General features: G+C 75.0%; 55 protein-coding genes (1 of these 55 cut by a window edge). 24 read left to right on the top strand and 31 right to left on the bottom strand.

Annotated features, from left to right (window positions below):
- The 9 genes in view from PH190_RS28375 to PH190_RS28335 are tightly spaced (at most 48 nt apart) and all read left to right on the top strand, a layout consistent with a single transcriptional unit that may run on beyond the window.
- A protein-coding gene (locus PH190_RS28375; protein WP_274234895.1) for an acyl-CoA carboxylase subunit beta crosses the window boundary here: on the top strand, positions 1-1,339 show its 3' portion. Its footprint begins 320 nt before the window's first position; 1,339 of the gene's 1,659 nt are visible here — the last part of the coding sequence; its start codon lies beyond the left edge, outside the window; it ends in the stop codon at positions 1,337-1,339.
- Positions 1,336-2,112, top strand: coding sequence for an enoyl-CoA hydratase/isomerase family protein (locus PH190_RS28370; RefSeq protein WP_274234894.1), 777 nt, complete (start codon positions 1,336-1,338; stop codon positions 2,110-2,112). The genes PH190_RS28375 and PH190_RS28370 overlap by 4 nt, the downstream gene beginning before the upstream one ends.
- Positions 2,112-2,903, top strand: a complete 792-nt coding sequence (locus PH190_RS28365) for an ester cyclase (RefSeq protein WP_274234893.1) — start codon at positions 2,112-2,114, stop codon at positions 2,901-2,903. Before PH190_RS28370 ends, PH190_RS28365 begins: the two co-directional genes overlap by 1 nt.
- Positions 2,900-3,862, top strand: a complete 963-nt coding sequence (locus PH190_RS28360; protein WP_274234892.1) for an LLM class flavin-dependent oxidoreductase — start codon at positions 2,900-2,902, stop codon at positions 3,860-3,862. Before PH190_RS28365 ends, PH190_RS28360 begins: the two co-directional genes overlap by 4 nt.
- Positions 3,859-5,109, top strand: coding sequence for a cytochrome P450 (locus PH190_RS28355; RefSeq protein WP_274234891.1), 1,251 nt, complete (start codon positions 3,859-3,861; stop codon positions 5,107-5,109). The genes PH190_RS28360 and PH190_RS28355 overlap by 4 nt, the downstream gene beginning before the upstream one ends.
- On the top strand, positions 5,106-6,686 hold the full coding sequence (locus tag PH190_RS28350) for a class I adenylate-forming enzyme family protein (RefSeq protein ID WP_274234890.1): 1,581 nt from the start codon (positions 5,106-5,108) through the stop codon (positions 6,684-6,686). The genes PH190_RS28355 and PH190_RS28350 overlap by 4 nt, the downstream gene beginning before the upstream one ends.
- Entirely contained in the window at positions 6,683-7,534 is an 852-nt protein-coding gene (locus PH190_RS28345) for a MaoC family dehydratase (RefSeq protein WP_274234889.1), read from the top strand. The genes PH190_RS28350 and PH190_RS28345 overlap by 4 nt, the downstream gene beginning before the upstream one ends.
- A complete protein-coding gene (locus tag PH190_RS28340; RefSeq protein WP_274234888.1) occupies positions 7,534-8,364 on the top strand; it encodes a mycofactocin-coupled SDR family oxidoreductase in 831 nt (276 codons plus the stop codon). Before PH190_RS28345 ends, PH190_RS28340 begins: the two co-directional genes overlap by 1 nt.
- A gap of 48 nt (positions 8,365-8,412) precedes the next feature.
- Entirely contained in the window at positions 8,413-10,050 is a 1,638-nt protein-coding gene (locus PH190_RS28335) for a flavin-containing monooxygenase (RefSeq protein ID WP_274234887.1), read from the top strand.
- A gap of 84 nt (positions 10,051-10,134) precedes the next feature.
- Here the strand turns inward: PH190_RS28335 and PH190_RS28330 are convergent, their stop codons facing one another.
- Complete coding sequence (locus PH190_RS28330; protein ID WP_274234886.1) at positions 10,135-10,476, bottom strand: hypothetical protein; 342 nt, start codon at positions 10,474-10,476, stop codon at positions 10,135-10,137.
- Between the two features lie 118 nt (positions 10,477-10,594).
- Positions 10,595-11,590, bottom strand: a complete 996-nt coding sequence (locus PH190_RS28325) for an AraC-like ligand-binding domain-containing protein (RefSeq protein WP_274234885.1) — start codon at positions 11,588-11,590, stop codon at positions 10,595-10,597.
- 246 nt (positions 11,591-11,836) lie between these two features.
- Between PH190_RS28325 and PH190_RS28320 the strand changes: the two genes are divergently transcribed.
- Positions 11,837-13,972 (top strand): molybdopterin-containing oxidoreductase family protein, encoded by a 2,136-nt coding sequence (locus PH190_RS28320; protein WP_274234884.1) that lies wholly within the window; start codon positions 11,837-11,839, stop codon positions 13,970-13,972.
- Positions 13,973-14,029: 57 nt separating this feature from the next.
- Here PH190_RS28320 and PH190_RS28315 read toward each other — a convergent pair whose 3' ends face one another.
- From PH190_RS28315 to PH190_RS28295, 5 genes are all read right to left on the bottom strand, one after another.
- Positions 14,030-14,320, bottom strand: coding sequence for a hypothetical protein (locus tag PH190_RS28315; protein ID WP_274234883.1), 291 nt, complete (start codon positions 14,318-14,320; stop codon positions 14,030-14,032).
- Positions 14,304-14,522 carry a hypothetical protein gene (locus PH190_RS28310; RefSeq protein WP_274234882.1) on the bottom strand — a complete coding sequence of 73 codons (219 nt, stop codon included), beginning with the start codon at positions 14,520-14,522 and terminating at the stop codon, positions 14,304-14,306. The genes PH190_RS28315 and PH190_RS28310 overlap by 17 nt, the downstream gene beginning before the upstream one ends.
- Positions 14,523-14,799: 277 nt before the next feature.
- On the bottom strand, positions 14,800-17,091 hold the full coding sequence (locus PH190_RS28305) for an HAD-IC family P-type ATPase (protein ID WP_274234881.1): 2,292 nt from the start codon (positions 17,089-17,091) through the stop codon (positions 14,800-14,802).
- 403 nt (positions 17,092-17,494) lie between these two features.
- Positions 17,495-17,884, bottom strand: a complete 390-nt coding sequence (locus PH190_RS28300; protein ID WP_274234880.1) for a hypothetical protein — start codon at positions 17,882-17,884, stop codon at positions 17,495-17,497.
- Positions 17,885-18,042: 158 nt separating this feature from the next.
- Positions 18,043-18,651: a TetR/AcrR family transcriptional regulator gene (locus PH190_RS28295; protein ID WP_274234879.1), complete on the bottom strand. Its 609-nt coding sequence runs from the start codon at positions 18,649-18,651 to the stop codon at positions 18,043-18,045.
- Between the two features lie 79 nt (positions 18,652-18,730).
- On the opposite strand from PH190_RS28295, the gene PH190_RS28290 reads away from it, so the two are divergent.
- Positions 18,731-19,108, top strand: coding sequence for a DUF1330 domain-containing protein (locus tag PH190_RS28290; RefSeq protein WP_274234878.1), 378 nt, complete (start codon positions 18,731-18,733; stop codon positions 19,106-19,108).
- Positions 19,105-19,878 (top strand): alpha/beta fold hydrolase, encoded by a 774-nt coding sequence (locus PH190_RS28285; protein WP_274234877.1) that lies wholly within the window; start codon positions 19,105-19,107, stop codon positions 19,876-19,878. Before PH190_RS28290 ends, PH190_RS28285 begins: the two co-directional genes overlap by 4 nt.
- Here the strand turns inward: PH190_RS28285 and PH190_RS28280 are convergent, their stop codons facing one another.
- Positions 19,879-20,388 carry a TetR/AcrR family transcriptional regulator gene (locus PH190_RS28280; protein WP_337993865.1) on the bottom strand — a complete coding sequence of 170 codons (510 nt, stop codon included), beginning with the start codon at positions 20,386-20,388 and terminating at the stop codon, positions 19,879-19,881.
- Between the two features lie 56 nt (positions 20,389-20,444).
- On the opposite strand from PH190_RS28280, the gene PH190_RS28275 reads away from it, so the two are divergent.
- The gene (locus PH190_RS28275; protein ID WP_274234876.1) at positions 20,445-20,669 is read left to right on the top strand and encodes a hypothetical protein; all 225 of its coding nucleotides are present in this window, start codon (positions 20,445-20,447) and stop codon (positions 20,667-20,669) included.
- A 16-nt stretch (positions 20,670-20,685) separates the two neighbouring features.
- Here the strand turns inward: PH190_RS28275 and PH190_RS28270 are convergent, their stop codons facing one another.
- Positions 20,686-21,303, bottom strand: a complete 618-nt coding sequence (locus PH190_RS28270) for an FMN reductase (protein WP_274234875.1) — start codon at positions 21,301-21,303, stop codon at positions 20,686-20,688.
- On the bottom strand, positions 21,303-22,397 hold the full coding sequence (locus tag PH190_RS28265) for an LLM class flavin-dependent oxidoreductase (protein ID WP_274234874.1): 1,095 nt from the start codon (positions 22,395-22,397) through the stop codon (positions 21,303-21,305). The genes PH190_RS28270 and PH190_RS28265 overlap by 1 nt, the downstream gene beginning before the upstream one ends.
- 207 nt (positions 22,398-22,604) lie before the next feature.
- Here PH190_RS28265 and PH190_RS28260 point away from each other — a divergent pair, with 207 nt between their 5' ends.
- Positions 22,605-24,242: an FAD-dependent monooxygenase gene (locus PH190_RS28260; RefSeq protein ID WP_274234873.1), complete on the top strand. Its 1,638-nt coding sequence runs from the start codon at positions 22,605-22,607 to the stop codon at positions 24,240-24,242.
- Between the two features lie 31 nt (positions 24,243-24,273).
- Here PH190_RS28260 and PH190_RS28255 read toward each other — a convergent pair whose 3' ends face one another.
- From PH190_RS28255 to PH190_RS28240, 4 genes are all read right to left on the bottom strand, one after another.
- On the bottom strand, positions 24,274-25,740 hold the full coding sequence (locus PH190_RS28255; protein WP_274234872.1) for a protein adenylyltransferase SelO: 1,467 nt from the start codon (positions 25,738-25,740) through the stop codon (positions 24,274-24,276).
- Entirely contained in the window at positions 25,737-26,369 is a 633-nt protein-coding gene (locus tag PH190_RS28250) for a hypothetical protein (protein ID WP_274234871.1), read from the bottom strand. The genes PH190_RS28255 and PH190_RS28250 overlap by 4 nt, the downstream gene beginning before the upstream one ends.
- Before the next feature lie 35 nt (positions 26,370-26,404).
- Complete coding sequence (locus PH190_RS28245; protein WP_274234870.1) at positions 26,405-27,637, bottom strand: alpha/beta hydrolase; 1,233 nt, start codon at positions 27,635-27,637, stop codon at positions 26,405-26,407.
- Between the two features lie 64 nt (positions 27,638-27,701).
- A complete protein-coding gene (locus tag PH190_RS28240) occupies positions 27,702-28,970 on the bottom strand; it encodes an APC family permease (RefSeq protein WP_274234869.1) in 1,269 nt (422 codons plus the stop codon).
- Positions 28,971-29,055: 85 nt separating this feature from the next.
- On the opposite strand from PH190_RS28240, the gene PH190_RS28235 reads away from it, so the two are divergent.
- Positions 29,056-30,816, top strand: a complete 1,761-nt coding sequence (locus PH190_RS28235) for a pyruvate dehydrogenase (RefSeq protein WP_274234868.1) — start codon at positions 29,056-29,058, stop codon at positions 30,814-30,816.
- A gap of 7 nt (positions 30,817-30,823) precedes the next feature.
- On the opposite strand, the gene PH190_RS28230 is transcribed toward PH190_RS28235, so the two are convergent.
- On the bottom strand, positions 30,824-32,389 hold the full coding sequence (locus PH190_RS28230; protein ID WP_274234867.1) for an adenylate/guanylate cyclase domain-containing protein: 1,566 nt from the start codon (positions 32,387-32,389) through the stop codon (positions 30,824-30,826).
- Between the two features lie 246 nt (positions 32,390-32,635).
- Between PH190_RS28230 and katG the strand changes: the two genes are divergently transcribed.
- Positions 32,636-34,816, top strand: coding sequence for a catalase/peroxidase HPI (katG, locus tag PH190_RS28225; RefSeq protein ID WP_274234898.1), 2,181 nt, complete (start codon positions 32,636-32,638; stop codon positions 34,814-34,816).
- Between the two features lie 74 nt (positions 34,817-34,890).
- Here the strand turns inward: katG and PH190_RS28220 are convergent, their stop codons facing one another.
- The 7 genes from PH190_RS28220 to PH190_RS28190 all read right to left on the bottom strand — a co-directional run bounded on the left by PH190_RS28220 (position 34,891) and on the right by PH190_RS28190 (position 40,396).
- The gene (locus PH190_RS28220; protein ID WP_274234866.1) at positions 34,891-35,508 is read right to left on the bottom strand and encodes a DUF3159 domain-containing protein; all 618 of its coding nucleotides are present in this window, start codon (positions 35,506-35,508) and stop codon (positions 34,891-34,893) included.
- Between the two features lie 132 nt (positions 35,509-35,640).
- The gene (locus tag PH190_RS28215; protein ID WP_274234865.1) at positions 35,641-36,039 is read right to left on the bottom strand and encodes a hypothetical protein; all 399 of its coding nucleotides are present in this window, start codon (positions 36,037-36,039) and stop codon (positions 35,641-35,643) included.
- Positions 36,040-36,146: 107 nt separating this feature from the next.
- On the bottom strand, positions 36,147-36,950 hold the full coding sequence (locus tag PH190_RS28210; protein ID WP_274234864.1) for a class I SAM-dependent methyltransferase: 804 nt from the start codon (positions 36,948-36,950) through the stop codon (positions 36,147-36,149).
- Positions 36,951-37,004: 54 nt separating this feature from the next.
- On the bottom strand, positions 37,005-37,742 hold the full coding sequence (locus PH190_RS28205; protein WP_274234863.1) for a YoaK family protein: 738 nt from the start codon (positions 37,740-37,742) through the stop codon (positions 37,005-37,007).
- Complete coding sequence (locus PH190_RS28200; RefSeq protein WP_274234862.1) at positions 37,739-38,353, bottom strand: TetR/AcrR family transcriptional regulator; 615 nt, start codon at positions 38,351-38,353, stop codon at positions 37,739-37,741. Before PH190_RS28200 ends, PH190_RS28205 begins: the two co-directional genes overlap by 4 nt.
- 21 nt (positions 38,354-38,374) lie before the next feature.
- A complete protein-coding gene (locus PH190_RS28195) occupies positions 38,375-39,547 on the bottom strand; it encodes an acyl-CoA dehydrogenase family protein (protein WP_274234861.1) in 1,173 nt (390 codons plus the stop codon).
- A gap of 54 nt (positions 39,548-39,601) precedes the next feature.
- On the bottom strand, positions 39,602-40,396 hold the full coding sequence (locus PH190_RS28190) for an SDR family NAD(P)-dependent oxidoreductase (protein WP_274234860.1): 795 nt from the start codon (positions 40,394-40,396) through the stop codon (positions 39,602-39,604).
- Between the two features lie 53 nt (positions 40,397-40,449).
- Here PH190_RS28190 and PH190_RS28185 point away from each other — a divergent pair, with 53 nt between their 5' ends.
- Positions 40,450-41,259, top strand: coding sequence for an enoyl-CoA hydratase/isomerase family protein (locus PH190_RS28185; protein ID WP_274234859.1), 810 nt, complete (start codon positions 40,450-40,452; stop codon positions 41,257-41,259).
- Here the strand turns inward: PH190_RS28185 and PH190_RS28180 are convergent.
- From PH190_RS28180 to PH190_RS28160, 5 genes are read right to left on the bottom strand one after another with little or no spacing between them, the layout of a single operon-like run.
- Positions 41,246-41,887 carry a TetR/AcrR family transcriptional regulator gene (locus tag PH190_RS28180; RefSeq protein ID WP_274234858.1) on the bottom strand — a complete coding sequence of 214 codons (642 nt, stop codon included), beginning with the start codon at positions 41,885-41,887 and terminating at the stop codon, positions 41,246-41,248. The genes PH190_RS28185 and PH190_RS28180 overlap by 14 nt on opposite strands.
- Before the next feature lie 9 nt (positions 41,888-41,896).
- A complete protein-coding gene (locus PH190_RS28175; protein ID WP_274234857.1) occupies positions 41,897-42,145 on the bottom strand; it encodes a hypothetical protein in 249 nt (82 codons plus the stop codon).
- On the bottom strand, positions 42,145-42,627 hold the full coding sequence (locus tag PH190_RS28170) for an aromatic-ring-hydroxylating dioxygenase subunit beta (RefSeq protein ID WP_274234856.1): 483 nt from the start codon (positions 42,625-42,627) through the stop codon (positions 42,145-42,147). The genes PH190_RS28175 and PH190_RS28170 overlap by 1 nt, the downstream gene beginning before the upstream one ends.
- Entirely contained in the window at positions 42,624-43,907 is a 1,284-nt protein-coding gene (locus PH190_RS28165; RefSeq protein ID WP_274234855.1) for an aromatic ring-hydroxylating oxygenase subunit alpha, read from the bottom strand. The genes PH190_RS28170 and PH190_RS28165 overlap by 4 nt, the downstream gene beginning before the upstream one ends.
- Positions 43,904-45,151, bottom strand: a complete 1,248-nt coding sequence (locus PH190_RS28160) for an enoyl-CoA hydratase-related protein (protein WP_274234854.1) — start codon at positions 45,149-45,151, stop codon at positions 43,904-43,906. Before PH190_RS28160 ends, PH190_RS28165 begins: the two co-directional genes overlap by 4 nt.
- Before the next feature lie 56 nt (positions 45,152-45,207).
- Here PH190_RS28160 and PH190_RS28155 point away from each other — a divergent pair, with 56 nt between their 5' ends.
- Both PH190_RS28155 and PH190_RS28150 read left to right on the top strand, forming a co-directional pair.
- The gene (locus PH190_RS28155; RefSeq protein WP_274234853.1) at positions 45,208-45,966 is read left to right on the top strand and encodes an enoyl-CoA hydratase/isomerase family protein; all 759 of its coding nucleotides are present in this window, start codon (positions 45,208-45,210) and stop codon (positions 45,964-45,966) included.
- A 123-nt stretch (positions 45,967-46,089) separates the two neighbouring features.
- On the top strand, positions 46,090-47,835 hold the full coding sequence (locus PH190_RS28150; protein WP_274234897.1) for a class I adenylate-forming enzyme family protein: 1,746 nt from the start codon (positions 46,090-46,092) through the stop codon (positions 47,833-47,835).
- Here PH190_RS28150 and PH190_RS28145 read toward each other — a convergent pair.
- Positions 47,832-49,142 (bottom strand): phytoene desaturase family protein, encoded by a 1,311-nt coding sequence (locus tag PH190_RS28145; protein WP_274234852.1) that lies wholly within the window; start codon positions 49,140-49,142, stop codon positions 47,832-47,834. The two genes, PH190_RS28150 and PH190_RS28145, sit on opposite strands and share 4 nt — an antisense overlap.
- Before the next feature lie 66 nt (positions 49,143-49,208).
- Here PH190_RS28145 and PH190_RS28140 point away from each other — a divergent pair, with 66 nt between their 5' ends.
- On the top strand, positions 49,209-50,333 hold the full coding sequence (locus PH190_RS28140) for an LLM class flavin-dependent oxidoreductase (protein WP_274234851.1): 1,125 nt from the start codon (positions 49,209-49,211) through the stop codon (positions 50,331-50,333).
- On the opposite strand, the gene PH190_RS28135 is transcribed toward PH190_RS28140, so the two are convergent.
- Together PH190_RS28135 and PH190_RS28130 are read right to left on the bottom strand one after the other, a co-directional pair.
- Complete coding sequence (locus tag PH190_RS28135) at positions 50,297-51,049, bottom strand: SDR family NAD(P)-dependent oxidoreductase (RefSeq protein ID WP_274234850.1); 753 nt, start codon at positions 51,047-51,049, stop codon at positions 50,297-50,299. The genes PH190_RS28140 and PH190_RS28135 overlap by 37 nt on opposite strands.
- 27 nt (positions 51,050-51,076) lie before the next feature.
- The gene (locus tag PH190_RS28130; protein WP_274234849.1) at positions 51,077-51,433 is read right to left on the bottom strand and encodes a hypothetical protein; all 357 of its coding nucleotides are present in this window, start codon (positions 51,431-51,433) and stop codon (positions 51,077-51,079) included.
- Between the two features lie 285 nt (positions 51,434-51,718).
- Here PH190_RS28130 and PH190_RS28125 point away from each other — a divergent pair, with 285 nt between their 5' ends.
- Both PH190_RS28125 and PH190_RS28120 read left to right on the top strand, forming a co-directional pair.
- A complete protein-coding gene (locus tag PH190_RS28125; RefSeq protein WP_274234848.1) occupies positions 51,719-52,366 on the top strand; it encodes a TetR/AcrR family transcriptional regulator in 648 nt (215 codons plus the stop codon).
- Between the two features lie 67 nt (positions 52,367-52,433).
- The gene (locus PH190_RS28120; protein ID WP_274234847.1) at positions 52,434-52,679 is read left to right on the top strand and encodes a hypothetical protein; all 246 of its coding nucleotides are present in this window, start codon (positions 52,434-52,436) and stop codon (positions 52,677-52,679) included.
- Positions 52,680-52,731: 52 nt separating this feature from the next.
- On the opposite strand, the gene PH190_RS28115 is transcribed toward PH190_RS28120, so the two are convergent.
- Positions 52,732-55,110: a xanthine dehydrogenase family protein molybdopterin-binding subunit gene (locus PH190_RS28115; RefSeq protein WP_274234846.1), complete on the bottom strand. Its 2,379-nt coding sequence runs from the start codon at positions 55,108-55,110 to the stop codon at positions 52,732-52,734.
- 59 nt (positions 55,111-55,169) lie between these two features.
- Here PH190_RS28115 and PH190_RS28110 point away from each other — a divergent pair, with 59 nt between their 5' ends.
- Both PH190_RS28110 and PH190_RS28105 read left to right on the top strand, forming a co-directional pair.
- Positions 55,170-55,976 carry an SDR family NAD(P)-dependent oxidoreductase gene (locus tag PH190_RS28110; RefSeq protein WP_274234845.1) on the top strand — a complete coding sequence of 269 codons (807 nt, stop codon included), beginning with the start codon at positions 55,170-55,172 and terminating at the stop codon, positions 55,974-55,976.
- An 88-nt stretch (positions 55,977-56,064) separates the two neighbouring features.
- Positions 56,065-56,859: an alpha/beta fold hydrolase gene (locus tag PH190_RS28105; protein WP_274234844.1), complete on the top strand. Its 795-nt coding sequence runs from the start codon at positions 56,065-56,067 to the stop codon at positions 56,857-56,859.
- The last annotated feature ends 61 nt before the right edge of the window (positions 56,860-56,920 follow it).

Below are 56,920 nucleotides of genomic sequence, written 5' to 3'. Positions count from 1 at the left end.
CGTCGTCACCGGCTTCGGCACGCTCGACGGGCGCCGGGTCGGCGTCATCGGCATCGACGCGACGGCGGTCGCGGGCACGACGGCGCCGATCAGCATGCGCAAGCAGGGCCGGCTCATCGAGCACGCGCAGCGCGGCGGCTTCCCGCTCGTGCTGCTCTGCGACGCCGACGGCGGCCGCATGCCCGACGTCATGGGCTGGCGCTTCTCCGGTCTGCCGCTCGACTTCACGACCTTCCTCGGGCCCACCGACGGCCGCCCCGCCGTCCCGCGCGCGGCGGCGGTGCTCGGGCCGTCGTACGGCGACTCGGCGCTGCACGCGGCCACCGCGCACTACGTCGTCATGACCCGGGGCTCGTCGGTGGCGCTGTCCGGGCCGTCGGTGGTGGAGCCCGCGATCGGCGAGCGGGTCACCGACGAGGAGCTGGGCGGGCCGGAGGCGGCGACGGCGGCGGGCAACGCGCACCTCGTCGTCGACTCCGAGGTCGACGCGCTCGACGCCCTCGGCGCGTTCCTGTCCTACCTGCCCTCGAACGCGGCCCTGCCCGCCCCGGTGTCCGTGCCGGTCGCGCCCGCCCGCGACCCCGCCGCGCTCGCGGACCTCGTGCCCACCGGCGCCCGCGCCGGCTACGACATGCGGGAGGTGCTCGCCGCGGTCGCCGACGCCGACTCGGTGCTGCCGTGGGCCGACAGCCGGGGGCCGAGCCTGCTGTGCGCGCTGGCGCGCATCGAGGGCGCGCCGGTGGGGATCGTCGCCAACCAGCCGCTGGTGCGCGCCGGGGCGCTCGACGCCGACGCGCTGGCCAAGGAGCACGACTTCGTCGACCTGTGCGACACCTTCGGCCTGCCGCTGGTCCTCCTGCACGACGTGCCCGGGCTGATGATCGGCACGCAGGCGGAGCGCTCGGGCATCCTGCACGCCTACGAGCGCACCGTCTCCCGCCTCGCGCGGGCGTCCGTGCCGCGCGTCGGGGTGGTGCTGCGCAAGGCCTACGGCGGCGGGCACTTCGCCATGGGCGGGCGCCCCACCCAGCCGGACTTCCTCTACGCCTGGCCAGGAGCCGAGATGGGCTTCATGGCCCCCGAGACCGGCATCCGCACGGTGCACCGCCGCGCCCTGGACCGGCTGCTCGCGGAGGAGGGGCCCGAGGCCCGCGACGCCCGCGCCGCCGAGCTGACCGCGGAGTGGGTCGCCGAGTCCGAGCCGTGGGAGGCCGCGGCGCACCTGTCGCTCGACGACGTCATCGCGCCCGCGGCGACCCGGCACGTGATCGCCACCAGCATCGAGATCGCCTGGGGCGAGCGGCCGCACCGCACGGGCCACCAGGGGGGCACCAGGTGAGCGAGTACACCGAGATCACGGTGAAGGACGACGGGCCGGTCGCGGTGGTCCACCTCGACCGCCCGGAGAAGCTCAACGCGCTGACCACGGCCTTCTGGCCGCAGATGCGCGACGCGCTGGCCCGCCTCGAGGCGTCGGGGACGACGCGCGCGGTGGTGCTCACCGGCGCGGGGGAGAAGGCGTTCTCCGCGGGTGGCGACATCGCCGGCTTCGGCGAGCTCGACGGCGCGGCGGCCAAGCGCGCCTTCCAGGCCGACTGCCTGCGCACCTTCGCCGCGATCGAGGAGTCGGCGCTGCCGGTGATCGCCGCGGTCAACGGCTACGCCTTCGGCGGCGGCTGCGAGCTCGCGCTGGCCTGCGACCTGGTCATCGCCTCCGAGCGCGCGGCGTTCGCGATGCCCGAGAGCGGGATCGGGCTCGTGCCCGGGTTCGGGGTGCTGCGCGGCCCGGCGGTGATGGGCCGGCACTGGACGAAGTGGATGGTGCTCGCCGGCGAGCGCCTGGACGCCGCGCAGGCCGAGCGCGTCGGGCTGGTGCAGAAGGTCGTCGCCCACGACGCGCTGCTCGACGAGGCCGTGGCGCTGGGGGAGCGCATCGCCCGCGCCGCACCGATGGCCGTGCGCGTCGGCAAGACGATGATCAACCGCGGGGTCGACCGCGGCGAGACCGGCTACTCGCTCGAGGCCGTGACGATGCTGCAGGAGACCGCGGACACCGCCGAGGGCATCGCCGCGTTCACCGAGAAGCGGGCGCCGCGGTTCGAGGGGCGCTGATGACCGACCCCTTCGTCGCGCTCATGCGCCGCTACGTCGTCGACTACACCAACTCCCACGACCTCGCGATCTGCGACGAGATCATGGAGCCCGACTACGTGCTGCGGATGGGCCCGCACGTGGTGGCCGGGCGCGACGAGGCCTACAAGCCGGCGACGCGCAAGCAGCTCGAGCAGTTCCCCGGCCTCGGGCTGACCGTGCACGACGTGGTGAGCAACGGCGAGCGCCTGGCGCTGTGCTTCTCCGAGCACGGCGCGTCGGTGCGCCACGGCGGCGCGCTCGCGGCGTGGCGCGGGATCGGGCTCTACACGTGGAACGGCCGGCGCCTGACGGCCAACCGCGTCGAGCAGGACTACCTCGCGCGCCGCCGCCAGCTCGCCGGCGGCGTGCCCGACGCCGTGCCCCCGCCCGCGCTCGCGCCCTGGGACACCGCGGCGCGCGCGCCCGACGCCGGCGTCGAGGCGGTCGTCGCGGCGTGGGCGGCGCAGGGCGCGCCGGCGGTCGGGGACGTCGAGGTCGACGACGGCCGGGACCCGGCCCCGCTGGTCGAGGCCGACGAGGTGGTCGTCGACGACCTGTTCACCGCCGGCGACCGGGCCGCGGTGCACGTCACCGTCCACGGCCCGTTCCGCGGCGGCCTGCCCGAGCTCGACGACCGGCACGGCGCCCCGGCGACCCTGCACGCCGCCGCGCTCGTCACCGTCGCCGACGGGCGCGTCGTCGCCGGCCGCGTGGTGCGCGACCGGCTGGGCCTCGCGCGGGCGCTGGCCGCCGTCGGGGCCGCGCCGTGACGCGCGTCGGCCTGTACCTCGACCTGCGCGTCCCGCCGGGCGCGCGGGGCGCGGACGTCTACGCCCGCACGCTCGACCGCGTCGCCGCCGCCGAGGACCGGGGGCTGGAGGCCGCGTGGGTCACCGAGCACCACGGGTTCGCCGACGGCTACCTGCCCGCCCCGCTGACCGTCGCCGCCGCGGTGGCCGCGCGCACCCGGACGCTGCGGGTGGGCACGGCCGTCGTCATCGGGCCGATGGTGCCCGCCGCGACGCTCGCCGAGCAGGCCTCCGTCGTCGACCTGGTGTCCGGCGGGCGCCTCGAGCTCGGCGTCGGGGCGGGCTGGCGGGCCGAGGAGTTCGCCCGCGTCGGCGCCGACCACCGCACCCGCTACGCGACGCTCGAGGACCAGCTGCGCCGCCTGCCCGAGCTCTGGGCCGACGGCACGGTGACGCCCGCGCCGGTCCAGGACCCGCTGCCGACGTGGGTCGGCGCCCGCGGACCGCGTGGCGCGCGGCTGGCCGGGCGGGTCGGCGCCGGGCTGCTGTGGCTCGACCCCGCGCTGCTCGCGCCGTACGCCGAGGGGCTCGCCGCCGGCGGGTGGCCGAGGGACCGGGCGCGCGTGGGCGGGCTGGTCAACGTGCTGCTCGCCGACGACCCGGTCGCCGCCAAGGAGGAGGTCCGCGCGGCGGCGCGCCGCAACCGGGCCTCCTACCGCGGCAACGACGACGCCGCGGCGAGCACGGGCGACACGACGTTCCCGAAGCTGAAGGTCCTGACCGCCGACGACGCCGTCGCCGCGGTGCGCGAGCAGCTGGCGCCGCTGGCCGCGCACGTCCCCGTCACCGACGTCTTCTGCTTCGCCGACCTCGGCGGCCTGCCCGACGCCCTCGTCGACCGCCACCTCGAGCTCGTCACCGACGTCCTGCGGCCCGGACTGGCGCCCGTCGTCCCCACCCCCGTCGGAGGTGTCCCGTGACCGACCTCCCCGACGACCTCCTGACCCCCGAGGCCGTCGCCGACCCCGACGGCGCCGCCGCCGTGCTGCGCGAGCACGACCCGGTGCACTGGAGCCCGACGCACCGCGCGTGGCTCGTGACGCGGTACGACGACGTCGTCGCCGCCTTCCGCAACCCGGCGCTGTCGTCGGACCGGGTACGCCCGCTCCTCGCGCAGCGGGAGAGGCCGTCGGGCGACGCGTCGCACCGGATGCTCGGGCTCATCAGCGAGTGGATGGTCGTCACCGACCCGCCCGCGCACACCCGGCTGCGGCGCCTGGCCGGCGCGGCGTTCAAGCAGCAGCAGATCGCAGCGATGGAGGACCGCATCCAGGCGCTGGTCGACGAGCTGGTCGACGCGTTCGTCGCGGACGGCGGCACCGACCTCCCCGCGGATCTGGTCGCCGGCGTCGCCTACCCGCTGCCCGCGATCGTCATCGCCGAGATGCTCGGTGCGCCGCCGGAGGACCGCGACCGGTTCCGGGAGTGGTCCGACGAGCTCGCGCTGGTCGCGTTCGGCGCCGGCGGTGACGCGCGGCCCGACCGCCACGAGCGGGCGCTGCGCGGGCTCGAGGAGATGGCGGAGTACTTCCGCGCGCTCGTCGCCCGGCGCCGCCGCGACCCCGGCGGCGACATGCTCTCGGCGATGCTCGGCGACGAGGGCGACCCCGACGCGCTCTCCGACGACGAGCTCGTCGGCATGTGCGCGCTGCTGCTCTTCGCCGGCCACGAGACGACGACCAACGCCATCGCCAACGCGGTCCGCCTGCTCACCGCCGACCCCGCCCTGCGCGACCGGGTGCGCGACGACCCCGCGCTGGTCAACCCCGCGGTCGAGGAGGCGCTGCGGCTCGTCGGTCCGATCAAGGTGCTGGTGCGCTGGGTCGTCGAGGACCACGAGCTGCGCGGACGCGCCATCCGCCGCGGGGAGCGCGTCTACCTGCTGCTCTGCGGCGCCAACCGCGACCCCGAGCGCTTCGCCGACCCCGACGTCGTCGACCTCGCCCGCGAGCGCGCCACCCACGTCGCCTTCGGGCGCGGCATCCACGCGTGCATCGGGGCGCAGCTCGCGCGCATCGAGACCCGCGTCGCCGTCGGGACGCTGCTGCGCCGGTTGCCCGGCCTGCGCGTCGCGGGCGAGCCGGAGTACCTGCCGACCATCGCGTCGCGCGCGCAGACGTCGCTCCCCGTCGTGCACGACGCGGTCGCCGCCGGGAGCCGACCGTGAGGCCCCGGGTCACGACGCTGCACGAGCTCGTCGACGAGTCCGCGGCCCTCGACCCGGACGCCGAGGCCCTGGTCTTCGCCGACGGCGAGCGCCTCACCGTCGGCGCGCTGGCCGCCCGGTCGGTGCGCCACGCCGCCGCGCTGCTCGCCCACGGCGTCGCGCCGGGCGACCGGGTGGCGCTGCTGCTGCCCGCGTCCGCCGACCTCGTCGCGCTGCTGCTCGCCGTCACGCGCGTCGGGGCCATCGCGGTGCCCGTCAACGCCCGCTACCGCCCCGACGAGGTGCGCCACGTCGTCGTGCACTCGGGCGCTGCGCTGGTCGTCACCGCGCCGCCGAGCACGCCCGGCGCGCCGGACCTCGCCGACCTCGCCCGCCGCGCGGTCGCGGCCGGCCCGGCGCCGGAGCTGCGGGCGCTGGTGACGCTCGCGGAGCTGACCGGGGGCGATCCGGCCGACGTCGCCGACGCCGAGGCCGGCACGCGGGTCCGCGCCCCCGCGGTGCTGGTCTACACCTCGGGCACCACGGCGGCGCCGAAGGGCGCGCTGATCTCGCACGAGGCGCTGGTCCGGCTCGCCGCCGGGATCGCCGAGCGGATGGCCCTGACGTCCGCCGACCGCATCTGGACCGCGATCCCGCTCTTCCACGGCGGCGGCATCACGTTCGCGGTCGCGGCGCTCACCGCCCGCGCGACGTTCGTCCACCCCGGCCACTTCGACCCGACGACGACGCCCGCGCTCCTCGAGGCCGAGCGGGTCACCGTCGCGCTCGCCGCGTTCGAGACGATCTGGATGCCGGTGCTCGACCGCCCCGACTTCCCCGACCGCGACCTGCACCGCCTCCGCCTCGTCATGGCCGTCGGCGTGCCCGAGCGGCTGCGGACCATGGCCGAGCGCGTGCCGCAGGCGGTCCACGTCTCGTGCGTGGCGATGACCGAGTCGTCGGCGTTCCTCGCCCTGGGCCGCCTCGACGATCCGCTCGAGGCACGCCTGACCACCGGCGGCCACCCGATGCCCGGCATGCGCGTGCGTGTGGTCGACCCCGACAGCGGCGCCGACCTGCCGCCCGGCACCCCCGGCGAGCTGCTGTTCCGGGGGCCCACCGCGTTCGACGGCTACTTCCGCGACCCCGACGCGACGGCCGCGACGATCGACCCGCACGGGTGGGTGCACACCGGCGACGTGGTCACCGTCGACGACGACGGGCGCGTCACCTTCCGCACGCGGCTCAAGGACATGCTCAAGGTCGGCGGCGAGAACGTGTCGGCCGCGGAGATCGAGAACCACCTGCTCACGCACCCGGCGGTCGGCGTCGTCGCGGTGGTCGCCGCGCCCGACGCCCGCTACGTCGAGGTGCCGGCGGCGTTCGTGCAGCTCGCGCCCGGGACCACCGCGACCGCCGAGGAGCTGATCGCGCACTGCGTCGGGCGGATCGCGACCTTCCGCGTGCCGCGGTACGTGCGTTTCGTCGACGCCTGGCCGATGTCCGGCACGAAGATCCGCAAGGTGGAGCTGCGCGCCCGGATCGCCGAGGAGCTCGCCGCGGCGGGCGTCACCGAGGCGCCGCGGGTGGGCGCGTGACGGCCGCCCCGGCGCCGGCGCCCGCGGACCTCGCGGGCCTGCGCCTGCCCGGCGGCACGAGCCGGGTCGAGGGCTACGAGAGCCTGCTGATGCACGACGCGGTGCGCGCGCCCCGCCGCCCCGAGCCGCACCCGATCTGGGCGTTCCTCGCCCCGCAGCGGGGGATGGGGTGCTCGCTCGCCGAGCTGTTCACCACGCTCGGCTGCCCGCTCGAGGCGGGACCGCTGCTGGGGCGGTTCGCCGCCCGCTGCGCCGCCCCGCTGGCCCTCGACGTCGACCACGAGGTGCGCGGCGGCGTCACCACCGTGCGCCGGCGCCGCGGCCGCGTGCTCGGCGTCGTCGACGAGGTCGAGCTGGTGCTCGACCTGCGCCGCGGCCCCCCGGGCGCGGGCGCGCCGGTGCTCACCGCCACCTACGTCTTCCTGCTGCCGCGGCCGGGGGTCACCGACGCGCCCGCGGCCGGGGGGACGCCGGACGCGGTCCCGGAGGGCCCCGAGCACCCCGGTGCGCCGATCACCGTCCGCGCCGACGAGATGAAGCTGCTCGCCCTGCTGCTGCGCGACCCCAACCCGATCCACCTCGACCCCGACGCCGCCGCGGCGGTCGGGCTCGGGCACGCGTGCGTCAACCAGGGCCCCGCGAACCTCGCCTACGCCCTCACCCACGTCACCGCGCGCCGGCCGGACGCCGTCCTCACGGGCTTCGCCGCGCGCTTCCGGGCGACGGTCGTCGCCGGCGACGTCGTCACGCCGGTGGCCCGCGACGACGGCTCGTTCGCCCTGCGCCACGCCGACGGTCGGGACGCGGTGACCGGCACCGCGGAGCTGCGAGGACGGGGAGGACCGTGATGGGACGGGTCGAGGGCAAGGTCGCCCTGATCACCGGGGCGGCGCGGGGCCAGGGCCGCTCGCACGCGCTGCGGTTGGCCGGCGAGGGCGCGGACGTGGTGCTCGTCGACGCCTGCGCGCCGATCCCGTCGGCGCCGATCGGGATGCCGGGCGAGGACGACCTCGACCGGGTCGCCGAGGAGGTCCGCGCGGCCGGGCGGCGGGCGCTCGCGCACGTCGTGGACGTGCGGGACACCGGCGGGCTCGCGAAGGTCGTCGACGACGCCGTCGGCACCTTCGGGCGGCTCGACGTGGTGTGCGCGAACGCCGGCATCTTCCCGACCGCGCCGGCCCTCGACACCGACGACGGCCTGTGGGACGAGACCATCGCCATCAACCTGACCGGCGTCTTCCGCACCGTGCGCGCCGCGATCGCGCCGATGGTGGAGCGCGGCGAGGGCGGATCGGTGATCATCACCAGCTCCACCGCCGGCCTCAAGGGCGTGCCCAACACCGTCGCCTACGCCGCGGCCAAGCACGGCGTCGTCGGGGTCATGCGCGTGCTCGCGAACGAGCTCGCCCCCCACCGCATCCGCGTGAACTCGGTGCACCCCACCGGGGTCGACACGGACATGATCCGCAACGAGGCCACCTACCGGCTCATGGTGCCGGGCGTCGAGCACCCGACGTCCGAACAGGCCGAGCCCGTCTTCCGCTCGATCAACGCGCTGCCCGTGCCGTGGGTCGACGCGTCCGACGTCAGCAACGCCGTGCTGTGGCTCGCCTCCGACGAGTCCCGCTACGTCACCGGCGTGATGCTGCCCGTCGACGCCGGCGCGACCGGCAAGTGACGTCCCCCCGACCGACCGACGACCGCCAACACCACCGGAGGTGACCCCGTGACCGACACCCTCGCGCAGCCCACGACCACCGAGGCCGCCACCACCCGCGTCGACGCCCTCGTCGTCGGCGCCGGCCTCGCCGGGCTCTACATGCTCCACCGGTTCCGCGGCCTCGGCCTGGACACCGTCGTCCTCGAGGCGGGCGACGACATCGGCGGCACGTGGTTCTGGAACCGCTACCCCGGCGCGCGCTGCGACGTGGAGAGCATGGAGTACTCGTACTCGTTCTCCCCGGAGCTCGAGCAGGAGTGGGACTGGACCGAGAAGTACCCGACGCAGCCGGAGATCCTGCGCTACGTCCACCACGTCGCCGACCGCTTCGGCCTGCGCGACGGCGTGCGGCTGGGGACCCGCGTCGCGGCCGCCCACTGGCGCGACGCCGACGGCCGCTGGACCGTGACGACCGAGGCCGGCGAGGTCTACGACACCGAGCAGCTGGTGATGGCGACCGGCTGCCTGTCGACCTCGAAGCTGCCCGAGATCCCGGGCGTGGAGGGGTTCGCCGGCCGCACCTTCCACACCGCGCACTGGCCGCACGAGCCCGTCGACTTCACCGGGCGCCGGGTCGCCGTCATCGGCACCGGGTCGTCGGGCATCCAGGCGATCCCGCTCATCGCCGAGGAGGCGGGCGACCTCACGGTCTTCCAGCGGACCGCCAACTTCAGCATGCCGGCGAACAACGCCCCGCTGTCCGACGAGGCGCAGGCCGAGCGCAAGCGCGGCTACCGGGCGCACCGGCAGGCCGCGCGCGAGTCCGGGTTCGGCATCCCGGTGCCGGAGGCGACGAGCTCGGCGCTCGAGGTGACCCCCGAGGAGCGCCGGGCACAGTACGAGAGCGTCTGGGGCCGCAACCTCGTGGGGATGCTGACCTCCTACACGGACAGCATCGTCGACGCCGACGCCAACGAGACCGCCGCGGAGTTCGTGCGGGAGAAGATCCGGGAGATCGTCGACGACCCGGAGACCGCCGAGACCCTGTGCCCGCGCGACCACCCGTTCGGCACCAAGCGGCCGTGCCTCGACAGCGGCTACTACGCGACGTTCAACCGCGAGAACGTGCACCTCGTGGACCTGCGGCGCACGCCGCTCGTCGAGATCACCGAGCGCGGGGTGCGCACCACGGACGCCGAGTACGCGGTCGACGACCTCGTCTTCGCCACCGGCTTCGACGCGATGACGGGCACGCTCGCCGCGATCGACGTCCGCGGCCGCGCCGGGGTGCGGCTGGTCGACAAGTGGGCGGACGGACCGGTGACGCACCTGGGACTGCAGGTCGCGGGGTTCCCGAACCTCTACACGATCACCGGGCCCGGCAGCCCGTCGGTGCTGTCGAACATGATGGTGTCGATCGAGCAGCACGTGGACTTCGTCGCCGACACCGTCGCGCACGCCCACACCCGGGGCGACACCGTCGTGGAGTCCACCGAGGAGGCCGAGCGGGCCTGGACCGACCACGTCCGCGAGGTCGGCGAGTACACGCTCTACCCGCGGGCGGACTCCTGGTACATGGGCTCCAACGTGCCCGGCAAGCCGCGGGTGTTCATGGCCTACATCGGCGGCGTCGGGAACTACCGCCAGCACTGCGACCAGCTCGCCGCCAACGGCTACCCGGGGTTCGTCTTCTCGTCGGTGTGACCGGGCGACCGAGGTCACGCGCCGCCGAGGACCCCGGACGCCCGTGAGCTCCACGGCGACGGCCGTGGAGCTCACATGGGGGGATCAGGCGAAGCCGTCGGGGTCGGTGCGGACGGTCTCGAAGGTGCCGTCGGCGTCGGTGTCGAGCGCGGCGGTGTCGAAGTCGCCGTCGTTGTCCGTGTCCATCAGGACCGTCTCGCCGTAGCCGTCGGCGTTCGTGTCGACCACGCCGGTCTCGAAGGTCCCGTTGTGGTCGGTGTCGGCGACGACCGTGTCGACGCGGCCGTCGCCGTCCTCGTCCGTGGAGGTCGAGGCGAGGTGGCCGTGCTCGTCGAGCTGGTAGGTGCCGACCACGGTGCCGTCGGCCTCGTAGATGTTGCCGTCGGCGGCGAAGTGGCGGTCGGAGGCGTTGGTGTCGGTGCTCATGGCGTGCTCGCTCTCGGTGAGGATCGGTGCCCGGGGTGGGGGGCGTTCGAACCTCTGACGGTGCGGGCGGACCCGGATGTTCCGCGTCGAGCAGGAAATCCTCTCCGCGAGCCCGTGGTCACCGGCCGTGACGGCGACGGAAGGTGCTCGGCGGCTCGTGGAACGTCTCCTTGAACGCGCGGCTGAACGACGCGAGGTCGGCGAACCCGCAGCGCAGCGCCACGTCGGTGACCGAGAGGTCGGCGAGCCGCGGGTCGGCGAGCGCGCGCTGCCCGTGCTCGAGGCGCCGGCGACGCACCAGCCGGCCCACGGTCGTCGACGCCTCGGCGAAGGCGCGGTGCAGCTGGCGGGTCGAGACGAAGTGCGCGCGGGCGATGGTCTCGGGCCCGAGGTCGGGGTCCTCGAGGTGCTCGGCGACGTAGGCCTCGACGCGGGCGCGCAGCACGGCGGCCGCCCGGGAGCCGGTCTCGTCGCGCTGCAGGGCCTCGCCGGCGACGGTGCCCACGAGGTCGGCGAGCTCGGTCGCGAGACGGCCGGCGGCGGCCGGGGACAGCTCGGGCGGCGCGGTGACGACGTCGGCGAGCGTGCGCCCGACGATGCTGCCGAGGCGGTCGCCGCCCAGCGCCCGCGCGGTCGCCGACCGGGTGGTGCCCGGGTCGATGCCGACGAGGTCGCGGGGCCAGGTGAACACCAACATCCGCCAGTCGCCCGTGAACCGCCAGGCGAACGGGCGTGCCGTCTCGTAGATCGTGTAGGCGCCGGGGCCGAGCAGGGCCTCGCGCCCGTCCTGGCGCACCACGGCCTCGCCGCGGGCGATGAGGCCGACCTGCAGGTAGTCGTCGTCGTCGCGCGCGAGGCCCGGCGTGCGGACGCACTCCTGCGCGGTCGAGTCGACCGTGGCCACGGCGAGGTGTCCGAGCAGGCTGCTGCGCACCGCCCCGTCGAAGGCCGCGTCGCGCCGGGTGTGCACGTCGAGGGCGACGAAGTGCTCGCGCAGGAGGTCGCGCCAGCCGTCCACGCGGTCGGCCCGGCCCCGCACCTCACCCGGGGTGGGCGCGCGCATCGGCGTCCGGGCGCGCGCGAACGGACCCACGGGGCGGGCGGTGGTCGCCACGGGCGGCTCCCGGGTGGGGAGGAGGACGGCGCTGCGACCGTGTCGGCGAGCAGGGGCGGTCGCCCGACGCTAGGGAACCGGGCACCTCCCGGTCAACGGTGGGCAACTCGTCGCCCAGCGACAAGCGCGCGAGCGCGTCGAGTGGTCAGGCTGTCACCGGCGGTCCGGGGCCCACGGGGTCGCGTCCGCCCGGCGCCACCACCACGCGGCGGACACCCCTGCCGCCCGAGCCGCCAGGGAGCACCCGTGACCGCCCTCGAGGACCTGCCGCTGACGCCCACGACCACCACCGTGCGCGCGGCGTGCCCGCACGACTGTCCCGACACCTGCGCGATGGTCGTGACCGTCGAGAACGGTGTCGCGACCGGCGTGCGGGGCGACCCCGAGCACCCGATCACGCGCGGCGGCCTCTGCGTCAAGGTCAACAACTACCAGGACAAGGTCTACAACCCGGACCGCGTGCTGCACCCGATGCGCCGGGTCGGGCCCAAGGGCAGCGGGCGGTTCGAGCAGATCAGCTGGGACGACGCGCTCGACACGATCGCGTCGGAGTTCCGGGCGCGGATCGCCGAGCACGGCGCCGAGACCGTCATGCCGGTCAGCTACCTCGGCACGCAGGGCATCCTCAACGGCCTGTCGGTCGGCGACGCCTTCTTCCACCGCCTCGGCGCCACCATCACCGAGCGCACCTACTGCGACTCCGGCTCCTGCACCGCGTACGCCGCCACCGTGGGCGCGACCGCGGGCGTCGACCCCGAGAGCATCGTGCACTCGAAGTACATCATCATCTGGGCCTGCAACATGGTCTCGACCAACCTGCACCTCTGGCCGGTGGTCGCCGAGGCGCAGAAGCGGGGCGCGAAGGTCGTCGTCATCGACCCGGTCCGGCACAAGACCGCCAAGCGCGCCGACTGGTACATCCCGATCCGGCCCGGCACCGACGGCGCGCTCGCCCTGGCGATGATGAACGTGATCATCTCCGAGGGCCTGCACGACGAGGACTACGTCCGCGAGCACACCGTCGGCTTCGACGAGCTCGCCGAGCGCGCGGCGCAGTACACCCCGGAGTGGGCGTCGGAGGAGACCGGCATCCCCGCCGAGGACATCCGCACGCTGGCCCGCGAGTACGCCACCACCGACCCGTCGATGATCCGCATCGGCGTCGCCATCGAGCGGCACGCCGGCGGCGGGCAGACCGTCCGCTCGATCGCCTGCCTGCCGGCGCTGACCGGGGCGTGGCGGCACGTCGGCGGCGGCCTGCTGCAGCTGCCGCTGTGGGCGCACCCGGTGAACTGGCCGGCGTTCATCCACCCCGAGATGGCGACGCCGGGCACGCGCATCGTCAACCAGTACCTGCTCGGGCGGGTGCTGACCGGCGAGATGGAGCTCGATCCGCCGATCACGGCGCTCGTCGTCTACAACTCGAACCCGATGGTGGTCTGCCCCGAGCAGGACAAGCTCGCGCGCGGTCTGTCCCGCGAGGACCTGTTCACCGTCGTCAGCGACCACGTCCTCACCGACACGGCCCGCCACGCCGACATCGTCCTGCCCGCGACGACCCAGCTCGAGCAGCACGACATCATGTTCAGCTGGGGCCACTTCTACGTCACGCTGAACACCCCGGCGATCGCGCCGGAGGGCGAGGCCATCCCGAACACCGAGCTGTTCCGCCGGCTCGCGGCGCGGATGGGCTTCGACGACCCGTACTTCCGGCTCACCGACGAGGAGCTGCTCGAGCAGTCCTACGACTGGTCCTCGCCGGTGATGGAGGGGATCACGCTCGAGTCGCTGCGCGAGACGGGCTGGGCGCGGCTGAACCTGCCCTCGCCCGACGAGTACCGCCCGCACGCCGAGGGCGGCTTCCCGACGCCGTCGGGGAAGACGGAGTTCCGCTCCTCGGCGCTGGAGGCGGCGGGCAACTTCGTCGTCCCGCTCTTCCGCCAGCTCTCCGAGGAGTACCAGCCGGGCGGGGTCGTCGACCCGCTGCCGCACTACGTGCCGCCGCGCGAGACGTCCGACAGCCACCCGCTGAACCTGCTCTCGCCGAAGTCGCACGCGTTCCTCAACTCGAGCGCGGGCGACCAGGCCATGCAGAAGCGCGTGCAGGGCGAGCAGATGGTGACCCTGCACCCCGCCGACGCCGCGGCGCGCGACATCACCGACGGCCAGTACGTGGCGGTCTACAACGACCGCGGGCGCTTCGTCGCGCTGGCGCGCGTCAGCGACGAGGTGGCCCCGGGCGTGGCCGTGGCACCCATGGGCGCGTGGCCGAAGAACGCGAAGGACCAGAGCACGGTCAACGCCGTGAACCCCTTCGTGTTCGCCGACCTCGGCAACGCGCCGACGTTCTCGGACACGCGCGTGGAGATCGCGCCGGTCTGAGCAGAGACCCCGGCCGGTGTCGCTCGCCCCTCGGGCGGCACCGGTCGGGCACCACCCTCAGCGGGCGGCGAGCAGCCCGCCCGACGTCTGGTCGCCCGGCCTGCGCGGCGCGGGCGTGACGGGCGTGTCCCGCTCCAGGGCGCCGAGGACGCGGCGGGCCGCCCGGTCGGCGACGTCGCCGAGGTCCCGGCCCCGGTCGATCGCGCGGAAGAGGTCGGCGAGCGCGGCGACGGCGGCCGGCGAGAGGGTCAGGCCACCGTTCGGGCAGGCGCGCGGGATGAGCGCGGCGGCGGCGTGGGCGCAGGCGTCGCCCGTGCCGGGGCCGGGCCCGTCACCGCCCGCGGACACGGACCGTCTCCGGGACGGCCCCGGCCAGCGTCGCGGCCGGGGTGTCGTGCCAGACGTGCTGGAACGACCCGCGGGTCCGGCCGGGCGAGCCGTCGGCGCTCGCCTCGGTCGTGCGTGTCGGCTCGGCGGTGCGCACGCGGCGTCGCTCGTCGAGCGGGGTGTCGGCGGTGCTGGTCTCAGCACGCCAGTGCAGGTGCCACATGGGCGGGGTCCTCCTCGTCCGCCACCGGGACCCGTGCTCGCTCGCCCGTCGGGAGGGGCGCCGGCGATCACGGAGGGTCGACCGTGGCTCGCGGACTGAACACGGCACCCGCGATGGTGGTCCAGGTCACGCACCGCCCGCCATGCGGAGGCCGTCTGGACCGAAACAGCACCGGATCGGAGGACGGGCCGGCCCTCCGGGTGGCCCAGCGGGCCGGGTGCGGTCGGTGACGCGGGCACTCGGCGTCCAGGCCGTGTCCCCGGTGTCCCGGCGGTGCTCAGGCCGCGACCGCGGGGCGCGGGTACAGCCCCAGGACGCGCTCGAGCACGCGGTGGCGCAGGACGAGGCTCAGGGTGACGAACCACGCCACGATCGCCACGCCCGCGGCCTCGACGACGGGCGGGTCGGGCGCGGTGAGACCGAAGTACTCCTGGGTGGCGGGGATCAGCAGGACCACGGCGAACGCCGCGAACAGGCCCAGCGCGAGCCACGTCGGGCGCCGGTCGTCGGTCACCGGCGCCCAGGCCGCGAAGACCCGGTGGGGCGGCGCGAGCAGCAGGATGAGCACCAGCGCGCTCGTCGAGACGAAGACCGAGAGCCCGGACTGCGCGCCGAGGGTGGCCGCCGAGGTCACGAAGTCGGGGTCGGTGGCGGCGAGGCCCGTGTACTGCACCCAGAGCTCCGTGCCCATCGCGTCGCGGTAGGTCGTGAGCCCGGTCGTGACGAGCTGGTAGAGGTACGCGTAGACGGCGGTGCCGAAGCCCGCGGTGAGCACGCCGACGGGCACGACGAACCGCGCGAGCGAGACGAGCAGGTCCTCGGCCGGCGGCGCCGGGCGCGCCCACATCGTCAGGAAGAACGTCGGGAGGCCGACGGTGAACAGGGTGAGCCCGACCTGCGTGGGCGTGTAGGGGAAGCCCAGCCCGAGCAGGGTGACGGTGAGGATGACCAGCATCTGCGTGGCCACCCGCGCGAGGAACAGGTACATCGACGCGCCGACGCCCGCGATGATCCGCCGGCCCTCGGTGCGCGCGGGCGGCAGCGTCGTGAACGAGTCGTCGAGCAGCACGATGTCGGCGACGTCACGGGTCACCGAGCTGCCCGAGCGCATCGCGACCCCGACCTGCGCGGACTTCAGCGCGCGGGCGTCGTTGACCCCGTCGCCGACCATCGCCACCTGGTGCCCCCGGCGGCCCAGCGAGGTGACGATCTGCTCCTTCTGCTCCGGCGCGATCCGCCCGAACACGCTGTGGGTGTCGACGGCCTCGTCGAACGCGTCGCCCTCGAGCGCCGCGAGCCGCGGCCCGGCGATCGCCGGACCGGAGAGCCCGGCGCGGCGGGCGAGGGCGGCGACGGTGTCGGGGTCGTCGCCGGAGACGACCTTGACCGCCACGCCCTCCTCGTCGAGGTGCGCGAGGACCTCGGTGACCCCGTCGCGCAGCTCGTCGGCCAGCGCGACGAGCGCGACGCCGCGCAGCCGGGGCAGGCGGGGCCGGTCGTCGGCGTCGCGCAGCGGGCCCTCGGCGCGGGCGAGGACGAGCACGCGCAGGCCCTCGTCGGTGCGCCGGCGCACCACGTCGGGCGCGGCGAGGGCGTCGTCGGCGAGCGACGCGCGCAGGGTCGAGGGCGCGCCGAGGACGAGCGAGGTGCCGTCGGCGAGGGTGATCCCGCTCCAGCGCAGGGAGGAGCGGAACTCGACCTCGTCGACCACGTCGACCGCTTCCCCGGCCAGCGACGCGTCGCCGGCCAGCGCGGCCGTGGTGGCGTTGGTGCTGGCCACGGACCGGGCGAACGTGCCGAGCAGCGCCCGCGCCCCCGCCTCGTCGCCGCCCTCGGGCACCACCTCCACGAGCGTGAGCCGCCCGCTGGTCAGCGTCCCGGTCTTGTCGGTGCACACGACGTCGACGCGGCTGACCGCCTCGACGGCGTTGGTGCGCTGCACCAGGGCGCCGCGTCCGGCGATCCGCGCGGCGCCCACGGTGTAGGCGACGGCGATGAGGAAGAACAGGCCGTAGGGCACGAGGCCCGACAGCACGGCCGAGGTCTGCACGAAGCGCAGCACCGTCGACCCCTCGAGCGCCGCCTGGGCGAGGATCGCGCCGCTCATCAGCACCACGAGCAGGATGAGCAGGCGCACCACCAGCTCGATGCGCCACTGCAGCGGCGTGAGCACCGTCGTGTCGGCGCGCGCGGCGAGCGTCAGCCGGCCCGCGTGGCTGTCCGCGCCCACCGCCTCCGCGCGCTGGCGCCCCTCGCCGCCGACGACCGAGCTGCCCGAGAGCAAGGGGTCGCCGAGGCCCTTGGCGATCGGGTCGGACTCGCCGGTCAGCAGCGACTCGTCGGCCTCGACGTGCCCGGCGACCAGTGGCCCGTCGACCACGATCTGCTCGCCCGCCCGCAGCCGCAGCAGGTCGCCGACGACCACCTCGGCGGGCGCCACCGTGCGGTCCTCGCCGTCGCGCACCACCGTCACGGGCTCGCGGGCGAGCAGCTGGAGCCGGTCGAGCTGGCGCTTGGCGCGCAGCTCCTGCACCGCGGCCAGCGCGGCGTTGATGATGCCGAGACCCACGCTGACCAGGGCGTCGCTGTAGCGGCCGAGGGCGAGCAGCGCGAACCCGATGACGAACAGCGTGTTGTTGTAGAACGAGAAGACCGTGGTGCGCAGGATGCGCCCGGTGGTCCGACCCGATCCCGAGACGGGCGTGTTGGCCCGGCCCTCCCGCGCGAGCTCGCGGGCCCGGTCTCGCTCAGGCCCTCGACGGTCGCCGTCGTCATCCCGCGTCCCCCGGCTCGTGGCGTCGCACGCCGACGATGGTCCCGGGCGTCCCTGACCCGGAGCTGAAGGGGGCGGGGTCAGCCGGCGTCGGTCTCGGGCCCGCGCCCCGTCCCGGACGGGCTCTCCGGGCCGGAGCGGCTCTCGAGCGCGGCCGCGAGCGCCGCGGCGACGGCCGCGATGTCCCCGGCGGCGATGTCTACGGGGGCGATGTGTCCCCGGCGGAGACGGCGAGGTCCTCGATCGCGGGGACGGGCGGGCGCAGCTCGAACCAGATGCGGTGGCCGCCGCGGTAGGGCTCGTCGCCCCAGCGGTGCGCGAGCGCCCAGCTGTCGACGTGGGTGACGTCGTCGGCGGCCGGGCGCACGGCCGACCCGTCGGCGAGACCGACACGCAGCAGCTCGTCGGCGAGCGTCAGCTCGAGCACGATGCTCGCCTCGGCGGTGGCGTGGTCGACGACGTCGGCGGTCAGGTCGTCGATCAGCAGCGCCAGGTCCTCCCGCGACACGCCGCTCTGCCACGCGGCGACGAGGGCCAGCGTGAGGGTGCGGGCGTCGCGCACGGTGAAGGACGTGACGGGGAGATCCATGGTGGCGGACAGTGTTGCCATGAGCGTCCGTTCTGCCGGTCGGAGGACCGGGAAACTCGATCGGAGCAACTCAGCGCGCATCGTGCACCGGCTGCTCTCTACAGAGTGTCACAGAATCGGTCGTGCACAACCCGAAGTCGCCGAGCGGCCCGCGGAGCTCAGTCCGCGCGCAGGGCCCGCCGCCACTGCGCGGTGACGTCGGCGCGCAGCCGCTCGGTGTCGACGTCCTCGGGGTCGAGCATGCGCTGCAGCCCGATGCCGCGCAGCTGCCCGACGAGCGCGGTGGCGACGGCGACCGGGTCCACGTCGTCGCGGATCGCGCCCGCCGCGACGCCGGCCTCGACGTCCTCGCGCAGGTCGGCGCGGAAGGCGCGGTCGCGCTCGCGGAAGGTCGGCGCGAGCTCGGACGCGGTGGCGGCCTCGGCCCAGAGCAGCAGGAAGGCGCGGTTCGCGGTCGTCAGCGCGGTGAGCCCGTGCACGTACCCGTCGATCAGTGCGAGGAGCCGGTCGAGCCCGGGCGCCATCGCGGTCAGGCCCGGCACGAAGCCGCCCTGGACGGACCGGGCGAGGGCGTCGACGAGCCCCTGCTTCGAGCCGAACTGGTGGGTGACGATCCCGCGGCTGTAGCCGGCGCGCTCCCCGACGCGGGCCAGCGTCAGCGCGCGCACCCCGGACTCGACGACGACCTCGGCGGCCGCGGCGATCAGGGCGGTCTCGGTGTGCTCGCGGCGCTCGGCCTGCGTGCGGCGGCGGGGCTCGACGGTCACGGGGGGGACAGTAGCAGACCAACTTGCGTGTCGACCGGCAAGTATGTGAGAGTGGTGGGGCACCCGAGAGGAGACGGACATGGTGGAGTTGCCGGACGGCGCGGTGGAGACGTTGCTCGCGGAGGACCCCGGGGGTCCCGTGGTGATGCTCAACCTGCTGCGCTTCCGCCCCGAGGGCGGGCGGGAGACCTATCAGCGGTACGTCGACGCGGTGGGCGCGGTGAGCGCCCGCTACGGCGTGGAGATCGTCTACCTCGGCGAGGGCGGGCGGGCGCTCGCGGCGGAGGACGGGCAGGCGTGGGACACGGTGCTGCTCGTGCGCTACCCCAGCCGGGAGCACTTCGCGGCGATGATCCGCGACCCGGCCTACCGGGAGATCGAGCACCTGCGGGTGGAGGGCCTCGCCGAGGCCGTGCTCCAGCCCACCGTCCCGGCGATCGGTCGGGAGGTCGCGTGACGATCGTCCTGGTCCACGGCAACCCCGAGACCCCGGCGGTGTGGGAGCCGCTGCTCGGTGCCCTCGAGCGCGCCGGCGTGCCGAGCGGGTCGGTGGTGCGGCTGTCCCCGCCGGGGTTCGGGGCGCCGCTGCCCGACGACTTCGCGGCCACGCCGGAGGCCTATCGCGACTGGTTGATCGGCGAGCTGGCGGCGATCGTCGCCGCCGACGGGCCCGTCGACCTCGTCGGCCACGACCTCGGGGGGAGCCACACGATCCGCGTCGCGATGGCCCGACCCGACCTGCTGCGCAGCTGGGTGAGCGACACGCTCGGCGCGTTCGAGCCCGACTACGCCTGGCACGAGCTCGCCCAGCGGTGGCAGACACCCGGCGTCGGGGAGGCGGACGTGGCCGAGCGCTTCGGTCCGGGCCGCGACGTCGACGCGGTGGTGGCCCTGCTCGTGGGGCGCGGCATGCCCGAGACCGTCGCGAAGGCCGTGGTGGCGGGCCAGGACGAGGTGATGGGGCGCGCGATCCTCACCCACTACCGGTCGGCCGTGCAGCCGGTGATGGCCGAGGCGGGCGTCCACCTGCCGGACGCGGCCCGGCGCCCGGGCCTGGCGGTCCTCGCCACCGCCGACCACGTGGTGGGTCACGACGCCCAGCGCCGCCGCGCCGCGGCGCGTGCGGGCGCCCGCATCGCCGAGCTCGAGGGCCTCGGGCACTGGTGGATGGCCCAGGACCCCGAGCAGGCCGCCCGGGTGCTCGTCGACTTCTGGCGGAGCGTGTGATCAGTGGTCGGGGGCGGGGGTGACGGGCGCGAGCCACACCCCGACCAGCACGTCCACGAGCCCCGACGCGGCGTCGGACCACGTGGCGCGGGTGGTGGGCGCGCCCTCGGCGAGGGCCCGCTCGCGCTCGGCGGGGACGTGGACGAGCAGGTGACGCCCGACGTCGCCGCGCTCGCGGCGCACGGCGGCCGGCAGCTCGGGCAGGCAGGCGTGCAGCCCGTCGAGGATGCGCAGCAGCACCGGCGAGCCCAGCGACTCGTCGACCAGGATCTCCCGCAGCGCCGGGTCGGTCATCACCTGCGCGCCGAAGCGGGCGTACCAGGTCGGGCTGCCCAGCGAGTCGAGGTGGTCGAAGGTCGGGCGCACGAGGCAGTCGAGCCACTCGCGCAGGTCGTCGCCGTCGACGATCCGCGCGAGCATCGCCTCGCGGGAGCGCTCGATCGCCTCGCTGTGCCGGCGGACGACGGCGCGGACGAGGTCGGTCTTCGTGCCGAAGTGGTAGCCGACCACCGCCGTGTTGCCCTGGCCGGCGGCGTCGGCGACCTGGCGGTTGGAGACCTCGTCTCGTGTGCCTGGCGACGCTCGTCGCGGGCTCCGTGGTCGCGGCCCTGTCGCTCGTCACCACGGCGGGCGTCCCCACCGAGGGCGCGTTCGTCCTCGTCATGCTGCTCGGGGCCGGGGCGGCGGTGGTCGCCCTCGTGATCGTCGCCTTCGTCCCGCGGCAGCGTCCGCCGCCGCGGGTGGCGGAGCCGGTGGGGGACCGGGCCGTGCCGGCCCCCCTCTCGGTCTAGCTGCCGGCTGGCGAGGTCACGCCCCGCGCAGCAGCGTCTCGAAGGGCGTCGGGTCGGCGAACGGGTCGGTGGCCCGCCCCGTCGCCGGACGCCCCGCCACCAGGTCGGCGAGCTCGCCCGCGGCGCGGGTGATGCGGTCGCCGAGCTCGCGGCTCGCCCCCGACGCGCCCCAGTCCTCCGCCGCCGCGAACACGCCCGTCGGCACCACCGTCGCGTGCAGGTAGGCGAACAGCGGGCGCAGCGCGTGGTCCAGCGCGAGCTGGTGGCGCGCCGAGCCGGCCGTCGCGCCCAGCAGCACCGGGGTGCCCGCGAGCGCCTCGCGGTCGAGGACGTCGACGAAGGTCTTGAACAGGCCGCTGTAGGACGCCGAGAAGATCGGCGTCACGGCGATCAGCGCGTCGGCCCCGGCGACGGTGTCGAGGGTCGGGCGCAGCGCGGCCTTCGGGAAGCCGGTGACGAGGTGGTCGGCGAGGTCGCGGGCGTGGTCGCGCAGCTCCACCACCTCGGGCCGGACCTCGACGCCCCGCTCGGCCAGCGCGGTCACCGTGGCGTCGGTGAGCCGGTCGGCGAGCAGGCGCGTCGAGGACGGCACCGACAGCCCGGCGCTCACCACCGCCAGGGTCCGGGTCTCCATCAGACGGTCACCTCCACCTTCCCGTCGCGCGCCGCCACCAGGGACGCGTGGGTCGGGGCGTCCGGCACGTGGGCCGGCTTCCGGGCGGCGAACTCCTGGCGCAGCACCGGCACGACCTCCTCGCCGAGCATGTCCAGCTGCTCGAGGACGGTCTTCAGCGGCAGGCCCGCGTGGTCGACGAGGAAGAGCTGGCGCTGGTAGTCACCGACGTACTCGCGGAAGCCCAGCGTCCGGTCGATGACCTGCTGCGGGCTGCCCACCGTCAGCGGCGTCTCGCGCGCGAAGTCCTCCAGCGAGGGGCCGTGTCCGTAGACCGGCGCCTCGTCGAAGTAGGGCCGGAACTCGCGCACGGCGTCCTGCGAGTTCTTCCGCACGAACACCTGACCGCCGAGGCCGACGATCGCCTGGTCGGCGTCGCCGTGCCCGTAGTGCTCGAAGCGGCGGCGGTAGAAGTCGACCATGCGCCGGGTGTGGTCGGCCGGCCAGAAGATGTGGTTGTGGAAGAAGCCGTCGCCGTAGTACGCGGCCTGCTCGGCGATCTCCGGGCTGCGGATCGAGCCGTGCCAGACGAACGGCGCGACGCCGTCGAGCGGGCGCGGTGTGGACGTGAAGCCCTGCAGCGGCGTGCGGAACTTCCCCTCCCAGTCGACGATCTCCTCGTCCCACAGCCGCCGCAGCAGCGCGTAGTTCTCGATCGCCAGCGGGATGCCCTGGCGGATGTCCTGGCCGAACCACGGATAGACCGGGCCGGTGTTGCCGCGCCCCAGGGTGAGGTCGACGCGGCCGCCCGCGAGGTGCTGCAGCATCGCGTAGTCCTCGGCGATCTTCACCGGGTCGTTCGTGGTGATCAGCGTGGTCGCCGTCGAGAGCTGCAACCGCTGGGTGCGGGCGGCGATCCACGCGAGCGTCGTCGTGGGGGAGGACGAGAAGAACGGCGGGTTGTGGTGCTCGCCGAGGGCGAAGACGTCGAGGCCGACCTCCTCGGTCTTCTCCGCGATCCGCAGGACGGCCTGCAGGCGCTCCGCCTCGGTCGGCGTGCGGCCGGTGGTCGGGTCCGGGGTGATGTCGCTGACCGAGAAGACACCGAACTGCATGGCCCTCACTCCATCTCGTTGAACCTTCAACCTGCATCCTCGTGAACGATGGGGGACACGTCAACTATTCCGCGCCCGTCCGCCCGTGTCGTTGACGGCGGCACGGCGGTGCGTTGTACTCCTCGTGGCTGAACGGATCTCGGAGCTGGGCTGAACAGGTGGCCGTAGCCGTCGGCACGCGTCCGACGGTGACGGAGAGGAGCCGGTATGGACCTGGACGTCGTCGTCGTGGGGGCCGGCCCGGTCGGGCTCACCGCCGCCGTCGAGCTCGCCCGCCGGGGGGTCCGCCCCCTGGTGATCGACCAGCTCGACGAGCCCCGGCACTACGCCAAGGCCGTCGGGCTCCAGCCGCGCACGCTCGAGCACTGGGAGCGCACCGGCATGCTCACCGCGGCCCTCGACGAGGTGCGCACGATGCGCGGCCAGATCGTGTACCGCGACGGCGAGCAGGTGGCGCGCCTGGAGCTCGCCCTGCCCCCGGACGTGCCCTACGGCTTCACCACGCTGCCGCAGTACACGACCGAGCGCCTGCTCGCCGAGGAGCTGCACCGCCACGGCGGCGCGGTGGAGCGCGGGACGGCGCTGGTGGGCTTCACCCAGGACGCGGACGGGGTGACGCTGCAGCTGCGCTCGTCCGCCGGGGAGCGCACCGTGCGCACCGCGTACCTCGTCGGCGCCGACGGTGCCCACAGCGTCGTGCGCAAGGGCCTGGGGACCGGGTTCGAGGGCGACGCGTTCCCCGAGGAGTACATGCTCGGCGACGTCGTGCTCGACTGGTCGATGCCGGCCGGGTACGGCGTCCGGATCACCCGCGCGGTGCCCGGGGCGCCCGACGACGTCCTCGTCGCCATCCCCCTGCCCGAGCACGGTCGCTACCGCATCTCGATGGTGGCCCCGCCGGAGCTGCGCGCCGCGCCCGCCGCCGGGTCCGGCGACGGCGTCGTCCACGGGCTCGAGTCCGGCCGTGCCCCCGCGGTGGCGGACCTCCAGGCCGTCGTCGACCGCCTGGCCCCCGCACCCACGACGGTGTCGGACCTGCGGTGGTCGTCGGTGTTCCGCATCAGCCACCGTCTCGCCTCCCGCTACGGCGACGGCCGGGTGTTCATCGCGGGCGACGCGGCCCACATCCACCCGCCCACCGGCGGGCAGGGCATGAACACCGGCATCCAGGACGCGCTCAACCTCGCGTGGAAGCTCGCGCTGGTCGTCGACGGACGCGCCGCCCCCGCGCTGCTCGAGAGCTACCACGCCGAGCGCCACCCGGTCGGCGAGGAGGTCGTCGGGCGCACCGTGCGCCACGCCCGTCAGGGGTTCGACGCCGACGACCCCGAGACGATGCTGCGGCGCGAGGCGCAGCTGCTGGTCGGCTACCCCGACAGCCCGATCGTCGGTGCGGACGGCGAGGCCCTCGGGGTGCGGCCCGGCGACCGCGCCCCCGACGCCCGCGGCCTGCGCCGCGACACCGCGACCGACCCGCTGCGGCTGCACGCGGTGCTCGCCGCCACCGAGTTCGCCCTGCTCGCCTGCGTCGACGACGCCGCCCAGCTGCCGGAGATCGGCGCCGTGCGCGCGCTGGCGGCGTCGTGCGGGCTGCCGCTGCGCGTGCACGCCGTGGTGGCGCCCGCGCTCGCCGCCGCGTTCGCCGACGCCGGCGAGCCGTGCCTCGTCGACGGCGCGGGCGACCTGGCCGCGGCGTACGGGATGCGCGGCGGGGACGCGGTGCTCGTGCGCCCCGACGGCTACGTGGGCTGGACGGCGCGGCCGTTGACCGCGGCGGGACTCGCGACGCACCTCGCCGTGCTGACGGGGGCGTCGCTGCCGGAGCCGCCGGTGGCGATGGCGTGAGCGGACCCGTGTCCTCGGGACACGGGTCGGCTCAGGTGCCGCAGTACGTGACGTAGCCCGTGGCCGACGGGTCGCCCTTCGCGTAGTCCTCGAGCCCCGGGCGCTCCGCGTACGGGTGCGCGACGACGTCGACGAGGCGGTGGAACGGCGCGTGGTCGCCCGCGACCGCCGCGTCCAGGGCGGCCTCGACGTGGTGGTTGCGCGGGATGTAGACGGGGTTCACGCGGTCCATCGCGTCGGCGGACTCGGCCACCTGGCGCTCCTGGGACCCCAGTGCCGTGCGCCAGCGCGTGAGCCACGCGTCGACGGCGTCGCGGTCGACGACGAGGTCGAGCACCGGGGAGGCGTTCCCGCGCGCGGCGGCCGAGAGCCCGCGGAAGAAGCGGGTGTGGTCGGGGTGCTGGTCGGTCAGGAGCGTCACCAGGTCCCGCACCAGCTCGGTGTGCTCGCCGACCAGCCCGATCTTGGCGTGCAGCCCCGCCGATCGGTGGCGCGTGAAGCGCTCGCCGAACGAGGACACGACCGCGGTCGCGGGCTCGATCGCCTGCTCGGGGTCGTCGGCGATCATCGTCAGCAGCGACTCGGCGAACCGCGCGAGGTTCCACTGCGCGGCCTGCGGCTGGTTGCCGAACGCGTAGCGTCCGCCGTGGTCGATCGAGCTGAACACGGTCGCGGGGTCGTAGGCGTCGAGGAACGCGCAGGGGCCGTAGTCGATGGTCTCGCCCGAGATCGTCATGTTGTCGGTGTTCATGACGCCGTGGACGAAGCCGACGTCCATCCACTGCGCGACCAGCGCCGCCTGCGCCTCCACGACGGACTCGAGCAGCGCCAGCGCCGGGCGCTCGGCCTCGGCGGCCTGCGGGTGGTGGCGGGCGATCGCGTGGTCGGTGAGGCGGCGCAGGAGGTCCGCGTCGCGGGTGGCGGCGGCGTACTGGAACGTGCCGACGCGCAGGTGACTCGAGGCGACGCGGGCGAGGACGGCACCGGGCAGCGGCGTCTCGCGCATCACCGTCTCGCCGGTGGTGACGACGGCGAGCGCCCGCGTCGTCGGGATCCCGAGCGCGTGCATCGCCTCGCCGACGACGTACTCGCGCAGCATCGGCCCGAGCGTCGCCCGGCCGTCGCCGCCGCGGGCGAACGGCGTGCGCCCCGAGCCCTTGAGGTGCAGGTCGCGGCGCCGGCCCGCGGTGTCGGTGAGCTCGCCGAGCAGCAGCGCGCGGCCGTCGCCGAGGCGCGGCGAGTAGTTGCCGAACTGGTGGCCCGCGTACGCCATCGCCACCGGCGTCGCCCCGGTCGGCACCGCGGCGCCGGCGAGGACCGCGACGCCCTCGGGGCTCTGCAGCGCGGCGGCGTCGACGCCGAGCTCGGCGGCCAGGTCCTCGTTGAGGGCCACCAGCTCCGGCGACGGCGAGGGCGCGGCGGCCCACGGCTGGTAGAGCCCGCCGAGGTCGCGGACGAACCAGTCGTCGAGCGTCACGGGCGAAGCGGCGACGGTCATGTCTCCGAGGCTATCCGCGCGCCGTCCGCGGTATGCCGGATCAGCGTGGTGATGCGCACCAGCGACGGGGTGCGCGGCGTCGAGCCGAAGCCGAAGCGCACCGGCGGCGAGACCGGGGTGAGCGCGCCCTGGTCGACGCCCTCCCAGCGCATGCGGGCGCCGGCGACGCGGTGCAGGTCCCGCGCGCCGTAGTACTCGCGGCGCCCGCCGCCGGCGCTGCCCACCGTGCGCACGCCGGGCAGCACACGCCGCGCGACGACGTCGATCGCGGTGATCCAGGCCGGTGCCGTCGCGAGACGTCCGGGCACCGCGCGCAGCAGCCACCCCAGCGGCGGGCGCCCGCCGACCTGCACGGTCAGGTCCAGCTCCGTGGTGGTCACGTGGTGCTCGCCGATCCCGGCGCGGTGCGTCACCGGGCCGAGCCGCACCTCGTCGAACGTGTACGTGGCGGCCACGAAGTCGCGCACCTGCTCGTCGGGCGCGAGCAGGATGCGCCGGCCGTCGGGGCGCTCGACCATCACGTCGGTGAACGCCCCGAACGGCGAGCGCGGCCAGTGCCCGACGACCGCGCGCAGCCCGGCCGCCGTGCCGACGCCGGCGATCCATCCCTCGAAACGGTCGGTGTCCATGCTCGAGGCCTACCCGACGAGGAGCACACGACCGCTCACCGGACCTGTTCACCGGCCCACGCGGCGAGCACCGAGAACGCCGCCTGGTGGCCCAGCGAGCCGTCGGGGCCGGTGTCGAAGGCGTGGTCGGCGAACGGCACGTCGACCTGCTGCGCGTCGACCCCGACGGCCCGGGCGGCCTCGACGAAGTCGGTCGCGCCCTCGGGCGGGACGAGGCGGTCGCGGGCCGGCACGATCGCGAGGGTCGGTGGGGCCTGCGGGGTGAGGACGTCGGTGCCCGTCACCGCCCGGTAGCGGTCGGGCACCTGGTCGGGCGTGCCGCCGGTGTAGGCGACGGCGAACTGCTGCGCGCCCTCGCCGCGGCGGTGGGTGTCGGCGAGGTCGACGGCCGGGTAGAGCGTCGCGACGGCCCGCGGCACGGGCACCGGCACCGGCCCGGGACAGGCCGAGACCTGCGTGCCCGCGGCCGCGCGGTACCCGACCGAGACCGCGAGCTGCCCGCCCGCCGAGTCGCCGCCGAGCACGATCCGGCGCGGGTCGCCGCCCCGTGCCGCGGCCTGCTCCGCGACCCGCGCGAGCGCGCACGCCACCTGGGGCCCGGCGGCGTCCCAGGTCGGGCGGCCGGGGCGCGAGAGCGTGTACTCGACGGAGACCGCGAGCCAGCCCGCGTCGGCGAGACGACGCATGTCGGCGGCCCGGTCGAGCTCCGAGCCCGTCGCCCAGCCGCCGCCGTGCACCCACACGAACACCGGCGCCGGTCCGGCCGCCCCGCGCGGGCGGGTGACGGCGAGGTGGAGGTCCTGGCCCTCGGGGGTGGTCGTGTAGACGGTGCGCTCGTCGGGCGCCGCGCCCGAGGGCGGGCCGGAGAGGACGAGCGCCCGCCACGGGTCGACGCCGCCGCCGGCGCCGAGCGCGGCGACGACCACCGCCCCGACCGCGCCGGCGAGCACGAGCGTCGCCACCGTCGCGAGCACCGCGACGACGGTCGTCGCCCGACGCGCCCGCCGGGAGCGCTGCAGCAGCCACGCGCCGACCGTCACGACGAGGCCGAGCACCAGCAGGAGCGGCCCGTACACGACCACGAGCAGGGGCGAGGCGACCGGTCCGGCGAGCGCGGTCGTCGGCGCGACCGCGGTGACCGCGGCGGCGAGCAGGACCAGGGTCGCGAGGGCGAGGACGGACAGCACCGCAATCGTCGTCGTGGCGCGCCCCGCGGACACCGTCGGGATCTCGACCGTCGGGTCGTCGTGCCCGGTCACCCCCACCACGTGCCCAGCGAAGCACGGACCGGACACCCCGCGACGGTCGCGGTCGGGTGACGCGGCGAGCTGCTCATCCCCGTCGGCGACGCACCAGGGCCCGGCCGGCGAGGCCCGCGAGCAGCACGGCCGCGCCGACGAGCACGCTGACGAGCGGGAGGGTGACGGCGAGGACCACGCAGCCGACGAGGCCCAGGCTCGCGAGGACGCGGGCGCGGCCGAGCGTCAGGGCCGCGGCGTTGGCGATCGCGTAGTAGACGAGCACGGCGAAGCTCGAGAACCCGATGGCCTCGCGCAGGTCGGTCACCAGCACCAGGGCGAGGACCACGGCGCCGACGAGGAGCTCGGCGCGGTGCGGCACGCGGAAGCGCGGGTGGATCGCGGCGAGCGCCGACGGGAGCTCGCGGTCCCGCGCCATGGCCAGCGTCGTGCGCCCGACCCCGGCGACCAGCGAGAGCAGCACGCCCGCCGACGCCACCGCGGCGCCGACGCGGACGACGGTCCCGAACACCCCGCCGCCCGCGGCCGTCGCGAGCGGGAACGGGGACGCGGCGAGCGCGGCGGGACCGACGGCGGCCAGCGCGCTCGCCCCGACCACCGCGTAGATCACCACGACGATCCCGAGCGCGATCGGCACCGCGCGCGGGATGGTGCGGGCGGGGTCGCGCACCTCCTCGCCGAGCGTGGCGATGCGCGCGTACCCCGCGAACGCGAAGAAGAGCAGCCCGGCGGCCTGCAGCACGCCGCCCACCCCGCCCGACGCGCCCTCGAGGACCAGGGCCGGCGAGGTCCCCGGCCGGAGCAGGGCGCCCACCACGACCGCGACGAGCGCGAGGAGCGTGAGCACGACGAGCACGCGGGTGGCGGCGACGGTCTTCGCGACCCCGCGGCAGTTCACCGCCGTCACCAGCACGACCGCCACCGCGGCGACCGCACGCGCCTGCTCGGGCCAGGCGTAGCTGCCGAGCGTCAGGGCCATCGCGGCGCACGACGCGGTCTTGCCGACGACGAAGCCCCAGCCGGCGAGGAAGCCCCACACGTCGCCGAGGCGCCGGCGCCCGTAGACGTAGGTGCCGCCGGACTCGGGGTAGAGGGCCGCGAGCCGCGCCGACGACGTCGCGTTCGCGTAGGCGACGACCGCGGCGACGGCGAGGCCGATGAGCAGCGCCGAGCCCGCCGCGGCGGCCGCGGGCCCGAAGGCGGCGAACACGCCCGCGCCGAGCATCGAACCGAGCCCGATGACGACGGCGTCGGTGAGGCCGAGCCGTCGCTCGAGGCCGGCGGGTCGGTCGGGCTGCGGGGAGTGGGGGGGTGGCGTGGGGTCCGGGGACGCGCCGGTCACGGACGTCCGGTACCCGGCCCGCCCGAGCGCGACGCCACCGCCGAGGCATCGCGGAGAACGTGATCGTGGTGCCACGATCACCGCCGTGGCCCGCACCGTCGCCGATCAGCTCATCGAGGTCCTCGTCCAGGCGGGTGTCCGCCGCATCTACGGGCTGGTGGGGGACAGCCTCAACCCGATCGTCGACGCGGTGCGCCGCTCCGGCGGCGCCGCGGCGGGCGGGATCGACTGGATCCACGTGCACAACGAGGAGGCCGGGGCGCTGGCGGCCGCCGCCGAGGCGCAGCTGACCGGCACGCTCGCGGTGTGCGCCGGCAGCTGCGGACCCGGCAACACGCACCTCGTCCAGGGGCTCTACGACGCGCACCGCTCGGCCGCCCCGGTGCTCGCGATCGCGTCGCACATCCCGTCACTGCAGATCGGCACCCACTACTTCCAGGAGACCCACCCCGAGCGGCTCTTCGTCGAGTGCTCCTCGTGGGTCGAGCTGATCTCGCGGCCGGAGCAGATGCCGCGGCTGCAGCGGATCGCGATGCAGACCGCGCTGGCCGACCGCGGGGTGTCGGTGCTCATCCTCCCCGGCGACATCACCGCGTTGCCCGCGGCGCACGAGACCGGGCGGGGCGACCTCGTGGCGCCGTCGTCGGTGGTGCACCCGGCGCCCGACCGCGTCGAGGCGCTGGCGGAGCGGATCGACGCCGCGGCGTCGGTGACGCTGTTCGTCGGCGCCGGGGTGCGGGAGGCCCGCGACGAGGTGCTCGCGCTGGCCGAGCGGGTGAAGGCGCCGGTGGGGCACTCGCTGGGCGGCAAGGAGTGGATCCAGTACGACAACCCGTACGACGTCGGCATGAGCGGGCTGCTCGGCTACGGCGCCTGCTTCGAGGCGAGCCACGAGGCCGACCTGCTCGTGCTGCTCGGCACCGACTTCCCCTACGACGGTTTCCTGCCGCAGGCGCACACCGTGCAGGTGGACCGCGACGCCCGGCACCTCGGTCGGCGCTCCGTGCTGGACCTCGGCGTCGAGGGCGACGTCGGCGCGACCCTGCGCGCGCTGCTGCCGCTCGTCACCGAGAAGACCGACCGCACGTTCCTCGACCGCATGCTGCGCCACCACGCCGACGCGCTCGAGCACGTCGTCGACGCGTACACGACGCGCGTCGAGGACCACCGCCCCGTGCACCCCGAGTACGTCGCGGCGGTGCTCGACGACGAGCTCGCCGACGACGCCGTCGTCACCGTCGACACGGGGATGTGCAACGTCTGGGCGGCCCGCTACATCACGCCGACCGGGCGGCGGCGCATCGTCGGGTCGTTCCGGCACGGGACGATGGCGAACGCGCTGCCGCACGCGATCGGGGCGGCGGTGTCGCAGCCGGGGCGCCAGGTCGTGTCGATGTCGGGCGACGGCGGGCTGACGATGCTGATGGGCGAGCTGCTCACCGCCGCCGAGCACGACCTCGACCTCACCGTGGTCGCGTTCAACAACGGCTCGCTGGGCATGATCCGGCTCGAGATGATGGTCGCCGGGTTCCCGTCGTTCCAGACCGACCACGGACCCGCCGACCTCGGCGCGATCGCCCGCGCGGCCGGGCTGCACGCGGTGACGGTGGGCGACCCGCGCGAGCTGCGGGCGGCGCTGCGCGGGGCGCTCGACCACCGCGGCCCCTCGCTGGTGGACGTGCGCACCGACCCCAACGCCCTGTCGATCCCGCCGCACATCACCGCCGAGCAGGTGCGCGGCTTCGCGCTGGCGGGGATGCGGACGGTTCTGGCCGGGGGCGTCGGCAAGATGGTCGACCTCGCCCGCTCCAACCTCCGCTCCATCCCCCGCCACCCCCTGCGCTGACCCGCGCTCACCTCGGCGCCTCCCCGGTGTCCGGCTCCGGCGCGTGCACGTGCGTGACGCGCTGGCGCCCCCGCAGGCGCACGACGTCGACCTCGCACCACCGGCGAGCCTCGTCGGACCCGGCGCGCGATGTCGCCGCGTCCGACGCCGCGACCCCGCCCGGCAGGCCCTTGGCGACGTCGCACAGCCGCGCGGCCTCGTTCACCGGGTCGCCGATCACCGTGTACTCGTAGCGGCGCGCGTCGCCGATGTTGCCGGCGACGGCCGGCCCGGCGGAGACCCCGATGCCCGCGGTCGCGGGCGAGTCGTCGGCGGCGAGCCGCTGCGCGAGCACGCGGGCGGCGGCGAGCGCGGCCGCCGCCGGGTCCGCCTGGTCGTCGGGTGCCCCGAAGACGGCGAGCGCGGCGTCGCCCTCGAACTTGTTGATCCAGCCCTGGTGGGTCTCGACGACGTCGACGACCTCGCCGAAGAACGCGTTGAGCACCGCGACGACCTCCTGCGGCGGGCGGTCGAACGCCATCCGGGTCGAGCCGACGATGTCGACGAACAGGACGGCGACCTCGCGCACCTCGCCGCCGAGCTCGATCTCCTCGGCGAGCGCGGCGCGGGCGACCTCCTGCCCGACGTGGCGCCCGAACAGCTCGCGGACGCGGTCGCGCTCGCGCAGCCCGGCGGCCATCTCGTTGAACCCGGCCTGCAGCATCCCGAGCTCGGTGGGGTCGGAGACCTCGACCTGCGCCTCCAGGTCGCCGTCCTGCACGCGCCGCAGCGCCCGGCGCACCGCCATCACGGGCCGCGACATCGAGGTCGACGTCAGCGCGGTGAGCAGGAAGCCGACGGCCAGCGCGACCACCGCGAGCACGAGCACGACGATCCCGAGGCGCGTGACCGTGTAGTAGTCGCGGAAGAGCAGGGACGCCGCGGCGGCGAGCGCGATGCCCAGGAGCGGCACGCCGGTGCCCAGCAGCCACGCGCCGAGCGAGCGCGCGACGACCCCGGGCAGCAGGCCCAGCCGGTTCGGCGGGTCCTCGGCGAGCACCCGGGCGACCTCGCCGCGCAGGGTCAGCTCGGCGAGGCGGTGGGCGACGGCGACGGTGGCCATGCCGCCGAGGGCGACGACGCAGCCGACCGTCAGCGCGACGGTGACGGAGAACCGTGCGTTGATCGTCACGAACAGCAGCACGGCGAGGACCCAGGGCACCGCCTGCACGACGGTGATCCGCATCGGCGCGCCCAGCACCACGCGGCGGGCGAGATCCCGGTGGCGCCGCCACGCGTCCTCGTCGTCGCCCGGGCCCGGCGGGGTCGGCACGCGCACCCAGGCGTAGCCCCACGCGAGGCCGACCACGACGGCGACGGCGAGGTAGACGCCGAACGCGACCAGGTTGCGGTCGAGGGCGTCCTCGAGGTCCGCGACCAGTGACTGGGTCGGCAGGACGTAGCCCGCGAGCGCGAGCACGATCGCCGCGCCCACCACGTTGGAGACCACCACCAGCGCCCCGACCAGCGCCTTCGTCGCCGGACGGAAGTCGCGGTGCACGGTGCCGCGGCCTCCGGTCGGGGTGGACCTCATGATCCTCAGCCTATCGACGCGGTACCGTCGGTACCGCGTACGGGCCTGCGCGCAGATGGTGCTGACCCCCTCCGGATTCTTGATCTGTTCCAGAAAAGGGGCGACACTGCGAGCCGTGTCACCGCCGGACCGGATCGCCGCCACGGCTCCGCGCGCCCGGCTCCACCGCCCACCACCCCAGACAACTGACCACACAGTGACCCGGAGGACTTCCTCGTGTCAGAACACGTGACCCGCGAGACCGAGATGAACACCCAGGACGCCGGTGGGTGCCCGGTCCACGCCGGTCGTCTCGCGCACCCGACCGAGGGCGGCGGCAACGTCGACTGGTGGCCGAACCAGCTCAACCTGCGCGTGCTGCGGACCCACACCGCCGTGTCCAACCCGATGGACCCCGACTTCGACTACGCCGAGGCGTTCAAGACCGTCGACCTCGACGAGCTCGCCGCCGACGTCGACCACGTCCTGACGACCTCGCAGGACTGGTGGCCCGCCGACTTCGGCCACTACGGCGGCTTCATGATCCGCATGGCGTGGCACTCGGCCGGCACCTACCGCCTCGCCGACGGCCGCGGCGGCGCCGGCATGGGCATGCAGCGCTTCGCCCCGCTCAACAGCTGGCCGGACAACGGCAACCTCGACAAGGCCCGCCGCCTGCTCTGGCCGGTCAAGCAGAAGTGGGGCAAGAAGGTCTCCTGGGCCGACCTCATGATCTTCACGGGCAACCGCGCCCTGGAGACCATGGGCTTCCCCACCTTCGGCTTCGCCGGCGGGCGCCCCGACGTGTGGGAGCCCGACAACGAGACCTACTGGGGCCCCGAGAACTACTGGCTCGGCGGCGACCAGCGCTACACCGGCGACCGCCAGCTCGAGAAGCCGCTCGGCGCGTCGCAGATGGGCCTGATCTACGTCAACCCGGAGGGCCCGGACGGCAACCCGGACCCGCTGGCCGCGGCCCGCGACATCCGCGAGACGTTCGGCCGGATGGCGATGAACGACGAGGAGACCGTCGCCCTCATCGCCGGTGGCCACACCTTCGGCAAGACCCACGGCGCGGCCGACCCCGACCAGTACGTCGGCGCGGAGCCCGAGGGCGCCGACATCACCGAGCAGGGCCTCGGCTGGCACCAGAAGTTCGGCAAGGGCAAGGGCCGCGACACCATCACCTCCGGCCTCGAGGTCACCTGGACCTCCACGCCGGCGCAGTGGAGCAACGGCTACTTCGACAACCTCTTCGGCTACGAGTGGGAGCTCCACAAGTCGCCGGCCGGCGCCTGGCAGTACCGCCCGGTGAACAACGGCGGCGCGAACACCGTGCCCGACCCGGAGACCGGTGAGCTCACCCGCCAGCCGACGATGCTCGTCACCGACATCTCGCTGAAGGTCGACCCGGTCTACGGGGAGATCTCGCGGCGGTTCCACCAGAACCCGGAGGAGTTCGCCGACGCGTTCGCCCGCGCCTGGTACAAGCTGACCCACCGCGACATGGGCCCGATCCAGCGCTACCTCGGCCCGTGGGTGCCGCAGGAGACGCTGATCTGGCAGGACCCGGTGCCCGCGCACGAGGGCCCGCTGGTGAGCGCCTCGGAGATCGCGGACCTCAAGAAGCAGGTCCTCGACTCGGGCCTGACGGTCTCGCAGCTGGTCAAGGCCGCGTGGGCGTCGGCGTCGACGTTCCGCATCGGCGACAAGCGCGGCGGCGCCAACGGCGCGCGCGTGCGCCTCGACCCGCAGATCGACTGGGAGGTCAACGACCCGCAGGAGCTGCGCCGGACGCTGTCGACCCTCGAGGGCATCCAGCAGTCGTCCGGCAGGATCTCGCTGGCCGACCTCATCGTCCTCGGCGGCTGCGCCGCGGTGGAGAAGGCCGCCGCGGACGCCGGGCACCAGGTCGAGGTGCCGTTCACCCCGGGCCGCACCGACGCGTCGCTGGAGTGGACCGACGTCGACTCGTTCACCCACCTCGAGCCGACCGCCGACGGGTTCCGCAACTACCTCGGCAAGGGCCACGCGCTCCCCGCCGAGTACCTGCTGGTCGACCGTGCGAACCTGCTGAACCTGTCCGCGCCGGAGATGACCGTCCTCGTCGGCGGGCTGCGCGTGCTCGGCGCGAACACGGGTGGCTCGACGCACGGCGTGCTCACCGAGCGCCCGGGGCATCTGACGAACGACTTCTTCGTCAACCTGCTCGACATGGACACCCAGTGGGCGGGTATGGCCGAGGAGGAGGGCATCTACGAGGCCCGCGGCGCCGACGGCGAGATCCGCTGGACCGGCACCCGCAACGACCTCGTGTTCGGCTCGAACTCCGAGCTGCGCGCCCTCTCCGAGGTCTACGCCAGCGACGACGCCGCCGAGAAGTTCGTCCGCGACTTCGTCACGGCGTGGGACAAGGTCATGATGCTGGACCGCTACGACCTGGTCTGATCACCGGACGCAGAACGCCCCGGCCGCCGACGCGGGCGGGGCGTTCTGTCGTCCGGGGACGGTGCGTCCTCCCGTCAGGCCGGCTGGGCCGGGGGCCGGGACGCCTCGTGGGCGCCCGGCGTGCGGTGGGCCTCCGCGACCTGGTCGCGGACGTGCTCCGGGTACCAGCCCGTGATCTTGACGGCGACGACGATCGCGACGACCGGGATGACCCAGTTGAAGAGGTCCGTGCTCGCGCCCGACACCACGGCGAGGTCGCACAGCGCGTTGAGGAGGAAAACGCCGCCCCACAGGGCGGTGAGCACGCGGTTGATCTTCCTGAAGGTCGGGGTGTTCCACACCTCCTGCGGTGCCTCCTTCTTCGCGTAGAACGCGGTGAACGGCCGGCCGACGGCGAGCGAGCCGAACGCGACGAGCGCGATCACGACGCTCGACAGGAGCTGGGCGCGGTCCTCGATCGGCTGCAGCGCCGCGCGGTCGAGCACCAGGGCGAGCACGACGAGCACGGCGAAGAACACCAGCGCGGCCGCGTCGAGGGCGCTGATCGCCCGGTACCGCCGCCAGTCCGGCACCGCGAGGACCAGCGTGCAGGCGAGCGCGGCGAGCGCCGCCCACGTCCAGGTGCTCGGACCCGCGATGACCGAGAAGACGATCCAGGGCACGAACCCCAGGAAGATGGCGAGTTTCTGCACGACGGTCTCCTGCCGGACGCTGATGACTCAGCGTCATCATGAGAGCAGGGGGGAGGGGCATCAAGGGCGGTGTCGCCTCGGAGACATCGCAGGCGGTCACGATCCGGCGTGGGCTGCTGCGCCGGACGGGTGTCAGGTGGCCTGGTTGGTCCGCGCGCCGACGACCGCGAGTCGGAGCGGCACGCCACCGACGCGCCGCGGCAGCGGCGTCGGGAGGGCCCCCGCGCCGACCACCACCAGCCCGTCGACCGCCGGGTGCTGGGCCTGCCGCGTGAGCTGCCGGAGCACCTCCTCGGTGACGCCCCCGAGCGCCGGCACGACCCCGATCGACGCCTCGGCACGGGGGAGCGGCTCGGCGACGAGCAGCGGCAGGAGGTCGCCGCCCCCGAGCGCGTAGTCCCGCACGGTCACGAGCCCGGCCCCGGCGAGCAGCAGGGCGATGACGCCGATGACCGACGCGGTGTCGAGGTGCGGGAACGCCGCGCCCTCGATGAGGCCGACGACGCGCGCGGCGAGCAGGTCCGCCTGCATGCTCCGCCTCCTCCCGTGCCGGTGTGACCCACCATGATTCCCTGCCGCGGCGCTGAGGGCGACCCCTACTTGTGACACGAGGTGTGGGAGGGGCGCGCGGGGTCCGGTCAGGGCCGCGGCCGCTCCGCCTCGACGAGGTGTGCGGACATGGCGGCGGCCACCGGCCCCTCGCCGAGCGCCTCGGTCATCTCCGCGGCGACGCGGTCCACCGTCGTGTCGAGGTCGCCACGGCGCTCGAGGTCGGCGCGCAGCGGCGAACCGGTGCAGAACCCGACGGCGATCTGTCGCGCGTCGTCGGCCAGGCCCTCGAGCGTCAGCGTCTCCGTCGCGACGACGTCGAGTCCCGCGGCGCGGACGTCGGCGGCGACCTGCGCGGTGTCGTGGTACCCGTGCGGCACCGCCTCGAGGAACGCGGGCACGTCGCCGGGGAAGACCCGGTCGAGGGCGAGCGCGAGGGCGAGCCCGTAGCCGTGGGTCGCGAGCCTGTCCCACGTCGTGAACAGGAAGCGGCCGCCCGGGACCAGGACGCGGGCGACCTCCGCGTAGGCCGCCCGCCGGTCCGGCAGGAACATGACGCCGAAGCCGCACACGACCGCCTCGAACGCCGCGTCGGGGTAGGGCAGCCGCGCGGCGTCGGCCGCCCGCCACGTCGGTCCGGGCACGCGCGACGCCGCCAGCTCCACCATCGCCGCGTTGAGGTCGGTCGCGGTGATCTCGGCGTGCGGGCACACGGCGACGAGCTCCCGGGTCACCGCCCCGGTGCCCGCCGCGAGCTCCAGCACGCGACCCGGTGCCGCGTGGCTCGTGCGCCGGGCGAGCTCGCGGGCGAACGGGCGGAAGACCGGCGTGGCGAGGCACTGCTCGTAGACCTCGGGCATCGACCCGACCCAGCGGGCGCTCTCACCGTCCACGACCAGTGTTGTCCTCCCCCTGGCGGCGCTAGGCAAGGACCGGCCGGGTGAGCGCTACCGGGGCGCCGTCCAGGGCGCCTCGGCGCGCGACACGGCGTGGCTGCCCGCGGCGACGCCCAGGATGATCACGAGACCGAGGGTGAGCGCGGCTCCGGGGGCGACGACGCGGGCCAGCAGCGCGCCCGCGACGACGCCGACGACGAACGCCAGGAGCGCGAGACCGCGGCGCAGCACGAACGGGTCGCGACGCCCCGTGCCGTGCTCGGTGAGGATGCCGATCGTGGTCAGCGTCAGCACCGCGGTGAGCAGGTCCGGGACCTTGAGGTAGCGGATGAGCGCGAGCTGCCCGCCCATCGACGCGGCGAGCAGCGCCGTCACGGCCAGGCGGGCGGCCGGGTGCAGGGGCTGGTCGCCGGCGAGCACGACGACGACCGTGACCGGGACGGCGAGGAGGAGCTTGAACGCCGCGATGTCGCGGACCGCGCGGCCGCGGTGGCCGCCGGGGTGGCGGACGACCCGCGCGCCGACGAGAGCGCCCACGACGAAGCCGGCCACGGCGACGGCCGGCGCGACGATCGAGCCGCCCGCGCCGGCGAGCGCGATCCCGAGGAAGACGATGTTGCCGGTGACCGCGGCGACGAAGACGTGGTCGAGCGCGAGGATGCTCGTCGCGTCGACGACGCCGGCGAGGCACGTCAGCGCCACGAGCATCGCGGGCAGCGGCCCGTCGCGGTCGTCGACGAGCGCGCGGCGCAGCGCCCACCGGCCGGTCGGGGTCTCCGGTGCGGTCACGGCTCCTCCGCGGCCGCGAGCCCGTCGCGCACCAGCCGCTGGGCCGCGTCGATGACGCCCTCCAGCGAGCCGCGCGCCGGGTCCCACCACTCGGCGGTCCAGTTGAGCGCGCCCAGCACGACCATGAGCGCGGTGCCGGGGTCGAGGGCCGGGTCGAGGTCGCCCTCCTCGCGCACCTGCGCCACGAGCGCACGCCACACGTCGACGTAGTCGCGCTGCGCCTGGCGGTGGCGCTCGCGCATCGCCTCGGGCAGCTGCGGCACGGTGCGCACCGCGGCGGCGGCGTGGTCGGAGTGCGTCAGCAGCGTGCGCAGGTGCGCGGCGACCGCGATCGCGAGCCGGTCGATCGCCGGGGCGTCCGCGGGCGCCGCGGCCAGGGCCTCGGTGACGAGCGACCGCGCGCGGTCGAGCCCGACGGCGACGGCCTCGTCGATGAGCTCGTCCCGCGAGGAGAAGTAGTAGTAGATCGCGGGCGCCTGCACCTGCGCGACCTCGGCGACGTCGGCGAGCCGCGTGCCCGCGTAGCCGCGGCGCAGCAGCACGTGCGCGGCGGCGTCGACGACGCGACGGCGGGTGCGCGCGGACTTCGTGTCCCGCGCCGCCTCGGTCATCGCCCCAGCGTAGGGCGCGGGTCAGTACGAGGACGGCAGGCCGAGGCTGTGCTGCGCGACGAAGTTCAGCACCATCTCGCGGCTCACCGGTGCGGTCTTGAGCATGCGCGCGAGGAACCACAGGTCGGCGAGCCCGTACTCGAGCGCGAGGCCGTTGCCGCCGTGGGTCTGCATGGCCTGGTCGAGCGCGCGCAGTGACGCGTCGGCGGCGGCGAACTTCGCGATGTTCGACGCCTCGGCCGCGTCCTGCCCGGCGTCGAAGAGCTCCGCCGCGCGCGCCGCCATGAGCCGCGCCTGCGCGACGCCGATGTAGGCCTCGGCGAGCGGGTGCGCGACGCCCTGGTGCGCGCCGATCGGCACGCCCTTCCACACCGTGCGCTGGTTCGCGTACGTCGCGGCCTTCTCCAGCGCGTACAGCGCGATGCCGGTGCTGATCGACGCCGCGGTGATGCGCTCCGGGTTGAGCCCGGAGAACACCTGGCGCAGGCCGTTCCCGTCGTCGCCGATGAGCGCCTCGGGGCCGACGGGCACGTCGTCGAACCACACCGTGAACTGGTGCTCGGGCTGCACCAGCGCCGCCTCGATCGGCTGCCACGTCAGGCCGGGGGAGTCGGTGGGGACGACGAACAGGCTCAGTGGCCGGCGCTTGCCGGTTTCTTCGGCGGACCCGCTGCGGGCGACGACGAGGATCGCGTCGGCCTCGTCGACCCCGGAGGTCCAGTACTTGGTGCCCGACAGCCGCCAGCCATCACCATCGGCGTGCGCGGCCGTGGTGATCTCGTGGGAGTTCGACCCGGCGTCGGGCTCGGTGATCGCGAACGCCATCTTGACCGAGCCGTCGGCGATGCCGGTCAGCCAGCGGCGGTTCATCTCGTCGGACGCGTGGCGGGCCAGGATCGTGCCGCAGATGGCCGGCGAGATGACGGTCATGAGCAGCGGGCAGCCCGCGGCGGACGCGGCCTCGACCACCACCGACAGGTCGCCGAGCGTGCCGCCGCCCCCGCCGTACCGCTCGGGCAGGTGCACGCCCAGGAAGCCGTTCGCGCCGAGGTCCTTCCACAGCGCGGTCGGCTCCTCGTGGGCACGGGCGCGCGCGACGAAGTAGTCGTGGCCGTAGCGGCCGACGAGCCCGGAGACGGCCTCGCGCAGCGCGGCGCGCTCGTCGGTCTCGGGGACGATCGAGGAGGTGTTCACGCGGACTCCCGGGCTCGGTTTCTCATCGAGAATAAAAACTGCTCGCGCTCGTGTCTACGGCATCGACGAGCCACCACCGACGGCGATCACCTGGCCGGTCACCTGCCGGGCCGCCCGCGGCGAGGACAGCCACACGACCGCGTCCGCGACGTCGCCGGGCGTGGTCAACCGCCGCAGCGGCTGCTGCTTCACGACCGAGGCGACCTGGTCGTCGTCGAACAGCGCGTCGCGCCCGCCCGCCCACAGGCTCGTCCCGCCGACGCCGCCCTCCTCGGGGAGCACGAGCCCGGGGCACACCACGTTCGACCGGATCCCGCGGCGTCCCTGCTCCCGGGCGGTGGTGCGCGCCAGCGCGATGAGCCCGGCCTTCGTCGTGCCGTAGACGCCCTGGCGGATCGCACCGAACGCGGCGTCGCTGGAGATGAACACGATCGACCCCGCGCCGGCCTCGCCCATCGGGCCCAGGGCGGCCTGCGTGCAGTCGATCGCCGTGTACAGGTTGGTCTCGATCGTGCGCTGCCACAGGGCGCGGTCGGTCTGCTCGGTGAGGAAGCCCGGCACGCTCCAGCCGGCGTTGTTCACCAGCGCGTCGACGCCGCCCCACCGCGCCACCGCCGCACCGACGACCCGCCCGCCCGCGCCGTCGTCGGTCAGGTCGACCTCGAGCACCTCGAGCGCCGACGCCCCGAGCGCGAGGCCCTCCTCGCGCACCCGCGCGGCCTGGGCGCCGTCGCGGTCGACGAGCAGGATGCGCGCGCCCTCGCGGGCGAACCCGTGCACGATGCCGCGGCCGATGTTCGACGCGCCGCCGGTGACGACGACGCGGGCGTCGGCGAGCGAGAGATCCACGGTCCCTCCCGTGTACGGTTAATCCGTATTAGAAATCAGCGAGGAGGGTACCGGTGGGCGAGCAGCTGGTGGGGTCCGGACCGGTGCTGCTCGACGTCGACGACCGGGGCGTCGCGCGGCTGCGGCTCAACCGCCCGGAGGCCTCGAACGGCCTCGACGTCGACCTGCTGCGCGCGTTCCACGACGCCGTCATGGCCTGCCACGCGCGTCCCGGCCTGCGCGTGCTCGTGATCTCCGGCGAGGGGAGGCACTTCTGCGCGGGCGGCGACGTCAAGACGTTCGCGAGCAAGGGCACCGGGCTCCCGGACTACCTGCGCGAGGCCACCGCGCGGCTGCAGATGGTCGTGCAGGCGCTGCTCGCGCTGCCCGCGCCCGTGGTGGCGTCGGTGCACGGGTTCGCCGCCGGCGGCGGGGGCTTCGGGCTGGTGTGCGCGGCGGACCTCGTCGTCGCCGCCCAGTCCGCGCAGTTCCTCGGCGGCGCGACGCGCGTGGGCATGGCGCCGGACGCGGGCGCGACGGTGACGCTCCCGGCGCTGGTGGGGCTGCGCAGGGCGATGGAGATCGCACTGACCAACCCCGTGCTCACCGCCGCCGAGGCCCTCGACGCCGGCATCCTCACCGCGGTCGTGCCCGACGACGAGCTCGCCGCGCGCACCGACGAGCTCGTCGACCGCCTCGCCGCCGGCGCCCCGCAGGCGCTCGCGGCGACCAAGCGCCTGCTGTGGTCCGGGATCGGGTCGCGCGTCGAGGCGCAGCTGGGCGAGGAGGCGCGCACGGTCGCCGAGCTCTCGGGCACCGCCGACGCGCGCGAGGGTCTGGACGCGGTGATCGAGCGGCGCGCGCCCCGCTTCAGCGGCGGGTAGACAACCCCCGTCGCACGACGTGCTGGGTCGTCGCGACGACGTCCTCCAGCGACCCGCGCTCGGGGTTCCACCACTCCGGCGCCCAGTTCAGCGCGCCGAGCACGAGCATGCGCGCGGCGCGCGCGTCGACGTCGGCGGTCAGCTCGCCCGCGGCGACGGCGTCCTCGACGAGCCCGCGCCACACGTCGGCGTACGCGCGCTGACCGACGAGCTGGCGCTCGCGGATGTCGGCGGGCAGCTGCGCGGCGTTGCGGATCGCGGCGAGCGAGAACTCCGACCGGCGCAGCACCACCTCGAGGTGCGCGGCGATCGCGCCGTCGATCCGGTCGAGTGCGGAGGCGTCCTCGGGCAGCGCCGCCAGCGACGCGACGACGTGCTCGAGCGTCGCTTGCTGCCCGACGGTGACGACCTCGGCGAGCAGGTCCTCCCGCGAGGGCCAGTAGTAGTAGACGGCCGGCGCCTGCACCTCGGCGACCTCGGCGACGTCGACCAGCCGCGTGCCCGCCCAGCCCTTCCGGCTGAGCACCTGCGCGGCCGCGGCCAGGATCCGCTCGCGCGTGCGGGCGGACTTCCGTCCCGACGTGGGGCTGCCGTCGGCCGACGGCCGGACGGTCTGCTCCCGGGGCACGGCGCGATCCTAGGGCTCGTCGAGCGACTCCCGGGCCGGTCCGCGCTCCGCGTCGCGCCACCGGTGCGCCGACGGGTCGAGCAGCGCGCGCATCCAGCTCTCCGGCGCCCACACGATCGACTCCAGCTCGAGCGCGTCGAGGTGGCGCACGGTGCCGGTGCGCAGGTCCTCGAGGCGCAGGCGCGTGCCGTTGCCGCGGTCGTCGACCGACACCGACACCGTCGCGAACTCGTTGGCGACGACCCCGAGCTCGTCCATCACAGGAGGAACGACATCGTGGGGAGGGCGCGGTCGGCGTCGACCAGCACCACGGTCTTCGCGGCCATCCGCAGCTCCCCGTCGACCCGCCGCAGGTGGTGCGTCACGCGCCCGACCCACCACGTCGTCCCGCGGTCGCGCGACTCGAGGACCTGGACGACGGAGCCGACCACGGTGTCGCCCCCGTCGGCGCCGAGGACCTCCACGTTCGTCACCGACCGGCACAGCCGCGACGGCGGGCGCTGCGAGTGCCGGCGCCCGGTCTGCAGCTGCTTGATGCGGGTGGCGATCCGCCCGCGGTTGTCGAAGACGATCGACATGTGGGTGCGCGGGTCGGCGTCGGGATCGACGGGCACGTGGTAGACCGCGTCGTCGGTCCAGAGTGCCTCCCACTCCTCGAGCGCGAACGCGTCGGCGAGCCGCGCCTCGCGGTAGAGGAACTGCTCGGCCTCGCGGAGGTCGACGGTCACGGCGGTCGTCACGTCATCAGCTCCCGGTAGTGCCGCCACATCGCGCGCATCGACGTCTCGTCGGTGGCGGTGCCGATCGTGTGGCCGTCGTCGTCGACGCGCTCGCGGTGCAGTCCGCGCGTGAGGTCCAGCCACTCGGGCTGCCGCTGCGCGACACCGCGCTGGTTGCGCTCGTACATCTCCGCGTCGTCGGCCAGCAGCATCCCGGCCGGTCCGACGGAGCCGACGCACTGGGTGACGAGACGCCGGTTGAGGTCGGGGGCGCCCGCGAACTGGATGGCGGTGACGTGCTGGACGGTGCGGTCGACCGCCAGCGGCTGGATCTGGAAGAGCTGGATCTCCGCGACGAACAGGTTCGGGAAGATCATGACGTGCGGCGAGCCGTTGATCATGATCTCGTCCGCGGTCTCCGACCCGTAGGTGGCGCGCATCGCGGCGACGTAGTCCGGGATCTTCGCCTCGGGCGTGCCGGCCCAGCCCATCGGGACGCCGAGGCGGCGGAACTCGGGGCTGAGGTCGTTCTCGGTGTGCCCGCCGCCGAGCGCGCGCGTCACCGCCGTCGACTTGTCGCTGTAGAGCGCGCCGATGCCGCTGCCGGAGATCGAGAAGATCGACGAGTGGACGAACTGCGGGTGGTAGCCGTCGGTCTCGTTCTCGACGAGCATCTTCCAGTTCGCGGTGACCTCGTGCTTGACCCAGCCCGCGGTCAGCTCGACCTCGCCCTCGGGCGAGAGCCGGCACAGGCGGTCGAGACGCTCGGCGGCCGCGCCGAGGTGCTCGCGCAGCGTCGGGCCGTCGACCGCCAGGCTCGCGAAGACGAAGCCGCGGTAGGACTCGACGCGCGGCACGACGCCGAGTCCCGGCAGCTCGGCACGGGCGCGGGAGCCGCCGTAGCCCTGGTTGAACGGGAAGCCGAGCAGGTCGCCCGTGTTCGCGAACGTCCACCCGTGGTAGGGGCACCGGAACGACCCGGCGTTGCCACGGTCGGCGTCGCACACGAGGTTGCCGCGGTGCGAGCAGCGGTTGTGCAGGACGTGGATCGCGCCGGTCTTGTCGCGGGTCATGACGACCTGCTGCGGGCCGATCGTCTTGCGCACGTAGTCGTTCGGCTCGGGCACCTCGCTCGCGTGCCCGACGTAGACCCACGTCGCGTACCAGATGCGCTCGAGCTCGCGGGCGTAGACGTCCGGGTCGGTGTAGATCGAGCCGTGCACGCGGTCGGGGAGGACCAGCGAGCGGATGCGGTCGGCCAGCGGGTCGGTGCGGGCCGGGTCGACGTCGACGGTGGTCACGGTGTCCCCTCCGTTCCGGAGCCTCCCGCGACGCGCGTCCGTCCGCGGCCCCGGAAGTGCGGACGTCGGCGCTCGACGAACGCGGTGATCCCCTCGCGGGCGTCGTCGGTCGCGCCCGTGGCGGTCATGCGGCGGGTCTCCTCGGCGAGCTGGGCGGCGAGGTCGTTGTCCTGGCTCGCGAGCAGGAGGCGCTTCACGTGCCCGAACGCCTGGGTCGGGCCGGCGGCGAGGGTCGTGGCGGTCTCGTGGGCCCGCGCGGCGAGCCCGTCGGCCGGCACGACCTCGGTGACGAGCCCGGCCTCGAGCGCCTCGGGGGCGGTCAGCACGCGGTTGAGCAGGAACATCTCCTGGGCGCGCCGCATCCCGACCAGGCGCGGCAGGTACCAGGTGTTCGCCCCGTCCGACGCCAGCCCGATCGCGCCGTAGCCGACGGCGAACTTGGCGTCCTCGGCGGCGACGACGATGTCGCTGACGTGCGCGAGGCCCAGCCCGCCGCCGGCGAGCGCGCCGTGCACCGCGCACACCACCGGCGCGTCGAGCGTGGCGAGCCGGTCGAGCGTCACGTGGTAGCGGTCGATGATCCAGCGCAGCCGCTCGGGGATCGCGTCGGCGGCGTCGGCGAAGAACGCGAGGTCGCCGCCGACCGAGAGGGTGCGGCCGGTGCCGCGGAGCAGGACCGCGCGGACCTCCGGGTCGTGCGTCACGCGGAAGGTGGCCTCGTCGAGGTCCTCGACCATCGTCGGGTCGATCGCCCCGCCGGCCTCGGGGCGGTCGAGCTCGATGGTCGCGAGGCCGTCGGTGACGTCGTAGCGGACGACGCGCAGCGCGCGCTGCCCGGCCGGCGTGCCGCGCGTGGCGCCGGCCCAGCGCGCGCTGTCGGTGTACTGGCGCAGCGACGCGATCCGCCCGTCGTCGGTGAAGGTCAGGACGTGCGCGAACGCGGCGTCGAGCTCCCGTCCGCCGTCGCGCGCGGTGCCGACGTAGCGGCCGAGGACGACGAGCCCGCCGTCGGCGAGCGCCAGGAACTCGGCGGGCTCGGCACGGGCGCGGTAGTGCCGCCCGATCGCCCACCAGAAGTCGCGGATCATCGCGTCGGCGCCGTCGTGCGTCCCGCCGAGCCCGAACGGCAGGCCCTCGGTGGCCTCGCCGGCGAACGCCGGGTCCAGGATCGCGTCGAGCGCCTTCCGGTCGCCCGTGGCCAGCGCGTCGTAGAGCAGCCGGGCGTTCTTCTCGTGCGACTCCATCCGGGCCTCCCGTTCTTCTAATGTGGATTCAAACATGCGCCGACCGAGGAGTCACCGTGTCCGACGACCCCGTGCTGGCCCGGATGGACGGGGACGTCGGGCACGTCGTCCTGAACCGCCCGCACGCCCGCAACGCCATCACGGTCGCCCTGGCGGACGGGCTGCACGACGCGCTCGTCGACCTCGCGGCGCGGGCGCGCGTGATCGTCGTGCGCGGCGCCGGCGGGCACTTCTGCGCGGGCGGCGACGTCGACGAGGTGACGCGGCTGCGCGCCGCGGGCGGGGACGCGCTGCGCGGGCTCTTCGACGCCTTCCACCGTGCGTGCTCGGTGGTGGCGACGCTGCCGGTGCCGGTGGTCGCGGCCGTCGAGGGATCGGCGACGGCGGGCGGCTTCGAGTTCGTGCAGGCCGCCGACGTGGTGGTGGTGCGCGACGACGCCGTGCTCGCGGACCACCACGCGCGCCTCGGGCAGGTGCCGGCGGGCGGCGGCTCGCAGCGGCTGCCGCGGCTGCTCGGGCCGCAACGCGCGCTGACCCACATCCTGCTCGGCGAGCGGCTCTCCGGCGCCGAGGCGGTGGCGCTGGGCCTGGCGTGGCGCAGTGCGCCGGCGGAGGGGTTCGAGGCGCTGGTGGAGGACGTCGTCGCGCGGCTGCGGCGGGGCGACCCGGGCGCGGCGGCGCGGACGAAGCGGCTGGTGCACGAGGGCCTGCGCCTGCCGCTCGAGGACGGACTGGCGCGCGAGACCGAGGTGGTGCTGGAGCACCTCGCCGACCCGGCGGTGAGCGAGCGCCTGGCCCGGTTCCGCGCCCGGTGATCGTGTCGTCGTGTACGCGCGGTAGCCGCCCGACCACGGAACTGGCGGTGGTCGGGGTCACGCCCGCTCCGTATTCTTCTCGCGACTAAAAAACGGGGGATGCGGCCCGGGGAGTGGTGCGTGATGGGTGCGAGCCTCGACGAGCGACGCGAGGCGCTGCGGGCGCGGTTCGCGACGTGGACGCCGATGACGCTGCACGAGCGGCTCGCGCGCTGCGCCGCGGAGTTCGGCGACCGCCCGATGGTGATCACCGACGACCGCACGGTGAGCTACGCCGACGTCGAGGCGTGGACGGGGCGCCTGGCCGACGGCCTCGTCGCGCTGGGCGTGCGCCCGGGCGACCGGGTCGGGCTGGTGATGGCGAACTACGTCGAGTTCGTGCCGCTGAAGTTCGCGATCTCGCGGGCCGGCGCGGTCGCCGTCCCGTTCAACTACCTCTACCGCACCGAGGAGCTGCGCTACGTCCTCGAGCAGTCGCGGGCCACCCTGCTGATCACCATGACCGGGTTCGCCGGGCTCGACCACCTCGGGATGCTCGACGAGATCGCGCCGGGCTGGGACCGCGGCGAGCAGGACGCGCTGCCGGAGCTGCGCGGGGTCGTCACGCTGTCCACCGACGGACGTTCGCGCGCGGGTGTGGGCTCGGTGGAGGAGCTGGAGCAGCTCGGGCGCGAGCACCCCGGTGGCAGCGCCGACCGTGGTGCCGCACCCGACGACGTCGCCGACATCCTCTACACCTCGGGCACCACCGGCTCGCCGAAGGGCGTGCTCATCACCCACGACGCGAGCCAGCGCACCGGCTACGCGTCGGCGCTGACCCGGGCGTTCGAGGACGGGCGGCGCATCCTGTTCTCGCTGCCCTGCTACCACATGTTCGGCTACGTCGAGGGCCTCATGGCGGCGATGATGGTCGGCGGCGCGATCGTCCCGCAGACCGCGTTCGACCCCGGCCGCTACCTCGAGGGCATCGAGCGCCACCGCGCCACCGACATCCTGTGCGTGCCGACGATGACCGTCGCGATCCTCGAGCACCCCGACCTCGTCACCCGCGACCTCTCCAGCCTGCGCGCCATCCTCTCCGGCGCGGCGCCGGCGCCGGTGTGGCTGTGGGAGAAGGTCCGCGACACCCTCGGCGTCGACGAGATCGTCACCGGCTACGGCATGACCGAGCAGGGCGGGGCGATGACGCTCACGCTGCCCGAGGACCCCTTCGAGCGGCTCTCGGGCACCGTCGGGCGGGTCAAGCTCGCGGGGTCGGCCGGCCTCCCGGAGAGCTCGGGTGATCGGGTGGGCGACCTCACCGAGTACCGCACGATCGACGTCGTGACCGGCGAGCCGCTGCCGCCGGGCGCGGAGGGCGAGCTCGCCGCGCGCGGGCCGACGAACATGCTCGGCTTCTGGGGCAAGCCCGAGGAGACCGCGACGGCCCTCGACGACGAGGGGTGGGTGCGCTCGGGCGACCTCGGCTACCTCACCGAGGACCGCTACGTCGTGCTCACCGGGCGCAGCAAGGAGCTCTACAAGTCCGGCGGCGAGCTCGTCATGCCCAAGGAGGTCGAGGAGGTCCTCTCGCGCCACCCGGGCGTCAGCCAGGCGTTCGCCGTCGGGGTCGCGGACGACCGCTGGGGCGAGATCGGCGTGGCCTGCGTGGTGCCGAAGGCGGGTGCGGCGGTCACGGCCGACGACCTCATCGCGCTGTGCCGCGAGCAGCTCGCGCGGTTCAAGGTGCCGCGGCGCGTGGTGTTCCTCGACGCCACGGACCTGCCGACCACGCCGACCGGCAAGGTGCAGAAGTTCCGGCTGGCCGAGCTGGTGGCCGAGCAGCCCGAGTCCCGGTCCGAGTCCCGGTCCCAGCCCGCCCCGGCCTAGCGCAGCGCCGCCACCGGGAACCGCGCCGCGATCGCGTCGACCACCAGCGCGGCGGTCTCGGCGCACGCCGTGGTGCCGCCGTTCGCGTACTGCTTCACCGCGTCGCCGACGTTCCAGAGGTTCGCGAGCGGCGTCGTGTGCGGCAGGTCGTGGCCGGCGACGGCGCGCTGCGGCGGCCAGGCGTCGCGCCACACCGTCGTCGCCAGGACGCGGGCGCCGTCGAAGCCCGGGATCTGGTCGTGGAGGTCGGCGTGGAGCAGCTCGAGCTCCTGCTCCGCGTCGAACGCGGCCGTCGCGGGCTCGGGCACCGACGTGCCGTTGTAGAGGTGCCAGCCCTCGGGCGCCATCTCCGGGCAGGTCGCGGTGAAGTTGGCGACGTAGCACATGCGCCGGGTGGTGGCGAAGCTCAGCAGCCCGGGCGCGGAGACGAGGGGCTCCCGGCTCGCGAAGTCCACGACGAGCATCGCGCAGGGCGTGGTGTCGACGGTCGCTGCGTAGTCGGCGGGCAGGCGGTCGCGCCCGACGAGGTCCGCGGTCGCGGCGGGCCCGGCGTCGCTGACCGCGACCCGGCACGACACCGACACCTCGCGCCCGTCCCGGACGACGGTGGCGCCGACGACCGTGCCGTCCTCGCCGACCTCGAGCGCGCGCACCTCGCTGGACAGCCACACCTCGCCCCGCCCCGTGCCCTCGACGGCGTCGGCGAGCGCGCGCCACACCCCGATGGTGCCCTCGGGGCAGAAGCCGAACTTCTTGAACGCGCTGCGCCGGGTGAAGTAGGTGAGGAACACCGCGGCCGGGAGGTCCTCGGACGACACGGCGAAGATCGACGCGCACATGTTGCGGAAGATCCCGTGGACCTTCTCGTTGGTCGTGTACCGGCGCACCCAGTCGGCGGTGGAGAGCTCCCCGTCGGGCAGGCCGTCGTCGGTGCGCGCGGCACCGAGACCGTCGAGCAGCTTGGCGCCCTGGCGCGTGAGCTTCGAGAGCAGGAACCCCCACCCGCCGCCGGTGACGTCGACGTCCCTGCCCCCGAGGCGGTAGAGGACCGGCGGCGTGGCGGGGCGCACGTCGAAGCGCGCGCCGACCTCGGCGAACGTCTGCTCGGTGATGCCGCCGGTCTCGATGACGATCGCGCCCTTGTTCACCGTGAAGCCGTCGACGACCTCGCTCGACGCACGGCCGCCGACCCGGTCGAGGCGCTCCACCACCAGCGTGCGGTAGCCGCGGTGGGCCAGCCGCGCGGCGGCGAACAGCCCGCCGGCGCCCGCGCCGATCACCAGGACATCGACGTCGTGCTGCTCCATGGGTCCGGATCGTTGCCCACGCCGGCGATTTTTTCTAGTCTGGATTCAAGAACGGGGAGGTGGCTCGTGCACGTCGGGATGGGACTGTTCTTCCAGGGCCTGGAGGACGGGCGCGACGACCACGACGTCGTCCGCGGCGGGCTCGCGCTGGCCGACCAGGCCGAGCCGCGCGGCTTCGGCTCGATCTGGACCGCCGAGCACCACTTCACGCGGTACCACATGATGCCGAACCCGGTGCAGCTGTTGACCTACCTCGCGGGCCGCACGACGACCGCGCGCCTGGGCACGATGGTCGTGGTGCTGCCGTGGCACGACCCGGTGCGGGTGGCCGAGGAGATCGCGTGGCTGGACTCCGTGTCCGGCGGACGGGTGGTGCTCGGGCTGGGGCGCGGACTCGGGTCGATCGAGTTCGACGGGTTCCGGCTCGAGATGGGGGAGTCGCGGCAGCGGTTCGTCGAGTACGCGACCGCGATCTCGGGGGCGCTCGAGACCGGGGCGATCGAGGCCGACGGTCCGCTCTACCGCCAGCCGCGCGCCGAGCTGCACCCGCCGGCGTTGACCACGTTCCGCGGGCGGACGTACGCGTCGGCGGTGTCGCCGGAGTCCGCGAAGATCATGGCGACGCTGGGCTACGGGCTGATGCTCATCGCGCAGAAGCCGTGGGAGGTCACCGTCCGCGAGACCACGGAGTACCGCGAGCTCTTCCGGGACCTCCACGGTGTCGACCCGCCGGCGCCGGTGCTCGTCAACTTCACGACCGTCGACCCCGACCCGGTCCGCGCCCGCGAGCTGCACGACGAGTACGCCACGGCCTACGCGCGCTCGACGATCGACCACTACGCGTTCACCGACGCCCGCCTCGAGCACGTCCCGGGCTACGAGTACTACGCGGGCCTGCGCCGCAACATCGCCAAGCACGGGCTGCCGGCGTTCAACCGCTTCCTCGCCGACCTGCAGATGGGCGGCACCCCCGACGAGCTCGTCGAGCAGACCGTGGAGCGGGTGCGCGCCCTCGACGCCGACGGGGTGGTCAACCTCTTCGCGTTCGGCGGCATGCCCCAGCACGTCGCGCAGCGGGCGCTCGACGTCTACAGCGAGCAGGTGCTGCCGCGCCTGGCCGCGGTCGACGTCCACCGCGACATCGGCGCGCCGGCTCAGAGCGCGTACCCGCCGTCGACGTCGACGGTCTGACCCGTGATCCAACCCGCCCGCGACGACACGAGGAACGCGACCACCTCGGCCACGTCGTCGACGGAGCCGAACCGGCGCAGCGCGAGGTTGCGGCGCGCGGTGTCGAGCAGCTCGTCGGTGTAGTCGCCGCGCGCCACGAGCTCGCGCCACATGCCCTCGCCCTCGATCAGCCCGACGCCGACGCAGTTGGCGCGCACCCCGAAGCGGCCCTCCTCGGCGGCGATCGCGCGCACGGTGGCGGCGACGCCCGCCTTCGGTGCCGACGAGAGCGCGTCCTTCTTCGCGTAGCGCTCGATGGCGGGCGTCGTGAGGGCGACGATGCTGCCCCGCGTCTCGCGCAGCACCGCGAGGGCGGGGTGGAACAGGTTGTAGGCCGCGACGGTGTCGCCGAGGACCTGCTCGCGGAAGAGATCCGGCGTGATCGACGAGAGGTAGCGCATCGGGATGTGCGGACCCGCCGCGTAGATCACCGCGGTCGGCGGCTCGGGCGTGGCGGTGCGCACGACCTCGGCTGTCGCGGCGGCGTCGGTGAGGTCCAGGGCGACGGTGACCGCACGGCGTCCGGCGTCCTCGACCTCGCGGGCGGCGTCGGCCGCCGCGTCCGGTCGCGACCGGTAGGTCAGCGCCAGGTCCCAGCCGTCGGCGGCGAGCCGGCGACCGATCGCCCGCCCGATGCCGCCGGACCCACCCGCCACCAGCGCCCACGGTCCGCCCACCCCGCGAGGCTAGATCGCGGGGGACCGCTACACGGGCAGCGCCGTCGCCCCGACCGGTCGGCGGGCGACGAAGTGCGGGGTGTCGTCGCCGGGGTCGACGGGGTCGACCTGGTTCCACCCGCTGACGAACACGCCCTGCTCGGTGAGCACGCGCACGGCGACGGCCTGGGCCACGGCCGGGCGGACGCGTGGGGCGGCGCCCCGCGGGGCCAGGGGCATCGACCACGTGATGCGGCCCCTCCGACGGCACAGCAGCACCCAGCCGTCGCGGTAGGGCGGCGCCTCGCGCACGAGCTCGAACACCGTCGCGTCGTCGTCGCGCGGCGGTGCGGGTGCGGGCAGCGACGGCAGGCCGATGACGTCCAGATCCCGGTTGGTGATCATCTCGTGTCGTCCTCCCCGCCGCCGACCCTCGCCCGTCCCGCGCCCCCGGCGATACACAGCAGCCATGTATCGAATCGATCCAAACGTTATCCTTGCCACAGCAGCAAGGCAATACGTTCTGTATCAGTCCGGATGGTGATGATCGGAGCCGCGGCGGCAGGCGTCACCCGGATGGCGCAGCGTCCTGTTGCCACGGGTGAGAGCGGCTCGTCGTCGTCGGGATCGTGACGCCGCGCGGCGATACGACACGTTTGTGTATCGGTGCCCCCGGGCCACCTACAGGGCATGCCCCGCGCCGAGCAGGACCTCGAGCGGCCGCCATCCACCAACGGTGACGGTGCGGGTCACCCCACCGGGCGACCCCGCAACGCGGAGATCGACCGCCTCGTGCTGCAGGTGGCCCTGCGCCACCTGCGCAGCGACGGGCTCGCGGGCCTGTCGGTCGCGGCGATCGCCGAGGAGGCCGGCACCACGCGCGCCGCGGTGTACCGCCGCTGGTCGGGCCGGGTCGAGCTCGCCCTCGCGGCCCTCGCGACGGTCGACGACGGCGGACCCGTGCCCGCGTCCGGCGACCCGTTCGCCGACCTCGTGGCCGAGCTCGCCCGCCTCCGGCGCTTCGTGGTGGAGCACGACGCCACCGCGCTCGTCGCGATCGCGCTGGTGGGGGACACCGACGCCCGCGTGCGCGAGCAGATCCGTCACCGGCTCGTCGACCCGTGGCGCGAGCGCCTGCGCGCGTGCCTGCGCGCCGGGATCGACTCCGGCGCCCTGCGCGCGGCGGCCGACCACACGACCGCCGAGGACCTGCTCACCGGCTCGTGGCTCGCGCACGCCGTGCGCGGCGAGGTGCTCCCCGAGGACTGGGCGCCCCGCGCGGCCGCGATGGTGTGGGCCGGGTGCGGGGGCGTCCCGGGCGAGACCCGGCAGCGCTGAGGTCGAGCCGGCACGCCGCACCGATCAGGTGATCGAGTCGTGGGCACGCCCTGCCGATGTCCGTGGCATGACCGTTTCCCACGATCTCGCCCCGCTCGACGGCACGGGCGTGCGCGCCGGCGTGGCGCAGGTGCGCGCCGCGATCGCCGACGGCTCCCTGCACCACCACGCGCCCGCGGAGATCCCCGCCGGGCGCCGGTCGCGCGCGGTCGAGGTCGTGCGGGCGTGGGCCGCCGGCGAGGACGCCGAGGCGCAGCGCCGGCACTGCGGGGTGTGCGCGACCTGGCCGGTCGCGCCCCGCAGCGCCGGCTGAGCAGCGCCGGCTGAGCAGCGCCGGTCGAGCATCGCCGGTCGAGCAGCGCCGCTCAGACGTCGACCGACGCCGCCTCCGGGTCGGCCGACGCGCCCCGCACCGGCAGGTCGGCGAAGAACGACGGCGGCTCGGTCCACGGGTCGGCGGGGGAGCCGGCCTCGGCGTCCCGGATCGCGCGCCACACCCGGTCGGGCGTGAGCGGCATGTCGACGTGGCGCACCCCGAGCGGGGCGAGGGCGTCGATGACGGCGTTCTGCACCGCCGGCGTGGACCCGATCGTCGCCGCCTCGCCGATGCCCTTGGCGCCCAGCGGGTTGTAGGGCGTCGGGGTCTCGGTGGACGACGCCTCGTAGCTCGGCACCTCGGCCGCCGTGGGCAGGAGGTAGGCCGCGAACGTGCCCGAGGTCGGGTTGCCGTCGGCGTCGTAGGAGAAGCCCTCCCACAGCGCCTGCGAGATGCCCTGCGCGAGCCCGCCGTGCTGCTGCCCGGCGACGAGGGTCGGGTTGAGCACGGTGCCGCAGTCGTCGACGGCGACGTGGCGCACGGGCGTGACCCGGCCGGTGTCGAGGTCGGCCTCGACGACCGAGACGTGCGCGCCGAACGGGTAGGTCGCGCCGGGCTGGGCCTCGTCGCGGACCTCCGCCAGCGACACACCCTGATCGCCGGCCGCGGCGGCCACCTCGCGCCACGACAGCATCCGGTCCGGGACGCCCGCGACCCCGAGGCCGCCGTCGACCGCGGTGATGTCGTCGGCGTCGGCCTCCAGCGCGGCGGCGACCACCTCGCGAGCCCGCTCGAGCACGGTGTCCGCGGCGACGAGCACGCTCGACCCGGCGAGCTGCAGCGAGCGCGAGCCGCCCGTGCCGCCCCCGCGCGGGACCGCCGCGGTGTCCGACTGCACGAACCGCACCTGCTCCATCGGGATGCCGAGCCGGTCGGCGACGATCATCGCGAACGACGTCGCGTGCCCCTGCCCGTGCGCCGAGGTGCCCACCGACACCGTCGCGCCGCCGTCGTCGTCGACGCGGACCGACCCGTACTCGGACCCGCCGCCACCGGCCGTGACCTCGACGTACACCGCGAGCCCGATGCCCAGCGCCACCCGGTCGCCGCGCTCGCGCCGCTCCGCCTGCTCGCGGCGCAGCGCCTCGTACCCGGACGCGCGCAGCGCCTCGTCGAGGGCGCGGGCGTAGTCGCCGGAGTCGTAGAGCGAGCCGGTCTGCGTGGTCAGCGGGAACTCGTCGGGCTGCAGGAAGTTCTTGCGGCGCAGCTCGGCGGGGTCGATGTCGAGCTCGTGCGCGGCCATGTCCACCAGCCGCTCGAGCATCGCCGCGGCCTCCGGGCGCCCGGCCCCGCGGAACGCGCCCATCGGCGTCGTCGTGGTCAGCACCGCGGCGCCGTCGTAGGCGACCGTCGGGATGCGGTAGACGCCCTGGGCCATGTTGCGGGTCGGGCCGAGGGTGAGCGCGCCGCCGAACCCGGCGTAGGCCCCCGCGTCACCGACCACCCGCGCGCGCAGCCCGACGATCGTCCCGTCGCGGCGCAGGCCGAGCTCGCCGTACTGCACCTGGCCGCGGCCGTGCGGCATGGCGGTGAGGTTCTCCGAGCGCGTCTCGGTCCACGTCACGGGTCGGCCCAGCTGCCGCGCCGCCTCGACGACCACCGCGTGCTCCGGCGCCAGACCCGCCTTGCCGCCGAACCCGCCGCCGACGTGCGGGGCGATCACCCGCACCCGCTCGCTGTCCCAGCCCCACTGCGCGGCGACCTGGTTGCGCAGGCCGTGCGGCATCTGCGTGGAGACGTGGACGGTCATGTCGTACGGCTGGTCGGCGGCCCCGGGCGTCGCGGTCACCGCGTTGCCCTCCATCGGGGCGACGGCCAGGCGCTGGTTGACGATCCGCGCGCGCACCACGACGTCGGCGCCCTCGAACGGCCGGACGTCGTCGGGGTCGCGGAACCCGGCGGCGAGGTTGGTGCCGAGCTCCTCGAACTGGAGCGGGGCGCCGTCGGCGAGCGCGGCCTCGGGGTCGACGACGGGCTCGAGCGGGTCGTAGTCGATCTCGACGAGCTCGGCGGCGTCGACGGCCTCGGCGCGGGTCGTCGCGATCACCGCGGCCACCATGTCGCCGACGAAGCGCACCTTGCCGCGGGCCAGCAGCGGCCGCGCGCAGGCGTCGTTGAGCACCATGAACGGGCGGTGGTCGGGGATCGCGGTCATGTCCTCGCCCGTGAGGACGGCGACCACGCCGGACGCCTCCCGGGCCTTCGCGACCTCGACCGACCCGAGGCGCGCGTGCGCCAGCGGCGAGCGGACGAAGACGCAGTGCAGCGCCCCGGAGGGCACGATGTTGTCGACGTACGTGGCGTGGCCACGGATCAGCTCCGGGTCCTCGACGCGTCGGACGGCCGTTCCCATGATCGAACCAGGCACGTCCCGACGGTAGGCCTTCGAGTAGGCTCGAACGCAAGCCCGGCGGGTACTCCCCGATCATGCCGCTGCCGCCGCCCACTCCCGACACCCGCGTCGTCGTCACCGGGGCGTCCTCCGGCATCGGCGCCGCCGTCGCGCGGGCCCTCGCGCACCGCGGCCACCCCACGACGCTCGTGGCCCGGCGGGAGGACGCCCTCACCGACCTCGCGGCCGAGCTGGGACCCGAGCACGAGGTGCACGCCGCGGACCTGGGCACCGACGCGGGGCTGGACGCCGCCCGCGCGCTGCTCGACGACGAGCGCGTCGTCGGCCTCGTCAACGCGGCCGGCTTCGGCGTCACCGGGCGCGTGGCCGAGCTCGCCGGCGACGCGGAGCAGCGGGCCGCGCTCGACGGCCTCGTGCGCCTCAACGTGCTGGCCCTGCACGACCTGACCGTCGCCGCCGTGGGGACCCTGACCCGGCGCGGACGGCCCGGCGCGATCCTCAACGTCTCGTCGATCACCGCGTTCCAGCCGCTGCCGGGCGCCGCGTCGTACGCCGCCAGCAAGGCGTTCGTGCAGTCGTTCTCCGAGGCGGTGCACGCCGAGCTCGCCGGCACCGGGATCACCCTCACCACCGTCAGCCCCGGCCTGACCCGCACCGGCTTCGCCGACGCGGCCGGCACCGACGCCTTCGACCAGGTGCCCGACCTGCTCGTCGGCGAGGCGCAGGACGTCGCCGAGGCCGGGGTCGAGGCGATGGCCCGCGGCGTCCGCAGCGTGACGCCGGGTCTGGTCAACCAGCTGACCGCGCTCGGCGGCCGGATCGCCCCGCGGACCCTGCTGCTGCCCGCCCTCGACGCCGGGATGCGCGCCTTCGACGCCTGAGCAGAAATCCTCGGGGGCTCCTGTCGAAAGGCTCCGGGGCCGTTCGACGCCGGGGTGCCAGCACCGCGCCGATCCCCTGGAGCCCCCGATGAGCACCCCGACCCGCGCCGGCCACGCCCCCCTCGGCGACCTGCGGATGTACTACGAGATCCACGGCGACGAGCACGCCGACGGCACGCCGCTGCTCCTGCTGCACGGTGGGCTGTTCGACATCGACCAGCAGTTCGGCGCGCTGCTCCCCGGGCTGACGGCGGGCCGGCAGGTGATCGCCGCCGACTTCCAGGGCCACGGGCGCACCAACGACCTCGACCGCCCGCTCTCGAGCGCCGCGCTGGCCGGCGACGTCGTCGCGCTCCTGGCGCACCTGGGCGTTCCGCGCGTGGACGTGTTCGGCTTCTCGATCGGCGGCGCGGTCACGCTGCAGCTCGCCGTGCACCACCCCGAGCTGGTACGGCGGATCGTCGTCTCGTCGGTGTCCTTCTCCTCCGACGGCATGCGCCCCGAGAACGCCGAGGCCGTCGGCGCGATGACCGTCGACATGATCGAGGGCACGCCGATGGCGGAGGCCTACCGCGCGAAGTCGCCGCACCCCGAGGGCCTGCAGGGGCTCCTCGACAAGCTCGGGGCGTTCGTCGACGACGGGTGGGACGACGAGCAGATCGCCGGCATCGCCGCCCCGACGCTGATCACCGTGGGGGACTGCGACGCGGTGCGTCTCGAGCACGCGGTGCGCTTCCTGCGCCTGCGCGGCGGCGACGTCAACGGCGACTTCGTCGGCGTCCCGGAGTCCCAGCTGGCGGTCCTGCCCGGGACCACGCACTTCTTCGGCCTCGCCCGCACCGCGCTCGTGCTGGAGATCGTGGCGCCGTTCCTCGACGCCTGACGGGGTGACGCTCCTATGGTTCGTCAAGTCTGTCGGGGGTCGGCTCGAGCTGGCGGTAGAG

Source organism: Actinomycetospora straminea (assembly GCF_028737255.1).
Lineage (GTDB): Bacteria > Actinomycetota > Actinomycetes > Mycobacteriales > Pseudonocardiaceae > Actinomycetospora > Actinomycetospora straminea.
Note: the sequence above shows the minus strand (reverse complement) of the source record. Positions and strands in the feature narration are given on the sequence as shown.

Bases quoted from the DNA above. Each gene is read 5' to 3' on its own strand.
- PH190_RS28365 (WP_274234893.1), top strand. From the start codon at position 2,112: ATGACCGACCCCTTCGTCGCGCTCATGCGCCGCTACGTCGTCGACTAC.
- PH190_RS28340 (WP_274234888.1), top strand. From the start codon at position 7,534: ATGGGACGGGTCGAGGGCAAGGTCGCCCTGATCACCGGGGCGGCGCGG.
- PH190_RS28330 (WP_274234886.1), bottom strand. From the start codon at position 10,476: ATGAGCACCGACACCAACGCCTCCGACCGCCACTTCGCCGCCGACGGC.
- PH190_RS28310 (WP_274234882.1), bottom strand. From the start codon at position 14,522: ATGTGGCACCTGCACTGGCGTGCTGAGACCAGCACCGCCGACACCCCG.
- PH190_RS28300 (WP_274234880.1), bottom strand. From the start codon at position 17,884: ATGGATCTCCCCGTCACGTCCTTCACCGTGCGCGACGCCCGCACCCTC.
- PH190_RS28290 (WP_274234878.1), top strand. From the start codon at position 18,731: ATGGTGGAGTTGCCGGACGGCGCGGTGGAGACGTTGCTCGCGGAGGAC.
- PH190_RS28270 (WP_274234875.1), bottom strand. From the start codon at position 21,303: ATGGAGACCCGGACCCTGGCGGTGGTGAGCGCCGGGCTGTCGGTGCCG.
- PH190_RS28265 (WP_274234874.1), bottom strand. From the start codon at position 22,397: ATGCAGTTCGGTGTCTTCTCGGTCAGCGACATCACCCCGGACCCGACC.
- PH190_RS28260 (WP_274234873.1), top strand. From the start codon at position 22,605: ATGGACCTGGACGTCGTCGTCGTGGGGGCCGGCCCGGTCGGGCTCACC.
- PH190_RS28255 (WP_274234872.1), bottom strand. From the start codon at position 25,740: ATGACCGTCGCCGCTTCGCCCGTGACGCTCGACGACTGGTTCGTCCGC.
- PH190_RS28250 (WP_274234871.1), bottom strand. From the start codon at position 26,369: ATGGACACCGACCGTTTCGAGGGATGGATCGCCGGCGTCGGCACGGCG.
- PH190_RS28230 (WP_274234867.1), bottom strand. From the start codon at position 32,389: ATGAGGTCCACCCCGACCGGAGGCCGCGGCACCGTGCACCGCGACTTC.
- katG (WP_274234898.1), top strand. From the start codon at position 32,636: ATGAACACCCAGGACGCCGGTGGGTGCCCGGTCCACGCCGGTCGTCTC.
- PH190_RS28215 (WP_274234865.1), bottom strand. From the start codon at position 36,039: ATGCAGGCGGACCTGCTCGCCGCGCGCGTCGTCGGCCTCATCGAGGGC.
- PH190_RS28200 (WP_274234862.1), bottom strand. From the start codon at position 38,353: ATGACCGAGGCGGCGCGGGACACGAAGTCCGCGCGCACCCGCCGTCGC.
- PH190_RS28175 (WP_274234857.1), bottom strand. From the start codon at position 42,145: ATGGACGAGCTCGGGGTCGTCGCCAACGAGTTCGCGACGGTGTCGGTG.
- PH190_RS28160 (WP_274234854.1), bottom strand. From the start codon at position 45,151: ATGGAGTCGCACGAGAAGAACGCCCGGCTGCTCTACGACGCGCTGGCC.
- PH190_RS28150 (WP_274234897.1), top strand. From the start codon at position 46,090: ATGGGTGCGAGCCTCGACGAGCGACGCGAGGCGCTGCGGGCGCGGTTC.
- PH190_RS28145 (WP_274234852.1), bottom strand. From the start codon at position 49,142: ATGGAGCAGCACGACGTCGATGTCCTGGTGATCGGCGCGGGCGCCGGC.
- PH190_RS28130 (WP_274234849.1), bottom strand. From the start codon at position 51,433: ATGATCACCAACCGGGATCTGGACGTCATCGGCCTGCCGTCGCTGCCC.
- PH190_RS28125 (WP_274234848.1), top strand. From the start codon at position 51,719: ATGCCCCGCGCCGAGCAGGACCTCGAGCGGCCGCCATCCACCAACGGT.
- PH190_RS28120 (WP_274234847.1), top strand. From the start codon at position 52,434: ATGACCGTTTCCCACGATCTCGCCCCGCTCGACGGCACGGGCGTGCGC.
- PH190_RS28110 (WP_274234845.1), top strand. From the start codon at position 55,170: ATGCCGCTGCCGCCGCCCACTCCCGACACCCGCGTCGTCGTCACCGGG.
- PH190_RS28105 (WP_274234844.1), top strand. From the start codon at position 56,065: ATGAGCACCCCGACCCGCGCCGGCCACGCCCCCCTCGGCGACCTGCGG.